This is a genomic window from Marinobacter sp. UBA2688 (assembly GCF_002352785.1).
In the GTDB taxonomy this organism is placed as follows: domain Bacteria; phylum Pseudomonadota; class Gammaproteobacteria; order Pseudomonadales; family Oleiphilaceae; genus Marinobacter; species Marinobacter salarius.
In genome coordinates this window covers 83,639-140,597 of sequence record NZ_DELU01000024.1, presented here as the reverse complement: position 1 = coordinate 140,597, position 56,959 = coordinate 83,639, and the positions used below count along the sequence as shown (strand labels likewise).

Below are 56,959 nucleotides of genomic sequence, written 5' to 3'. Positions count from 1 at the left end.
CGATATGAGTTTTCAGCCCTTGCTGCCGGACGATGATTACGCCATCGAACAGCGACTGGAAGCGCTCACCTCCTGGGTGCGTGGTTTCCTGGAGGGCATGGCGCTGTCCGCTGGTCAGGCACTGGGTGAGGCGCCGGATGAGATTCGCGAACTCATTGAAGATCTGGTGGCGATCAGTCAGGTGGCCGATGATGACGAGCCGGACGATGAAAGCGAACAACAATTGATGGAAATCGTCGAATATGTACGGCTGGGGGCGCTAGCGGTGTTTACTGAGTTCAATCCGCCGGAAAAGCCGTCACCCAATACCCCGACTTTGCACTGAACAACGCTGATACCCGTGGGAGACTTCATGGCTTCACTGATACCCGTCAAGGAATTCAACGATCGCCGGCACCGGCTGATGGAAAGAATGGCGCCGGATAGCATTGCCATACTGCCAGCCGCCCCTGAACGGGTGCGCAACCGGGATGTCCTGCATCCGTTTCGCCAGGACAGTGACTTCCATTACCTGACGGGGTTTGGTGAGCCGGAAGCGGTCCTGGTTCTGATTCCCGGCCGGGAGCATGGAGAGTCCGTACTTTTCTGTAAGGAACGAAACCCGGAAAAGGAGCTTTGGGATGGCTTCCTGGCAGGCCCCGAGGGTGCCATCGAGACCTTCGGCCTGGACGATGCCTTTCCCATTGCCGATATTGACGACATCCTGCCCGGCATGATCGAAGGTCGCAGCCGGGTGTATTACCCACTGGGCAAAGATCATAATTTTGATGCCAAGGTGATGGACTGGGTCAAACTGATCCGCAGCAAGGTGCGTTCGGGGGCCCATCCGCCCGGCGAGTTCGTAGCCTTGGAACACTTGCTCCACGACCTGCGCCTGTACAAGAGCGCGGCGGAAATCAAGGTGATGGCAAGGGCCGGCGAGATCAGTTGTGAGGCCCACAAGCGGGCGATGAAGAGGGCCGGCAAAGGGGTCTTTGAATATGCCCTGGAAGCCGAACTGATCCACACGTTTATGGAAAACGGTGCCCGCTCCACGGCCTATCCGTCGATTGTGGGGGGCGGCCAGAACGCCTGTATCCTCCACTACATTGAAAACAGCGCCCCGTTGAACGATGGCGACCTGGTGCTTATCGATGCAGGCTGTGAACTGGAATGCTATGCCTCCGATATTACCCGTACCTTCCCGGTCAGCGGAAGGTTCAGCGATGAGCAGCGGGCCCTGTATGAAGTGGTGCTGGCGGCCCAGTACGCGGCCATTGAGGAAGTTCGTCCCGGGAATCACTGGGACCATCCCCACCAGGCCGCACTGAAAGTACTTACCCAGGGCTTGATCGATCTTGGCCTGCTCAAGGATACGACGGTAGAGCAGGCCATCGAGGAACAGGCATTCAAGCCGTTCTTCATGCACCGTACCGGCCATTGGCTTGGCCTGGATGTGCATGATGTCGGGGACTACAAGGTGGGCGATGCGTGGCGCGAACTGGAGCCGGGCATGGCACTGACCGTGGAGCCTGGGCTATATGTGGCGCCGGACAACACCAGCGTGGATGCGAAATGGCGTGGTATCGGCATTCGCATCGAGGATGACGTGGTGGTGACGAAGGAGGGCTGTCGGGTACTCACCGAGGCGGTCCCCAAGACCATTCCCGAGATTGAAGCGCTGATGGCCGACTGACCGTGAACCAGCACGATACCGATATCATCATCGCCGGTGGTGGGCTGGCAGGAGCCACCCTGGCATTGGCGCTGGCGAAAACCTTGCCGCAATTGCGGGTGACCGTGGTAGAGGCGTTTCCGTTGTCTCCGGACGCCCTGCCTGACAGTTACCAGCCCAGCTACGATGCCCGCTCCACAGCGCTGGCCTGGGGCTCAAGGTTGATCTTTGAAGAACTGGGCCTGTGGCAACGGCTTTCCGAGCATGCCACGCCCATTCGCCATATTCATGTATCGGATCGTGGGCATTTCGGGGCCACGCGCCTGAACGCCGCCGAGCACCAACAGGAGGCTCTGGGCTATGTCGCGGACAACCGCTGGATGGGGCTGTGCCTGATGCGGGAACTGCTGCAGGCGCATGTGGTCTGGGAAGCACCGGCGGAAGTGACAGCCATGCAGCCGCTATCGGAGGGTGTTCGCGTTACCCTGGGCACCGACACGGGAAATCGGGAACTGACTGCGCAGTGCCTGGTAGTGGCTGACGGCGGCCGTTCCGGCCTGCGTGAAACACTGGGCTTCCGGGTCAATGAACAGGCGTACGATCAGCATGCCCTGATCGCCAATGTCTCCACCTCCCATAGTCATGAGTTTACCGCGTTTGAACGTTTCACCGATGCTGGCCCCATGGCGTTGTTGCCTCACGGCTCGCCAGCGCGCGCCGGCACAAACGCTGCCCTGGTATGGACGTTGAGTAGTGAGGCTCTTGATGAACTGCTGTCATTGGGCGATGACGACAAGTGCCAGCGACTGCAGCATCGTTTTGGCTGGCGCCTGGGGCGTTTCACCCGAATCGGGGAATGCAGCCACTACCCGCTGACCCTGAAAACCGTGGATGAGGCAGTTCGCCCCGGTGTGGTATTGGTAGGCAATGCGGCGCACACGCTTCATCCGGTTGCCGGTCAGGGCTTCAACCTTGCTTTGAGGGGGCTGATGGCGCTGGTGGAGCAGTTCTGTGTGGCTGTCGAGCAGCAGCAACCCCTGGGCAGCCTGGGCGTGCTTAACGCCTATCAGGCACGTCATCGTCGGGACTGGCAACAAACCGTACGGTTTTCCGACTCACTGATCCAGCTTTTCGGTAATCATCTACCCTTGGTGGCCACCGCCCGCGACGCCGGCCTGATGGGGCTGGATCTGCTACCCGGCGCCAAGCGCTGGTTTGCTCGTCAGGCCATGGGGCTGGGTGGGCGCCGGGCCGAGCTTCGTGCTACTGACAACGCTTTCTCGGAACGCAATGACCATGAGTGAGCAACCGCAATTCGATATCCTGGTGGTTGGCGGCGGCATGGTGGGCTCGGCCCTTGCGCTGGGTTTGTCTCGGCAGGGCTGGAACGTAGGGCTGGTGGAAGGTGCCGACCGAAAGGCCTTGATGCAGGACCCCGAAGAAGCGCTATCTGCGGAAGATTTCGATCCCCGCGTGAGCGCCATTTCGGTCGCCAGCCAGCGGCTGCTGGAACAATTGGGGGTATGGCCGGACATAACCGCTGGTCGCCACTGTCCCTACCAGACGATGACGGTGTGGGACGGCGATGGCACCGGCCGCATCCAGTTCGAAGCGGCAGAGCTCCGCGCCCCGGCGCTGGGTACGATCATTGAGAACCGCCGAATTGTACGGGCACTGTTTGATGCCCTGGCTGACAGCGCTGTGACCCTGATTGACGGGGTCAGGGTGAGTGGCTGGTGGCAGGACGGGCACACGCGAGGCATCCGCCTGGAAGACGGCCAGACCTTCGGCGCCAGGCTTGTAGTGGCGGCGGACGGTGCCCACTCCCGATTGCGCCAGTGGGTGGGGCTACCGACCCGCGAGTGGGATTACGGCCAGCAGGCCATCGTATGCACCGTTCGAACGGCCCAGAGCCACCGCTATACGGCCTGGCAACGGTTCTCGCCCACAGGACCTCTGGCTTTCCTGCCATTGTTGTCAGAGTCCGGCGATGAGCATTTTTGTTCTATTGTATGGTCACAGGATACCGAAGAGGCTCGGCGTTTGATGGGGCTGGATGACCACGCCTTCAAAGCGGAGCTGGAACGGGCGATAGAGCGTGAACTGGGCGCAGTGGATCGGGTCTCGCGTCGCTACGCGTTTCCTTTGCGTCAACGCCATGCCAAGGAATACATCGCCCCTGGCTTTGCGCTGGTGGGCGATGCCGCCCATACCATTCATCCCCTGGCCGGTCAGGGGGCGAACCTGGGTTATGGGGATGTTCGTGCGTTGCTGGATGAACTTGCCAGTGCCCGGAGCAAAGGCATTGATCCAGACAACGAGCTTGTTCTGGCTCGCTACCAGCGCCGTCGCAAGGGTGAGAACCTCGCGATGATGGCGGCCATGGAAGGTTTCAAGCAACTGTTTGGCCGTGATGAGTTGACCCTGCGTTGGCTCCGCAACACCGGCATGCGCTGGCTGAACCAGCTTGGGCCGATCAAGAATCGTATTGCCGCCGAGGCCATGGGGCTGGATGCCTGAGTATGGTTTGCAGGGCGCACCATAAACATCGTTGAACCAAAAGGAATTCGTTATGGCTGCCAGCAGTCTCCTCGTATTGATTGATGACATCGCCACGGTTCTGGACGATGTGGCGTTGATGACCAAGGCGGCCACCAAGAAAACCGCCGGCGTGCTGGGGGATGACCTCGCGCTCAATGCCCAGCAGGTAACCGGTGTGAAACCCGCGAGGGAGCTGCCGGTGGTCTGGGCGGTGGCGAAGGGCTCGATGCTCAACAAGGCCATCCTGGTTCCGGGGGCTCTCGCCATCAGCTTCTTCGTGCCCTGGTTGGTGATTCCCCTGCTGATGCTGGGTGGCGCCTTTCTCTGCTTTGAGGGGTTTGAAAAAATCGCTCACCGGTTCCTTCACAAGCAGGAAGATGAACAGCACAAGGAAGAACTTCGCAACGCCCTGAAAAATCCCGACGCCGATCTGAAAGCGGTTGAGCAAGACAAGATCAAAGGGGCGATCCGCACAGACTTTATCCTGTCGGCCGAAATCATAGCGATCACCCTGGGAACGGTCAGTAGTCAGGGCATCGGAATGCAGTTCATGGTGCTGACGGTCGTCGCCATAATGATCACCATCGGTGTCTATGGCCTGGTGGCCGGCATTGTGAAACTGGACGATGGCGGTTTGTACCTCAGCCAGAAAGAAAGCCCATTCGCCAAGCGGGTTGGGGAAGGCATCCTCTGGTTTGCTCCCTGGATGATGAAAGCCTTGTCAGTGCTGGGCACCATCGCCATGTTCCTGGTGGGTGGTGGCATTCTCACCCATGGACTACCACCGGTGTATGAGGCCATTCATCACTTTGTCGAAGGTTTTGGTGGTTTCGCTCAGGCCGTTATTCCGGTGCTTGCGGACGGTGTTTTCGGCGTTGTAGCGGGCGCGCTACTGGTAGCGGTGATCACACCACTGACAAAACTCTGGAAGGCGCGTTCGGCCTGAGCTAACCGCAGGCGTCGAACAGGCGGCTGACCAGCACAGGTACGGCGGTCTCCACCCGGAGTATACGGCTGCCAAGGTGCACCGCCTCGCAGCCCGCCTCGATCAGCTTGTCGACTTCATACGGTATGAACCCGCCTTCCGGGCCAACGCACAGGGTGGCGGGTTCGTTGATGTGTGCTGGGCAGGGCGTGCTGGTACCGGGATGGGCCACCAGAGCCCGGGTATTGTTTAGCAGGGCCGGCAGCTCGTCTTCCACAAACGGCTTGAACAGCTTGCGGACGTGCAGCCGCGGCAGGTGGGTGTCCCGCGCCTGCTCCAGGCCGAGTACCATGTTTTCCCGCAGATTGTCGTCCGACAGCCACGGCGTTTGCCAGAAGCTTTTCTCCACCTTGTAGGCATTGATCAGCCAGATATCCTTGACGCCAAGGGTTGCGCAGGTCTGCAGTACACGGCGGAACATCTTTGGCCGTGGCATGGCCAGGACCAAGGTCAAGGGCAGGGGGGCTGGCGGCGGTGCGGTTAATTCCACCTGAAGTACGGCCTCGGTATCGGTAAGCCTGAGCACGCGGCCTGTGCCAATATCGCCGTCGACAAGGCCCACGGGTACCAGATCGCCTTCCGCGACCTTCAACACTGCATGCAGGTGTGCCAGCCGGCGGCCCTTGAGGACGGCTGTGTCCGTTGCCACGAAATCATCCTGGAACAGCAGTGCCAGGTTCATTCGTTGGAGGCGTCCGTTGCATCAGGGGCTTCCACCTCGCGCCTGGCGAGCCGACCAAACAGAATGCCGAGTTCAAACAACAACCACATGGGCACCGCCAGCAGGGTCTGGGAGATGATGTCCGGTGGCGTCAACAACATGCCGATCACGAAGCAGCCCACCACAATGTACGGGCGCTTCGCAGCGAGGTCCTCGGGCGTGGTGGCGCCAGTGAGAATCAGCAGTATGGTGGCGATGGGAATTTCGAAGGCAACCCCGAAGGCGAAGAACATCTTCAGTACGAAATTGAGGTAGCTGCTGATATCCGGCAACTCCACAATGCCTTCCGGGCCGATGGCGGTGAAGAATCCGAACACCAGCGGGAACACCACGTAATAGGCAAATGCCGCCCCCAGATAGAACAGGACGACCGACGTAAACAGTAAGGGGAACGCCAGCTTCTTCTCATGGGCATACAGGCCTGGCGCGATAAAACTCCAGAGCTGGTAGAGGATCACCGGTATGGCCACGAACACAGCTAGCACCAGGGCCAGTTTCAATGGCGCGAAGAACGGTGAGGTGATGTCCGTTGCGATCATGGTCTGGCCGACTGGCAGCAGGTCTCGCAAGGGTTGCGATATCAGCAGGTAGAGTTCATTGGCAAACGGGTAGATGGCGGCAAAACAGATGATTACCGCCAACACCATTTTCAGCAGGCGGTTGCGCAGCTCCAGCAAATGCTCGATCAGTGGCATTTCCGGCTGTGCATCTTCGGGACGTTGGGCGTTTTTGCCGTCGGGCTGGGTGGTCATGAACGGTTATCCGGCGTGCTTTCCTGTTGTTTCAGGGTGCTATCGGCCGACTGGTCGTGCCTGCTGTCATCCTCTCGTGGAGGATCATCGGGGGCCAGAGAGGCATGTCCGGAACCGTTGGCCGAGGTTGGGTCCTCCTCCGGCTCCAGCATGGGTTCCGTTTCAGGCTCTGACTGTTCGGCAGTCCGCCGGGTTGCGGGCGCGGGCCGGTGTTTGGACTTCCCGTCGTCGGACAGAACCATGTGCTCGTACTTCTTGGCCTCGTCCAGGGCGCCGCGCACCGATTTCTGGACATCGTCCAGGCCGACGTCGCCGGCCTGGCGCAGTTCTTCGCGAAGCTCTTCCGCCTTCAGCTGACGGTCGAGTTCCGAGGAAAACTGGCTCACCATGCGGCGGGCACCCCCTATCCAGCGCCCGGCTGCCCGGGCCGCTGTAGGCAGCCGTTCGGGGCCAAGAACCAGTAGCGCAATGACGCCGCAGATCAGCAGCTCGACAAAGCCGATATCAAACATTCAGCCCGTCTCAGCTGTGGGACTTGTCCCGTGGCTTTTCTTCGGCGCGGGCTTCATGAGCCTTCACGTCGGACTCTTCTTCGATGGCGTCCGGGTCATCGTCCTTCTTGTCGTCGTCGTTCATGGATTTTTTGAACCCACGAATGGCACCGCCCAGATCCCCGCCGATATTACGGAGCTTTTTGGTTCCGAATAACAGAATAACAATGCCAAGTACGATTAGGAGTTGCCAGATACTGATGCCCATGCCGGGACCCTCGTCTTAAGGTTTCTGTTACGATTGATTGTACGCCACTTCGGGGGGCTTCCGGAAACCCTCTTCAGGGTTGCCCGGATCACTGATCCCGGGAGGCTTTTTCTTCAAGGCCAGACAGGTCAAATCGGCTGGCGAGTTCGTCAATGACGTCCTTGGGGCCAAGGCCAAGCCGGGACAGCATTACCATGCTGTGAAACCAGAGGTCGGCGGTTTCATAAACCACGTCCCGGGTTTCACCGGAGTGCTCCGCGTCCTTGGCGGCCAACAACGTCTCGGTGCACTCTTCCCCTACCTTTTCCAGAATCTTGTTGAGCCCCTTCTGGTGCAGGCTGGCGACATAGGAGGTTTCCGGATCGGCCTCCTTGCGGGCTTCCAACACCTGGGCCAGCTGCTCAAGAATGTCACTCATGGTTGCTACCTCCCTGTTTGTCACCGTAAATAGCGCCGGGATCCCGCAGAACCGGATCCACGCTCGCCCATTGCCCGCCTTCCAGTTTGCGATAGAAGCAGCTTCGTCGCCCGGTGTGGCAGGCGATACCGCCTTTCTGCTCAACCTTCAGAAGAATCACGTCTTCATCGCAGTCCAGCCGGATTTCCGAGATCACCTGTTGGTGCCCGGAGGTTTCCCCTTTGCGCCACAACTTGCCGCGGGAACGGGACCAATATACGGCCTGGCCTTCTTCAGCGGTCAACTGGAGCGACTCTGCGTTCATCCAGGCCATCATCAGGATGTCGCCGGTAGCGGCGTCCTGGGCAATGGCAGGTACCAGCCCATCCGCATTCCAGCGGATTTCCTCTAACCAGTCAGGCGCCCCGACTCTAGCGTTTGATTCTTGCATTTAGATGACTTCCGTCAGTTTTTCCGTTCACGGCCAACAACCAGCCAGGCCGCTACAGCCAGTAAGGCCCAGCCATGAACGGGCATGGTCTGTGCCAGGGTGGCAAGGTCATGGTCGAGGCTCAGCCAGGCCACCCCGGCCAGGGCCGCTGCGGCCAGTCCTCGTCGCCAGCGCCGGTCAGCACGGGCGCGGTTTTCACGAATTAGCTCCAGTGTAGCGCGGCTGGACTGGTCGTTGGAGCCCGAGTTGCGCAGTTGTACCAGTGCATCGTGGACCAGTTGTGGCATTTCCGGCGACTGTTCAAGCCAGGCGGGCAGATGCGATTGCAGGGACTTGATCAGGCCGGAGGGACCAATGCGCTTGCGCATCCAGGTCTCCAGGAAGGGCTGCGCAGTGCTCCACAGGTCCAGATCCGGATACAACTGCCGCCCGAGGCCTTCCACATTCAGCAGGGTTTTCTGCAGCAGCACCAGCTGTGGCTGCACCTCCATGTTGAACCGCCGTGCGGTCTGGAACAGTCGTAACAGGAAGTGGCCAAAGGAAATATCCTTCAGCGGTTTCTCAAAAATAGGCTCGCAGACGGTGCGTATGGCCGCCTCGAATTCATTGACCCGGGTATCCGGGGGTACCCAGCCGGACTGGATATGCAGTTCCGCCACCTGGCGGTAGTCACGGCGGAAAAATGCCAGCAGGTTGCGGGCCAGGTAGCTCTGGTCATCCGGAGCCAGGGTACCGACAATGCCGAAATCAATGGCAATGTATTTCGGGTCCGCGGGGTTGCTGACGTCCACGAAGATATTGCCGGGGTGCATGTCGGCGTGGAAGAAGCTGTCACGGAAAACCTGGGTGAAGAAGATTTCGACGCCTTTTTCCGCCAGCACCTTCAGGTCCACACCGGCTTCTTTCAGCGCTGGTATATCCGCTATGGGGATGCCGTGGATGCGCTCCATCACCAGCACCGATTTGCGGGTGTAATCCCAGTCGATGGAGGGAATGTAAATCAGCGACGAATTCTCGAAATTGCGGCGGAGCTGGCTGGCATTGGCGGCTTCGCGTTGCTGATCCAGTTCATCGTGAATGGTGGAGTCGTAATCCGCCACCACTTCCACCGGGTGCAGGCGGCGACCTTCAGACCAGTAGCGTTCCAGCAGGCCAGCCATCATGTACAACAGTGCCAGGTCCTGGCGGATGACCCGTTCGATGCCGGGGCGGATGACTTTTACCACTACCTCCCGGCCATCCCGCAGTGTGGCGGCATGAACCTGAGCCACCGAGGCGGAGGCCATCGGCTCTTTGGAAAACTGCGCAAACAGTTCCTCCACCGGAGCACCAAGAGATTTCTCGATAATGCCCTGGGCCACCTCACCGGGGAAAGGCGGTACCCGGTCCTGCAGGTTCTTGAGGGACAGCGCCATGTCGTCGGGCAGAAGGTCCCGGCGGGTGGAGAGAATCTGGCCGAACTTGACGAACACCGGCCCCAGTTCCTCGAAGGCCAGGCGCAACCGGTCGCCACGGTCGAGTTTCGGTTGCGGGAACAGATGCCAGGGCGCCAGCAGGAAAAACAGTTTCAGCGGGAGAGGCAGTTCCGCCAGCGGTAGAAAGATATCCAGCCGGTAACGGCAGAATACCCAGGCAATGCGGAAAAGGCGTTGCAGGCGCGTCACGGCGACTCCGGTTGGTCTTGTCTGTTGGGGGTTTCCAGCCGCTCCACTCTGGCTTCCAGGCGTTCGGTCTGCAAGGCCAACCGATCAATATCCGTGAAGGTGGCTTCCAGCTCCCGGCGACCCGGCAGGCTCCGGCTTTCCTCGTGGATATACTCTTCGATATTGGCATTCAGGGATCTGGCAGCCTGCCGGCTCCAATCGACAGCACCGCGGATACGCTGGCCGATGAAGTGGGCCGGTACATCGCCAACATGGGCCGCCATGGCCGCTTCCCAGTCCGGGTTGAGCTGATCCATGGCGCGCTGGAACTGATGCGCGAGGGCGGTATCGCCGGTAACCCGGATGCGCCCTTCGCTGAACACTCTGTCATCACCGATAGCCAGGGCGGCAAAGGCCATGGGTTGGCCGGAAAGCACCAGTGCAGGTGTTTCCGGGGGGTGGCTGGCAACCCGCAGGCGGTCTCCGGCCGGGTGTAACACCAGCGTGAGCCCCACCGTGTCCAGTGAAAACTGCACCGGCCCTGTCAATGCCGACATCAGTGCCTGCTTTCCCGCCGGATCCAGCTCCAGTGCACGGTTGAGGGCGCTCTCGACAATGGCAGTCACCGCAGACAGCAGGGTGGGGCCGGGAAACATCAGGGCTTGATTCCCACGTGCAGGGCGACCACGCCGCCGGTCATGTTGTAGTACTTGCAGTTCACCAGCCCGGCGCTTTCCATCATGGATTTCAGAGTGTCCTGGTCCGGGTGCATGCGGATGGATTCGGCCAGATATTGATAGCTGCTGGAGTCGCCGGCGATCAACTGGCCCATCAACGGCAGGGCATTGAACGAGTAGGCGTCGTAGGCTTTGCTGAGCAAAGGATTCGTCGGTTTGGAAAACTCCAGAACCATCACCTTGCCGCCGGGTTTGAGGACACGGGCCATGTCCCGCAGTGCCTGGTCCTTGTCGGTGACATTGCGCAGGCCGAAGGCAATGCTGACGGCATTGAAGCTGTTGTCCGGAAATGGCAGGTGTTCGGCATCCGCCTGTACGTATTCGATGTTGCCGGCGTAGCCGCGGTCCATCAGCCGGCCCCGGCCAACCTGCAGCATCGAGGCGTTGATATCGGCGAGCACGACCTTGCCGGCGGGGCCGACCAGATCGGAAAACTTCATGGTCAGGTCGCCGGTGCCACCGGCAATGTCCAGCACCTGGTGGCCTTTGCGCACGCCGGAAAGCTCGATGGTAAAGCGCTTCCAGAGGCGGTGGATTCCCATGGACATGAGGTCGTTCATCAGGTCATATTTGCCGGCCACTGAATGGAACACTTCCGCCACCTGGCCCGCTTTCTGGCTTTTTTGCACATTGCGAAAGCCAAAGTGCGTGACGTCGTCTTTCTGCGCCTCCGGCCGGGGCTGGTTGGCAGACGGTTGTTGCTCGCTCATGACTTTTTCATGATCTTCGCTCATGGCTGGGTCCTGTCAGAATCTGAACCCCGTATTCTAACGCCTGCGGGGGTGGCTACAAGTTTAATGGCGCCTTACACTATAAAACGTTCCCTATTTTCCGGAGAAACCCGATCCATGTCCGTTATTGATGTCCACCGCGCCCATTCCCTTGATAAAAATCATGCTCGCAAAGCGGCGGAAACCCTGGCCGAGGATCTGTCGAAGCAGTTCGATGTGAATTATCAGTGGCAAGGGGATCATCTGAGCTTCAAGCGAAGCGGGGTGAAAGGGCACCTGAACATTACCGGGAGCGATCTCCATATCCATCTGGAACTGGGGATGCTGCTACGGCCGTTCAAATCCCGGATCGAGCAGGAGATCCATTCCCAGCTGGATCAGATTCTGAAAACCTGAGCCGGGTTGTCCGGTTCAAAGATCACCGGGCAGGTCAAACGGCTGCGGGCGGCGGTTCAGAATGTTGTCCATTACCTTTCTCTCCCGTGTCACCAGGCGGTCAATCAGCAGGTCCACATCATCCATTTTACGGAATGCGGAATAGCCCCGGTGCAGGAAGCTGTGCAGGTCGGTCAGGTCCGCCATTTCCGCCGGCGCCCGGCTCATGGACAGCAGCCAGCCGAGGGTGCGGTTGCGTACGTAGCGATCCAGCTGCTGCCCAACCTCCGCTACCAGGTAGATCTGCCTCTCGCGGTGCTCCATGCGCTGGCTACTGCGGAAGACCTCGCAATAGTCGTCCCGGCCAAGGGATGCAGGGGAGAGCCCCTGGTGGTGGCACAGTTCGGCCAGTTCCAGGTCCAGTTGCTGGGTAATCAGGTTGAGTTCCACCAGCCCGGCAAATGTGTCCAGCAGGTTGTCCGGCAGCCATTTCACCATTTTCGGGAAGACCCGGTCGATATTGTCGTCGCGACGGGTCATGCCGGCAGGGGCGTAAAGGTCAGTCAGCAGGAATTCCAGGCCGGTGTGGTACCCGGGGTGCCGGTAGAGATCCGCATGGGTGGCTTTCAGCCGTTCGGCCTGCCAGTCGGCGATCAGGAAGGTCTGTTCCAGTAGCGGGTGAGCGGCCTTGTGCTGGCGGAAATCATGATAGTCCAGCAACAGTTGCTGCAGGCGGCGAGCACTGTCGGAATGGGTGCTGGTGGCGACAAGGCGCTCACGATACATGGGAATCTGGCTCCACTATACCTGCAACAGAAGCGCGCCAGTTTAGCGGAGCTTGAGTGTTTGTGCAGCCCTGTTAACCCTGGGCTGCTGCCGGCAGGCTTTCAAAGCCGGGTACCCATTCCTTGCTGTCGAGGGTGATAAAGTGGCTGGGAGCCTCGGTTTCGATAATGCGCATGGTGGTCGGGCTCTGGCGCGCACTGGCCAACATGGCCTGGCGGTCGAGTATGCGATCCACCGCGGGGATCAGGAAGGTACCATAGCGAACCCTGCTGTAGACGCTGGCGTCAGTTCGCTCCATCCAGGCCATCAGGTTCTCGATATTGCGGACGATGGTCAGGTGGTCCTTGGTGGCGGAAAACAGCTTACCCAGCAACTGTTTCTTGCGCGGATTCATCTTGCCGAAGAAAGTCTGGCCGTAGGCGGAGGAGGGGGCGCTGTTGATCAGGCGGATCAGCCAGGGCCACATGCCGTGGCTCACCGGTTCCAGTACCGCCGTTACCAGGGCAGAGAGCCGGCCATTGGGCAGCACGGGGGCCTCCAGTACCACCTCGATGTTTTCGTACAGTTCCGGCCATTGCTGGATGGCTTCCAGAATCACCGCGCCGCCACGGGAATGGCCGTGTACACGGATATTTTCGGTGCTCGGCAGGTTTGCCAGTGCCTGGTTCAGAATACAGGCATCGTACTCGATGGTGCCTTCCAGGTGTTTGATGGGCACCTCCCAGTCCGGAGACTCGGGCGTGACGCCATTCACCGGGATGTGATAATTGCTGCAGGTGAGCAGGATCAATTCAGTGGTGGGTGCTTCGTAGGCCTGGGTAAAATAGCAGTGATTTTCCAGAAAGCCGTGAACACCGACGACAGTCTGCTCCGCCTTGCCACTGTGATTGCGGACGGAAACGGCACCGGTACCAACCCGGTAGACCCGCCCCGAAAACATTTCGGAGTAGGCGCTTTCGATCGGTTTGATCAGTTTGCGTACATGGCTCGCTTTCATAACTGCTCTCCTCCAGCACCCGGTGTTTGCCTTTTATTGGTCTTTATCGGTGCTGGTAATCCAGTTGTACCGCCTTATGTCGCTGCATATATTGGCACTGGTTACCATTTTTACGCCCGGTTACGGCCAATAGACTTTTGGCGAACAGGACGCAAAGGCACGTCTGGTGCCTCATAACCATTTCATTAATCCTTATTCCCAGTATAGAGGGGATAGGTTACCTCCGTGTAACTTTTTGTAAGCGCGTGAGGTGGGCCCTTATATGGAGCCATCCGGGCTTGTCTGGCACAATGCAGGGTCATCTTTCCATTTATTGCAGCATTTATCCGGGGACAGACAGGTTTGAGTCAAAAGGAATCGCATCTCCTGTTGCCTGTGGATTCAGCCTGGCTGGCCCTGGAGCGCCCGGAAAACCCCATGACCATCACGGTCATGCTCCGGGTGGAAGGGTTGACGGAAGCCCGGCTCCGGGAATTTCTGCGTATCTACTGGCTGGCCTGGGAGCGGTTCCGCTTTATGCCTGTACGCCGTGCCCCTGGCTGGTGGTGGGAAGAAGACCCGGTATTTTCGCTTAACCATCATCTTGAGGTGGTTCCCGGTGAATTGAGCCGGCAGGCATTACAGGACTGGGTTTCCGCCCGGCTGAACCAGACCTTGCCCACTTACCGCCCGCTCTGGAAATTCTGGCTGGTTCCCGATGCCGAGGGCGGCGCCGCACTGCTGTTGCGCATGCATCACTGTTATGCCGACGGGCTATCGCTGCTGGGCATATTCGAGCGCCTGTGCCCGTCTTCTCCCCAACAGGCCCCGGTGCTCTATGGTGAGAGGGAGGAGGCAGACTCCGGCCGCTGGTCACGGGCCGCCACCGCCTGGTTGCGTGAGCTGACGGCCAGCGGGCTACCGCAGACTGATGCCGCAGAGGGCGGGGATATTCCACGCAACGGCGGGTCATCTGGCCGCAATGCCCTGGAGCAGGCGGCCTGGAAAAGCCTGAGGCTGGTGAACGAACTCAGCCAGTTCCTGGTGGTGCCGGAAGACACTGACTCATCTCTGAAACGGTCGCTGCTGGGGCGGCGCCAGTGTCGCTGGTCACAGCCGCTGGCACTGGAGCGTTTTCGCCACATTGCAACGATAACCGGCGTAACCATCAACGATGTGCTGCTCAGTTGCGTGGCCTCGGCGGTTCGCAAGCGGCTTATGGCAGACGACACCGACGTCGACGAGGCAGTGCTCCATGCAGCGGTGCCCGTGGACATACGCAGTCATCTGCCGGAAGGTATAAAGCCCGACCCCGGGACCCTGGGTAATTACTTCGGGACTGTTTTTGTTCCCTTGCCGGTGGATGGCGAAAGCTCGCTGGAACGGCTTTTCCGCATCAAGCATGAAACCCGCAAACTCAAGAAAAGCTGGCAACCGGGCCTGTCCTGGGCATTGACCGGCAGTGCTTCGCTTATTCCGGAAGCCTGGCGTCAGCCAGTGGCGGACCTGTTCTACCGCAAGGGCAGTGCAGTGGTATCGAATGTGCCCGGTACGCGGGATGAGCGCTATCTGGCCGGTTGTCGAATACTGGAGCAGATGTTCTGGGTACCCCAGGCGGGTGATATCGGGCTCGGGGTAAGTATTGTCAGCTATGCTGGTCAGGTCCAGTTCGGTATTGTCGCCGATGAGGCCGTCATGGCTGACCCTGAAAGCTTCCTGGACGACTGTCTGCAAGAGCTCGAGCTCTTTCCCTCCTGACGGGTAGTAATCCCAAAGTCCTGTTTCCAGAGCCTCCTAAAAGATCAGAAAACCTGCCCCCTTGGCGCATTTTCCACTTCCCCCGCTTCGTCGACCATGGAATTCAGGCGAGAGAGTGCGCCTGAGACACGGGTAATCACCCGTTGCTCAACACCCAGATTCAATAAAAACCGGGGGAGTTATGAACAACAACAATTTGAGAAAGTCAGGGTTGGCAATTGCAATGGCTGCGGCCATGGGAGCAAGCGCCGGCGCCAATGCAGCGATTGAAGTGTACAACGAAGACGGTACCAGCTTTTCTACAGACGGTTATGTTAACGCTTTTTATGTGAATACGGATGTGGATAGGCCAGGAAATGATCTCGATCGTAGGCAATCTCGTGTGAAAATGGGCTTCTTTCCCAACTATCTCGGGTTTAATGTTGGCAGAGACATGGGTGATCTTCAGCTGGGCGCCCGTTCCTCTTTTTGGGTTAATATTAACGACACTGATACGTCAGGTACCTCAACCGGTCTCAATGTTCGGCAGCTATACGGAACCATTGGGAGCAGTTGGGGCGAAATTCTAATTGGTAGGGATTTTGGTCTATTCGCAAGATCGAATCTTTTCTTAGATGAAGTTCTGATGGGGCACGGCCACAGTAGCGACGTGCTGGGATTGGTTGATACTGCGGGTGTTTCCTTCGGGAACATAGGGAGTGGTTATCCCTATGCTTTTCCAACCTCACAAATTACCTATCGTTCACCGGACTTGGGGGGGCTGAAAGTCGCGGTAGGTATTATGGACCCGAATAAGATTGCTGAGAGTTCAAGTACCGAAGCACGATATGAGGAAATGCCGCGTATTGAGTCCGAAGTGACATACACCATGGATGTTAGTTCTGTAAATCTTACCGCTTGGATAAATGGACAGTACCAAAAATCTGAAACTAAGGTCGCTGGCGGTGAAGACGTGACCTCAAAGGGGGTTGGCTATGGTGTAAAGGTTTCCCTAGATGGTTTGTCGCTCACAGCATCTGGATTTACCGCTGAAGGTTTGAATCCTCTATTTACTAATAATTTCACCATCGGTGGTGCTCTGCCAGCTTTTGAAGAGCAAGATACTAAAGGGTTTTTGGTCCAAGGATCGTATTCCGTAGGAGTTAATCGCTTCGCTGTATCGTATGGGGAGGGAACGGACGATATCCTCGATATGAATCGCGAGACAATAACTTTGGCAGCATTTCATGATGTTAACGATTATCTCAAGTTAGTAACAGAATATACCCGCCACGAGAGTGCTGTCGAGTCTTCGGGTGCAGACTTGGAAGAGTCGGACACCTTTGCAGTCGGAGCAATTGTTACTTGGTAATAAACACGGAGACGTGACGGAAGGATGCCAATACCTAATTTGGTCTAAGACTAAAGTGTCGGTTTGCCTCCTCGGGGACCGACAGTAGACCAAATATTAATTCGGGGAGAAAGTCAATCAATGACTTATGATCATTTTGGCGAGCCCACTAACATGTACTGAAGTTGCATTGGCCGCGTTTCTGGATGCCGTAGAATTAGTGGAAAGTCGTTCGTTTTTGAGGTCCGCGTACATGAACCCAGTTACAACCCTGCCTGCCGTTCGGGTATCGAGCTCCAGTGTTCGCGATCCCATGCTGGCGGCAACTAATCTGGCCAGTCAGTTGAACCATGAGCACCTGGGTTGGGTGTTGTTCTTCTGTTCCGCGGAATACGATCTAGGCCGTCTCGGTATAGCCCTTGAACATGCTTTTCAGGGGGTGCGTGTGTACGGCTGTACCTCAGCTGGAGAGATTACGCCGGAGGGCTATGGCCGTGGATGCATTACTGCCATCGGCTTCGATCATCGTTACTTTTCCATTGATTGCGCTCTGATTCGCGAGCTCGATCGGTTTACCCTGCAGGATGCCCAGAGCGTCATTCATGGCCTGCTGTCCACATGCCGTGATGCCAAGCTTGCTCCGGTGAAGGGTAATACTTTTGCGATTACCTTGCTGGACGGTCTCTCCAGTCGTGAGGAGCTGGTGCTGGCGACGCTCAATGCAGCTCTGGGTTCCATCCCGCAGTTTGGCGGGTCAGCGGGTGATGATGAACGCCTGGCTAATACCCATGTATTCTACGATGGGCAGTTTCATACCGGTGCGGCGACGGTTCTGCTGGTCAATACACCTCTGGATTTCCGGGTGTTTTCCACGCACCACATGGTTGAAACCAGCGAGAAACTGGTCGTTACCGATGCCTGTGCTGAAAGCCGCACCGTTTACGAAATCAACGCCGAACCCGCGGCTGATGCCTACGCCCGCGCTGTTGGCGTGAATGTGGAGGCCCTGGACCGCAAGGTGTTCGCGCTGAGGCCCATGGGCGTGAAAATTGGCGGGGATTACTTCGTGCGTTCGGTTCAGCGAGTTAACCAAGATAAAAGCCTCACTTTCTACTGTGCCGTGGAAACCGGCATTGTGATTACCACCATGGAACCCGGAGGTCTGCTGGACAGTGTGCGAACTCAAATCGAAGCGTCTGAGCAGATGGTGGGGCCACCGTTGGTGACTATCGGATGTGACTGTTTCCTGCGTCGCTTGGAAGCTGAGCTGACAGGGGAAATTGAGGCGGTATCTGAATTCCTTCGCCATCACAAAGTGATCGGCTTTAACACGTACGGCGAGCAGTTTAATGGTATGCATATCAACCAGACCTTTACGGGGGTGGTCATTGGTCAGCCTGAAGCCCGTGCCCTGCAAGAGTGACACTCCCACTAAAGACAGGGATCGGCGCATTGCCGAACTTGAGGCGGAAAACGAGCGCCTGCGCCGTATCCGTGATGCCCTCATCGTTCGGGTGGAGTCTGGCTCCTCCCACAAGCCTGAACCCTATGCGGCGTTTGAGCATTCCGTGGTGCTGGCGGAACAGGTGCGGGAGCGTACGGAGACCCTCAATCAGACTATGGAGGAGCTTAAAGTCAGCAATAAGGCGTTGAGCCGTGCCCGTGTCGAAGCTGAAACCACCCGCCATCGTCTTAGCGATGCCATTGAAAGCATTGCTGATGGCTTTGCCCTTTTTGATCACCAGCACCGTCTGATTCAGAGCAACAGTCGATTTCGCAGTTATTGGGGAGATGCGGGTGTAGAAGTGCCGGAACCAGGTACCACCATTGCAGATGTGAAACGCCAGGCTGTCAGTTCGGGGCTGATCGTGGAAGAGCAGAGTCACCCGAATTCTGAGGGTGTTGTGTTTCTGCTGGCTAACGACCGTTGGGTACAGATGACAGAGAGATCCACCCGTGAGGGCGGATTGGTGGTGCTGTATTCTGATATCACCGACGTCAAGAACAGCGAGATGGCTCGCCGCATCAAGGCGCTGGAGGAAAGTGAGCGCTGGATACGGGTGGTGACAGACCATATACCTGCATTGATTGCCTATGTCGGAGCAGACCTAACAGTGCAATTCTGTAACAAGGTGTACGAATCCTGGTATGGGCGCAACGGCGAATCACCTCTTGGCAAACCCCTGGAGACAGTGCACTCTTCTGGCCTGTACCGGCGTCTGTTGCCACAGATACGACAAGCGCTCGCGGGGAGCAGTGTAACCTTCGAATTTGAGGAATGTGGCGAGCAGGGAGACGTCCGTTATATGCTACGTTCCTATGTGCCCAACATTAACGAGGCAGGAAGTGTCGCCGGCTTCTTTGTCTTGATCCGCGACATTACCGATCGTCGCAAAACCGCGCTGGCTTTGGAGCAGGCCTATAGTACCCTGGAACGGCGGGTGAAAGAACGTACCGCCGCTCTCACCGGCCTTAATAACCAGCTGCGTCAGGAGATCGCCGAGCGGTCGAGGGTAGAAGAGCGACTTCGAGATGCCAAGCTGGAGGCAGAGGGCGCCAACCTCTCCAAAACTAAGTTTCTGGCGGCGGTCAGCCACGATCTGTTACAACCCCTGAATGCGGCCCGCCTGTTTACGAGTGCCTTGTTGGAGCAATCGTTCGGGCCGAAGGCCGAGGGGCTGGTTCGTTCGGTGAGCACATCTCTGGATGATGTTGAAAACCTCTTGAGTACTCTGGTTGATATCTCCAAGCTTGATGCTGGCGTGATTAAGCCGGACGTTACCGCCTTTGATCTACGGGACCTTATCAACAACATTGCTCAGGAATTCCGACAGATGGCCATGGCCGAAGATCTGACCCTGGACTTTGTACCCTCCTCGGCCATTGTGGTATCCGATTCCCAGCTACTGGCTCGGATACTCCGCAACTTCCTGACCAATGCCATTCGCTACACCAGCACAGGGCGCATCATGCTGGGATGCCGCAGACAGGCCGGTCATGTTCTGCTGCAGGTGTGGGATACCGGGCCGGGTATTCCCGAAGATAAACTTACCGAGATTTTTCAGGAGTTTAAACGAATTCGCCCAGCCGGCTCCCAACTGGAAAAGGGGCTTGGCCTCGGGTTGGCTATCGTGGATAAGATATCTCGCATGCTTGGTCATGAAGTGTCGGTCGAGTCTACGGAAGGCAAGGGTTCGGTATTCAGCGTCAGGGTGCCCCTGGGCCGATTGAAGGCCAGACAATCGGCAGCAGATCAGAACCGGACAGTATCTTTCGATAGTGGTCTCGGCTGTGCACGGATCTGGGTGATCGATAATGACTGGTCCATTTGTCAGGGCATGAAAACTCTGCTTGAAGGCTGGGGGTGCAGAGTCGTCATCGCGGTATCCCTTAAGGATCTAGAACGCCAACTGGACCCGGCGGAGAGTCCGGTGGACCTGATCCTGGCAGACTACCACCTGGACAACGACGAGAACGGCGTGGATGTGGTGGCCAACATTAACGGTCGTCGGCATTGCCCCGCGCCGGTGGTGATGATTACCGCCAATTACAGCAATGAGCTGAAACAGCATATCCGGGAGTTGGGGCATGTGTTGATGAACAAGCCGGTTAAGCCGCTGAAGTTGCGGAGTGCTTTGAATCACCTGCTGAGGGCGTGACCTACCGCTTCAGATACTGACTGAAATCCACATCACTCGCCGAAAGAATCGCCTGCACCCGGTTATGAACCCCAAGCTTACGCAGTATCGCCGACACATGGGCCTTCACCGTGGTTTCGGCGATATTCAGGTTATAGGCAATCTGCTTGTTGGACTCACCCTTGGACATGCGCTCCAGCACCAGCAGCTGGCGCCGGGTGAGGGAGTTCAGCAGTTCCGGTGAAATCGGGTTCTCTTCGTGACGGCTGCGGCGGCTGGTGTTCTCCTTGCCGGTACGGATGATGTCCGATGGCAGGTAGACGTTACCATTGAGTATCTGCTGTATGGCTTCGGTCATCTGGGCCCGGGGCGAGGATTTGGTAATGAACCCGCAGGCGCCGTAGGTGATGGCCTGGAGCACAACCTGCTTGTCTTCCTCTGCTGACACAATCACCACCGGGATGGTGGGTGCTTCGTTCCGCAGGGAAATAAGCCCGTTCAGGCCGTGCATGCCGGGCATGTTCAGGTCCAGCAGAATAAGGTCCAGGTCATCGTTTGCGCGGGTGATCTCCAGCGCACTATCAAGGTCTGCGGTTTCAATAATCTCGCTACCGCTGAATCCTGATGAAATCACGCTGCTGATGGCTTCACGGAACAGAGGGTGGTCGTCGGCGATCAGAATCTTGTATGCCGGCTCCATGGATGGTTCCACCTGTTTGTTTTCATTATGTGTGGTTGTTTCCGATGCATGATAACGCTTTTCGGAAGAGAGTGCGGCATGGTGCTCATAAAGCATGGCGGCCTCCTGTGCAGTAGAGTCTCCGGAATCGGATAGACCCTTTGGTTATTATTATGATGATCTCATTACACGCTATCTGCGCCTCTGGTTGAATGCGACCATCGCACCAAAAAACAGGCACCAAAGTACTATTCTTGCGTGGCGGCGGGCTTCGTATCGTGGAGGGATGAGCCAACAACCAATAACAACGCCCGATCCTGAATCATTTGCAGCCCCCACTCGACCATTCTTGTGGGCCGTGCTAACCCTGTTGTTTGTTTTTTTACTGGCAGGCTTCGCCCATGCCAGTGATAGAGACTCTACACCTCTGCCAGTAGTGTCTGTCAGCGTGCTGCAATTCGGCACAGCCCACTGGGAACTCGACCACATCCAGCACCGGGAGCTGGATCAGAAGAACGGCTATCGCCTCGAACTGAAACTGGTGGCCAACCTCCCGGCCTCCCGGCTGGCGGTTACCAGCGGGTCGGTAAACGGTGCTGTGGCCGACCTGCTCTGGGCCCAGTCCCGGTTCCAGTCGGGAACTCCTTACCTGTATGTGCCTTTCTCATCCCGGATTGGCGATATCGTGGTGCCAGAAAATTCCGATATTCGATCTGTGGCCGACCTTGCCGGCAAGCGCATCGGCGTTGCGGGCGGCCCCGACAGCAAGGGCTGGATACTACTCCAGAAGGTTGCAGAACAGCAGGGGGTCAGTCTGACTGAATCCGCCGATGTCCAGTTCGCTGCGCCGCCGCTGCTGAGCCAGGCCCTGAAGCGGGACCAGGTGGACGTGATTGTCACCTACTGGCATTTCGCCGCACGGCAGATGGGGGAGGGCGGCTGGCGCTCCGCGTTCGGAATGGCTGACCTGCTCACCGCCATGAACCTGGACCCGAACCTTCCAGTCTTGGGGTATGTATTTCCGGCGGAGTGGGCTGAGGATCATCGTTCGCTGGTCGACCGTTTTGCGGCGTCCCTGCGCGAGGCCAAAGCGGAACTGGCGCAAGACGAATCACACTGGCAGCGGCTGCGGCCATTGATGGGCAAACCGCAGGATGGAGTAATCCAGGCCTTGAAGGAAGGCTTCATAGCGGGCACGCCTGCCCCCCTGACCGACCAGCGGATTGCGGATCTGCATCGGTTGCTGACCCTCACCGGCGCCGACTCTGACAACCTGATGTCGGCAGAGCTGTTCTACCGGAGCCGGCCGTGAGCAGTCACTCGGGTCGCCCGCCGGCCTGGAGCTACTGGGTGGTCCTGCCTGCTTTCGTGCTGCTCTGGGCCCTGGTTGCCTGGATGCTTGAATCCCCCCTGCTTCCGACGCCGCTCAATGTGCTCGACACTCTGTTACGGGAGTCCGCTTCCGGTGAACTCTGGCATCACCTGAGTGCCACCCTTGCCCGTGTCATCGTGGCTTTTGTTCTGGCGATGTTGCTGGGCACCGCCATTGGCATCATCATGGGCCGGTCAAGAACCACCAATGCATTGTTTGACCCCATGCTGGTGCTACTGCTCAACCTGCCGGCGCTGGTCACGATCATTCTGATGTACGTCTGGTTCGGCCTGGTGGAAGTGGCTGCGGTTATGGCCGTGGTCATCAACAAAGTACCCAATGTCGCTGTCACCGTCCGCGAAGGCGCACGCAGCCTGGATTACCGGCTTGAGGAAATGGCCACGGTTTATGAATTCACCCGCTGGCAGCGGTTCCGCGAAGTCTGGGTGCCGCAACTCTTCCCCTACCTTATGGCCGCCACCCGGGGCGGGCTGGCCCTGATCTGGAAAATTGTCCTGGTGGTGGAACTGCTGGGCCGCTCGGATGGCATCGGTTTCCAGTTGCACATGGCCTTCCAGGTATTCGACGTGGCTGCCATCCTCGCCTATAGCCTGGCGTTTATTGCCGTGGTCCAGCTCATCGAACTGGCCATCCTGCAGCCCCTCGAACGCCGCTCCAGCCGCTGGCGCCAGCCGGAGGTGGCCCATGCTTGAACTGCGGATTGCAGGCCGCAGCTTCGGCCAGCCGGTGCTGGGGGAAGTGTTTGCCACCATAGAACGGGGGGATCGGATCTGTCTGCTCGGGCCGTCGGGAATCGGGAAAACAACTCTGCTTAATGCGATTGCGGGGCTGGATAAAACCATCCCGGCGGAAGCGATCATCGGACGCGAGAAACTCCGGGTTGGCTATCTGTTTCAGGAACATCGGCTGCTGCCCTGGCGCACTCTGAATGCCAATCTACGGTTGGCGGGCGCAAATCATGAGGAGGCGGAAGCGCACCTGGCCTGTGTGGGTCTCAAAGGCTATGGCCACTATCTGCCGGACCAGCTGTCTCTCGGTATGGCCCGGAGAGCAGCACTGGCCCGTTGTCTGGCAGTGAAACCTGACCTGTTATTGCTGGATGAGCCTTTTGCGTCGCTGGACCCGGTTATGGCGGGCGAGCTGAAAATACTGATTGCTGGGATTCTGGATGCCAATGCGGGGATGGCGATGATTTGTGTCACCCATGATGGGGGTGATGCGGAGATCCTGGCCAATCGGTTGTGGTATCTGGGCGGTAGGCCGGCGCGGTTGCAGTGGGATGATGCTATCAATAAACCGACCTTGACTCATGAAATTCTGGGGCAACTTCGGAAGGTTGGTTTGACGAGATAAGTTATCCGTTGTGGACTGATTAAGTCGCGGATTCGATACTTGCATAAAGAATGTTCGATCGACTGGGTTTGCGCTGCATCACCGCAAACTGTTCTGAGGCTTGGTGCTATTAGAAAAGAGCAGTGTTGATTGTAGGCATATTTGCAACTATTAGGAGAAGCTATGGAGGGCTTATCTGGGGTTAGCTGAATGAACAACACTTTCGTAGAAAAGAACTTAGACCAGCGTCCTAGATCATTATGTTCTTTAGACGGATTTATCCACTGCAAGCTTGACACCTTTCTCTGGTAAAGGTAACTCTAAAAAATTAAGGAGCTTCAGCCATAGAAAATAGAAGAGTTAAGAGTACCTCAATGATGTTAGGGGGCTATGGGTGCAAGCAAAGCTCAATAAGCAGCATGGCATATATTTCAGTGGCTTTAGCCAGATTGTTCGTGCCAATTGTGATAGAAAATAGGCTGATCTATGAGAGGCACCCAACAAGATAGATCATCCCCCAAAATGCCCTATCGCCGCCTATGTCTCCAAAGTTGCGCTACCGGCCCTACAGATAAATAGTGAGCTGTGGAGTAGAAGGCTGAACGGAGACGGACGGGGTGGGAGAATGGGCCTTTTACGCATTGGCGAAGAAACGAGTTTTAAGGGGTAGATACGTTAAGAGGCTGTCGAGTTTTGTTTGATTACGCTCTGGTTAGCTTAATCAGAGTGGTGCGCCAAACGTCTTTTATTCTCTAATAATAACAGTCGACTAGATGTCGAGGGAAGACTGCAATGGTAGATCTCATCGAACCAGAAGAGTTACCTATTTGGGTGCCGGGAGAGGTACTGACAGCTAGTGACGGCCTTGGGTGGCGTGATGTAGGGCAACGTTCCTATAAGTATTCAGGCTTGGATGTTCCGATACCTCCGATGAATCACTATATGATCGTCCGATATTTTGAGGGGCAGACCCCCATGGATAGGCGTGTTGAGAGCCACTGGAAGCGAACGACCTGTGTGCCAGGCCACATTTCTCTACTAAATCGGGCGCGACCATCACACTGGCATTGGACTCAAAGAATCAACGTATCACACGTATATCTCTCCGAGAGTTTAATGTCACGTGTAGCTCAAGATGTGTTAGGACGTTCAATATCTGAGATTTGCCTGCACGATGTACTTAACGCAGAGGACCCAACCATTACTTCAATCTCTGATGCCATCTTAGGAGAAACACGAAGTTCAGCGATTGGAGGGCCAACATATGCCGAAGCGCTGGGACTACAACTCAGCGTCCATTTATTACGTAACTATGCGGATGTCAAATTCCAAGAGAAGGTCAGCCAGTCTCGCCTTTCAAGACGTCAGCGCTGCACACTGACTGAGTACATCCACGGAAACCTGCAATATCAGATCAGCATAGAACAGCTGTCGGCAGTAGTTGGCTTGGGCGTTTGGACTTTTTGCCGGCGATTCAAGGAAAGTTACGGAATGACACCTTGCGCGTACCTCTTAGAAAAACGGATTGAGCAGGCAAAGATGATGCTGTTAAATGGGTCTCAGCCAATTAAAGCTATTGCAAGCGAATGTGGCTTTTCGGATCAAGCTCATATGACACGAGTTTTCCGACGTAAGCTGAACCTAACACCTGGTCAGATAAGAGGATCGCAGGATCACTAATCGGCTTTTTTGGTTTATTCCTCTAATTGACCAGAGCGGTAGAACTTGGGCTACCGCTCTGGTCATCAGCGAGTCAGTCTAGATTTTGATAGGTCGTAGCTTCGAACTCATAAAAGCCGGGATACGATGAGCAGTCGTAAAATGGTAGAATTTGCGTTGCCCAATAACCGCCGATTCCTTTGGTTTTATCGATCCACAGATAGGAATTGGCGAGGCCGGCCCAGGCCATTGACCCCGATGAGCGTCCTGTAGGTGCTCTCTCACGGTTGACCAGGAAGGCATGGGACCAACCTTTATCTACCCCCGGCATAAACTCACCAGTGTTAGCGAGGCTAGGATCGGATGTCTCCCAGAACCCGATTGGAATACTTGTGCCCGCGTAGCCGTCTTTAGCTAGCAAGCTTGCCGTTTCAGGCTTGAGCACTCTCCCATTCTTGCCCGCTCCGTCGTTCAGGATCATACGCAGGAACTTCATGTAGTCCTTCACAGTTCCATAGAGGCCGTGTCCGCCCATATCCATCGCAGGCTCTGTTGGTAATGCCAGCTCTGGAACTGGTATTAACTGGCCGTCTTCGGCCCTCGTATGTATTGTCGCTCGTCGGTCCATCATGTCATTGTTTACTGAAAATGCGGTGTCAGTCATATCGAGCGGTTGAAACACGCGCTCATGCATAACCTCACCAAGACGTTTTCCTCGCAACTTCTCCACGATCAGACCAAGCCAGTCAGTATTTACCCCGTAGGTCCATGCATCGCCTGGATCGTGCTGTAGCACGGTCTGGATCGACTCTTTGGTGCAAGTGATGATCGATGGAATATCCTTCAGTTCTCGGTAGCGTTTATCTTCCGAGCTGAAAAAATCATAGCTAAGCCCTGAGGTATGCAACAGAAGGTCACTAACCGTAACCCTGCGCCTTGGAGGCCTCAGTCTTGGTTGCCCATCTGCACTGAACCCTTCTAGCACTTGCAATTCGTCCATCTCCGGGAGGTACTCCGCCGCTGGATCATCAAGCCTTAGAAGTCCTTCTTCAATCAACTGCAGCGCACATACACTGGTAATAGCTTTAGTGGTAGAGAAGATCGCAAAGACAGTGTCTAGGTCCATAGGGGCTTGTTTGCCTAGCTCCCTTACGCCCGAAGCGCCTTCATAGATATTGCTGTTCGAATCGGTAACCATGGCTACTACACCTGGAGCGCCACCATGGCGCCCTGTGGTTTGCTGTAGCACACTGTCCAACGCAGCTTTCATTTTTGTATTGCTCATTTCAAACTACCTCTTGTTAATGTCGGAATGGCTCTTTCGACGTGTGCCCTACGCGAAGACGAACCCTGGGTAGTTGTTCTCGGCCAACTCAACACAATGCTGATTATAGGTATTCACCCCCCCACAGTAGGAGAGTAACCTTCTGGGTTTTCCTGGCACATTGCTTCCCATATACCAGCTATCCACAAGGGGGAGAAGTGTCTGATTTGTCACCTCGTCGTGGTGCTGGACCCACTCATCCTGGAGCTGTTTGGTTGGTTCTATTACTGTCTTTCCCTCTTCATTAGCATGCTGAATTATATCGGTGATCCAGCCCACCTGCTGTTGCAGGCAAGTTGTCATGTTGCACAGAGCCGCGGAAGGTGCAAGAGGTGCGCCGGTAGTGAACAAATTAGGGTAGCCATATACTTGCAGGCCCATTGTGGTGCGGATTTCATTGGCCCACTCTTCCTTCAAGCTCCGACCTTCCTTACCGCGTATGTCAATTCGCGATAGGGCTCCTGAGCCTGCATCGAAACCTGTAGCCAGAATAATTATGTCCACCTCATGTACCGTGCCGTCCTTCATCAAAACACCATTTGGCACGATCCCCTCGATCGGAGTTTCTCGGCAATTCAGTGCCTCGACATTCGGTCGCAGATAAGTTTCGAGATAACCTGTATCCAGTGGAACACGCCGGATTCCGAATCCGTAGTCTGTCGGAATAAGAAGGTCGCAAAGGTCTGGATCGAAGTTCAATCGTTCCCGCATTTTTGAGCGCACAAACTCGGAGATTTCTTCGTTTATAGCTTCGTCGGTGAACATTTCGGGATATGAGGAGAGCCAGAGGGCGAGTGAACCGTCATTGTAAAGGTTCTCCAGTCTTTCTTTGCGTTCCTCTGGGCTGTCAGAGTGCCAAGACCGGCCATCAAAGTCGTAGTCAAACCCAGCGAAGGTGTTGAGCACGCGATCTTTCAGATAAGTAAACTGTCCGGACCAGGATTTCCAATCCTCCTCTGTGTATTTCGGATTTCGCATCGGAATTGTGTACTGAGGAGTGCGGACAAAAACTTTCAGCGTATCCACCTCTGGCGCAATGGTCTGGATGGCTTGAATTCCAGTAGCGCCTGTGCCGATCACAGCCACACGCTTGTTTTTGAGATCTACCCCCTCTTTGGGCCAGCGAGAAGTATGGCAGATCTGCCCTTTAAAGGTGGACTGTCCATTAAAGACATCCTCAAGGGGCGCAGAAAGCATTCCAGTACAAGCGATCAGATACCGGGCTTCTAAATGATCACCGTTGTCTGTTGTGATCGACCAGGTACCACCTGACTCGTTCCAGTGTGCAGAGTCAACGCGGGTTTCAAACTGAATGTCTCGATGAAGGTCCAGTTTATCGGCTACATAATTCAGCCAGCGCTCGCTTTCAGGCTGAGCTGGGAACCGCTCTGATGGTTTCCAGTTCTCATAAAGCTCTTTTGAGAACCAGTATTGGTATATCTCAGCCTGAGAGTCGAATCGGGCACCTGGATATCGATTCCAGTACCATGTGCCTCCTACCCCCGAGGCGGCTTCTATAACCCTTACGCTCATTCCAAGGGCTCGGAGTTTGTGCAACTGATATAAGCCAGCTACACCTGCACCGATCACTACTGCATCATAAGAATCAACATTCTTTGACATATTCATCTCAAACTCCTTCGTTTCCTCTATCAGGAAACTTTCTTGTATTTGTTTGGCAGTCATACGCACCACCGATAGTGGCGCGTTAACATCAATAATGAGGTGACGAGTGAAGTTTGGTATTGGACAAAGCTGGCAAGTTATTGCACATTTCTGGCACATCCTGATTTCTTGTTCTGTCAGGCTGACCGGGCTGGCCACTTAGAGATCTTGGACTGGCGTTCCAGTCGCAGTAGTTGGCGTATTTACCTTCGGGTAGTCGGCCCACTGCTAGGCCGTCAAAGCAGGCTCGGTTGTAGTGGGATGACAGGATTGGTGAGCCGGGACTTATCGATGATTTGTTAGGGAAATTGCTGCGGCTGGATCCCCTACAGCCCACTGCCACCCAATCAAGCAGCCTTAGAGGTGCCAAGAATCTTCGTACGCTGAGGTTTGAACCCCGCAGTCGCGAGTAGGGACAGAACGAGAGTTACGCCAGCGGTGATGCCAAAGGCCATCGGGTTCCACTCCAGGTACAGGGAAAAGCGGATGGCTTCTACTGCATGAGTAAAAGGATTGAACTGGCAGATCCAGTAGAGCCAGGGGCTGGCTTCGTTCATGCGCCACAGTGGATAGAGCGCTGAAGACATGAAGAACATCGGGAAAATGACGAAGTTCATTACCCCGGCAAAGTTCTCCAGTTGCTTGATCCAGGTGGCAATCAGCAGGCCGAGAGCACCAAGCATCAGGCTGGTTAGAATCAGCGCCGGCAGCACCGCCAGATAGCCCCAAAGCGGCGGTTCCACATCCACCAGCAACGCCAGCAGCAGGAACACATACACCTGCCCCACCGACACCACGCCCATGGCCAGCAGCTTGGTCACCAGCAGGAACGGCCGCGGCAGCGGACTCATCAATAGCACCCGCATACTGCCCAGTTCCCGGTCATACACCATGGACAGCGCCCCCTGCATGCTGTTGAACAGGATGATCATCCCGCACAGGCCGGGGGCGATGTAGGTTTCGTAAGTGATGTAGGTCTGGTAGGGCGGAATGATGGAAATGCCCAGCACCGCCCGGAAGCCGGCGGCAAACACCACTAGCCACAACAGTGGCCGTACCAGCGCGCTGGCGAAGCGGGTACGCTGCTGCCAGAAGCGCAGCCATTCCCGTGTCTGGATGCCGACGAAACAGTGCCAATAATGGGCAGCTTTCATATCAACCGGCTCCTGTCAGGGTATGGAAGGTTTCTGCCAGGTCACGTGTGCCTTCGGCTTCGCAGATGTCATGCCCTGCGCCGTCTGCCAGCAGCTTGCCTTCATGGAGGATCAGCACCCGGTCTTCCGGGAGAACCTCCTCGATCAGATGCGTGGCCCAGAGTACGGTCAGGCCATCGGAGTCACATAGCATACGTACGTGATCATTCAGCCCCCGGCGGCTGGCCACATCCAGCCCCACCGTGGGTTCATCCAGCATTAAAAGCGAGGGTTCGTGGAGCAGGGCGCGGGCGATTTCCACCCGCCGCCGGTGGCCGCCGTTGAGCTTTCGCACCGGTTCGTTGGCCCGTTCCAGCAATTGGAAACGTGTCAGCTCCCGGTCGCCCCGCACCCGGGCCTCTTTGCGTGAAAGGCCATGAAGCGCAGCGTGATAGAGCAGGTTCTGACGCACGGTCAGGTCCAGGTCCAGGGCATTCTGCTGGAACACCACGCCGATTTTACGCATGGCCCCGGCGGGTTGTTTCTTCAGGGACTGCCCGGCCATGAGGATGTCACCCTGTTGCAGCGCGAGCAGACGGGTCAGCAGACCGAACAGCGTGGATTTGCCGGCGCCATTGGGCCCCAGCAGGGCATGAAAACCGCCGGAGGTCAGCGCGAAGCTGACCTCCCTGAGCACCGGCTTGTCGCCGTAGCGAAAGCTGAGGTTGCGGGCTTCAATGGTCATGAAGTGGGATCGATGACGACACCCCAGGGGAAGCGGCCCACCTTGATGGATTTGATCACCTTCAGCTCTTCCACATCAATGACCGATACATCACTGGATACGCCGTTGGTGGTGTAGAGAAACTTCTCGTCCTTGTCCAGGTCCAGCTGCCAGACACGGGCGCCTACCAGCAGGTAATCCAGCACTTCATAGGTCTGGGCATCCACCACAGCTACGTGGTTTGAGGGGCCTAGGGCCACGAAGGCGTACTTGCCATCCGAGGTGAGCTCAATGCCCACCGGCTGCACCCGGTCCTGCGGCACGCCCTTGATCTGGAAATCGATCTGCTTGATTTCCTCTATGTTGTCCACGTCAAAGATGTGCACGGTGCCGCCGATTTCAGCTGAGGCCCAGGCGATCTTGCTGTCTTTGGTGAACTCCACGTGACGCGGGCGCTGGCCCACCACGGTATTCTTCTCGATTTCGAAGGTTTCGGTGTTGATCCAGTGCAGCATGCTGGAGGTTTCACTGGTGTTCACCGCCCACTTGCCGTCCGGGCTGACGGCCATGCCCTCAGGTTCCACGCCGACATCGATCTGGGCCAGAACGTCCTTGGTTTCCACATCCACCACCGTGACGATGGCATCGTCTTCATTGGCGATGTAGAGATGGCGGTTATTGGGGTGCAGGGCAAACTGCTCGGGGTCCTCGCCGGAGGGCAGGGTGTCAATGATCTTGCGGGTTGCCAGGTCCAGTACCTGGACGGTGTCGTCGTCACTGGCGCAGATATAGAGTTTGGTGTAGTCCTTGGACAGCAGGATACCCCTCGGCCGGGCACCTACCTCAATAGTGTCCACGACTTCGTTGGTGTCTGTGTCGATGATCGAAAGGGTGTTGTCCTTCTCATTGGACACGTAAGCCAGACTTGCCAGCGCCGGGCCGGAAAGGCCGATGGCGGCAGCCAGCGTTGCGATCTTGAAAGCATTTTTCATGGTGAGTGTTCCTTCTTGTTCTTCAGTGGGGTCAATTGATCCGGCAGTCACTCTCGGGCCTGTCGTAGCCGAGGGTGTCCAGTTCGGAATCGGGATGCAGGAAGCCTTCCAGAGGAGGTGTCGCAACCAGTCCTTGTGGGTGAACCAGGGGGATTGGCTGGCGAAGCTGCCCGTTCCAGGGGCGGTAAGTCAGCTTGCGGCCCTTGAAGGCGGCGAGCTGGAAATCGTCGGAAAACAGGTATTCGCGGATGGTCGAATGGCCGGCTTCACCGAGCCCGGTCACAGTGGTGCCAATGGTGCGGACGGCCGCCCAGGCGGCATAATCCTCGCTGTTCATTTCCCGGCCCGCCAGTTCCCGGAAGCGGTTCTGCAACTGCGCCGCACCCCAGGCTTCCACCACCCGGTGCCAGGCTTCCGGGCCCATGCCCTGGGTGCCTAAAACCGGGCGCGGCAGCCAGGTGTTGAACGGCACGTACTCCCCGAAATCACCACGCACATCGGCGACGACCACGGCATCGTAATCACTCGCCTGGGTGAAGGCGGGTAATTCTTTGGAAGCCGTGCGGCGCAGGTCCGAATCGAAGGTCCAGGGCTTGTCGGCGATGATGTCCAGGCCAAACCGCTTGCTGGCACGGCGGAAAGCATCTGCCCAGGCCTTGTCCTGATCGGTGGGGCCGGTAATCAGGAACACTTCCTTCCAGCGGCGCATGCTCAGCCACTGGGCAAGGGCGTCGGTCAGCATGGCGTAGGAAGGGATAGTGTGCAGGACGTTGGGCCGGCACTCGGTGATCCGCAGGTCATCGTCCGATGCACCGGCATTGAACAGTAACGCTTTACCGTCAGCCTTTTTGGCCATCGCCTGCAGTGTGTCTGCGGGAACGCGGGCCACAAGCAGATCAATGCCGTTCTCCAGCATGCTGTCGAGGGCGGCCAGTGAGCCCTCTTCATCGCTGGCCATGACGGACTCGAGAGCATAGTTCTGGTCGAGGAACTTGCCGGTGGCGTTGTTGTCGGCCATTCCCAGCTCAGCGCCACGGAGGCCGGCGTCTTCCGGTTCCGGAGTGACATTGGATAGCACCGGGCCCTGGTCGGGTACCCAGTGGATGTAGCCGATGGTTACATCGAGGGCTACCGCAGAAGTCGGCGCCAGCAGCCAGCCACAGAAGACTGAAGCAATCAGTAGTCTGCCTTTAAGATCCATGTTGCCGCCCCCTCTCTGAATATTTTTTGTTGAGTCCAGCTTAGAGAACGTGGAAAGGCGCTGAAATATTCAGAAAGTAGGAAACTGCCGGTACTAAAGAACTATTCCCGGGAATTTTTACACCGTTAGCATGAAGTTGAGGCAGCTTTCTTCAGGCAGAACGGGACTCCAATCATGAGGGCATACAGCCGAGTGGCGTTATTGATGCTGGCAGTATTTGCCCTGGTTTATGGCGTTGGGGCTTTTTTCTACCTGAAACAGGCGAGACTGGATGTGGCCCGTGAACTGGATGGGATATCGACGTTGGCGGGCATGATTGGAGCGCCGGAAGATGTTGAGCCGGAACTGATTGCAGGCCTCCGACATTTGCGCCCGTTGTCGGATGAGGGCGTTGCCGATGGCGGTGGCGACGTCCCTCTCTGGTTTATTCGCGCCCTGGGGGCCGATCAGACAAGTGGACTTCCTGTCATCGGAGGCTGGCAGGTTGACCCATACGACGAAGTAGAGGAAATCTGGGAAAACTTTGTGCTGGTGTCGCTGGCTTTCGGCATCGGTATGCTGCTGTGTTTTTCGGCGTTATTTCTGGCTATACGCCGGTTGACAGAGCCGCTGCGGCGAATCGGCAAGGCCATGGGCGACATCGGTGAAGGGGAGCCCTCTCCACGCCTGCCACGGCAGCCAATAACAGAACTGGATCAACTGGTGCACCGGTTCAATGCCATGGCAGAAGCGCTGGAGACCGAGCAGAAAACCGTTGCCAGATTACTGAACGAACTTCTTGAGCTTCAGGATCGTGAGCGTGCACACATTGCACGGGTGCTTCATGATGATCTTGGCCAGTATATTACCGGCATTCGCGCCCAGGCTCGCGGCTGGCTCTATGACCCGGAACTGAATGAGCGCCAGAGGGATCAGGCGAAGGAACTGGCCGAACACTGTGAGACCGTGCAGCAGCATTTCCGTCACCTGTTGCAGGACCTGCATCCTCTGGTCATGGAGCAGCTCGGACTGGGATCTGCCATTCATCATCTGGTGGATCAGTGGCAGCAGCTCAGTGGCCTGACCTGTGAACTCACGGTGGACGAAAGCCTGCCGGAGCTCACCGGTGATAAACAGACCCACCTGTACCGGTTTGTGCAGGAAGCCCTGAATAATGTCTCAAGACATGCGGCTGCAACCAAAGCCATATTGGGTGTGACTGCGAAGCCCCGTGTGCTGCAGGTCGAGATTCGTGACAACGGCATTGGAGCCAACGACCTGTCTGCCAGAGCTGGCCTCGGGCTCCGTTCCATGTGTGAAAGGGCCCGTAGCCTGGGCGGTAAAGCCGAGTTCTTCAGCCGTTCAGGTCAGGGAACCAGGGTATGCCTCACCATTCCCCTGAGCTGACAATCCGATGCCCGGAGAAGCGCCGATGAAGCTGATCATTGTTGACGACCACCGAGTGGTAAGGCAGGGAATCTCCACTCTGCTGCGGAGCATGATGCCTGGCCTGGAGATAGTCGAGATTGAAACCGGCCAGACTGCCATCGCCGCCTGGGCCGAACACCGCCCGGACCTGATGCTGCTGGATATGGGGCTGCCGGATATCTCCGGGCTGGAAGTGGCGCGACGGATTCGTCAGCGCTGGCGCGGTGCCGCCATTCTGTTTTTTACCATGCACGATGAACTGCCGATGGTGAAGCAGGCGCTGGAGGTTGGCGGCATGGGCTTTGTGTCCAAGAACTGCGCACCGGAGGAGCTTGCCGAAGCGGTAAAGCGGGTGGCTGCTGGTGAGCCCTACATTGAACATCCGATTGCTACTCGTCTGGCAATGAACCAGGAACGTCCCGTGGACCATCGGCTCAGGGATATGACCCAGCGAGAAATGGAGGTGCTGCTGATGTATGCCCGGGGCGAGGATATCCAGAGCATTGCCAGCCGTCTCTGCGTCAGTAGCAAAACCGTATCGAATCACCTGGCGATGCTGAAGGGAAAGCTGCAGGTGAGCTCTTCCGTTGAGCTTATCCACCTGGCGGTTGATGCCGGGCTTGTACGCTACGGCCAGTTACCGGAGCGTCCTCGGGCCTGAGCTTACCAGTCAAAGGGGCAGGCGGTGCAGCCTTCCATAAAGGTGTTCACAAAGGTTGCATAGTGAATGCGGGTGTCTCGCATATCGGCATCCGCCAGGCTGGCATTACCGAATTTGGCCTCCTGAAGGTTGGCGCCTATGAGACTTGCGCCCTCGAGATTGGCCTTGGGCAGCCAGGCTATCTCGAAGGTTGAATAGTCCAGAGTCGCCCCTTTCATGACAGCCCCGGAAAAGCGCGAGAAGCCGAAGTTGCCGCCACTGAGATCCGCCCCCGAAAAGTCCGAACCCTGAGCGAACAGGTATTCTGCCTGTGCTCCACGCAGGTCTGTCCCGGTGACATTGGCGCCGCGTATGGAGGCACGGTAGAGGTTCACTCTCAGGCCGGTTACCCTCTCGAGGTTGGCTCCATCGAGTCGTGCGCCTCGCAGGTTGCTGTGATTGAGTGTGGCCCCTTCAAGATTGGCGTCTTTGAAGTTAGCGGAGTGTAAATCCATGTTTGACAGGTCTGCACCGCGCAGGTCAGCGCCCGGACAGGTCGTTTCGGGCTGCAGCCTGCAGCCGTTGATAACTGGCACATCTTCGATATCTGCAAGATAGTCGGCGGCTGCCAGTGGCAGGCTTGCAGCCATCAGGCTGATAAGCACGTGTGGTTTCATCATCGAGTCCCTCCAAATACCCATTTGCGGGATGTTGAAAAATGCCCGGCGCAAGGCGCCGGGTCAATGCCGGGTAGGCTTTAGCGGGAGGCTTGTGACCAGGAGGGCAGTTTGAAGGCCCAGAAGGACCCACCCTGGGAAATTGGCTTGGTCAGCTCCGCCATGTCGCCGCCCCAGAGCGGGACTGCGCCACCGTAGCCGGAGACCACGCCAATGTACTGTTCACCATCCATTTCCCAGGTGATCGGTGATGAAATAATCCCCGACCCTGTCTGGAAGGACCAGAGTTCCTCGCCGGTCTTTGCGTCAAACGCCTTGAAATAACCATCTCCGGTGCCGGTGAAGACCAGGCCGCCCTTGGTGGTCAGCACGCCTGCCCAGAGTGGCAGCTTTTCCTTGTGTTCCCATTCCACTTCTCCGGTAAGCGGGTCCATGGCCCTGAGGATGCCAACGTGATCGTCGTACATGCGTTTGATCCGGAATCCCTGTCCGAGATAGGCCGCACCTTTTTTATAGGTAACCTCTTCCGTCCAGTAGTCCTCTTTCCAGTGGTTGCCCGGAATGTAGAACAGACCAGTGTCCTGGCTATAGGCCATGGGGTTCCAGTTTTTGCCGCCCAGGAAGGGGGGTGAAACCTCAATGGCTTCGCCCTGGGTCTCGCCCGGTTCAAGGGGCGGTGGGCGCTGGCCTTCTGCTTCTACCGGGCGTCCGTCTTCGCCAATGCGTTCCGCCCAGGTGATGTTGTCTACGAACGGAAAGGCGTTGATATATTCCCCGTTTTCCCGGTTCACCAGGTAGAAGAAGCCGTTGCGGTCGGCATGGGCCGTGGCCTTCACGGTTTCTCCGTCATCCTCGTATTCGAAAAGCACCAACTCGTTATTGCCGGAGAAATCCCAGGCGTCGTTGGGTGTGTGTTGATAGAACCACTTCACCTCCCCTGTGGAAGGGTCAACGCCCACCTGGCCGGAGGTATAAAGGTTGTCGTAATCCTGGGGGTCGCCGCCCGGCGAGGTGCGTTTCCAGGTGTTCCAGGGAGCGGGATTGCCTGCCCCGATAATGATGGTGTTGGTTTCAATGTCAAAGCTGGCACTCTGCCAGGGCGCGCCGCCACCGTGACTCCAGGCTTCCACCTTGCCGGTTTCGGTGTCGGGATCGTCAGGCCAGCTTGGGGCGTCGGGATTGCCGGTCGGAGTACTTTTCTCGCCGTTGAGGCGGCCATAGTGTCCTTCTACGAAGGGGCGCATCCAGACTTCCTCGCCGGTGTCCGGGTCCCGGGCAAAGAGCTTGCCTACAACACCGAACTCATCGCCCGAAGACCCGTGAATCAGCAGTACCTTGCCAGTCTTCTGGTCCTTGATCAGCGTCGGTGCGCCGGTCATGGTATAGCCTGCCTCGTGGTCCGCGAACTTTTCCCGCCAGGCGACTTCACCGGTGTCCTTGTTCAGGGCAACGATGCCGGCATCCAGGGTGCCGAAGAAAACCTTGTCACCGAAAATGGCAGCGCCGCGGTTTACCACATCGCAACAGGGCCGTATACCTTCGGGAAGTCGGTGGCTGTAATCCCACACTTTCTTGCCAGTTCGGGCATCCAGGGCAAAAAGGCGGGAGTAGGACCCGGTAACGTAAATCATGCCGTCGTGAACCAGTGCCTGGGACTCCTGGCCCCGTTGTTTCTCATCGCCGAATGAGAAGGAGTAGGCGGGCACCAGGCGTTCAACGTTATCGGTATTGACCGTTGTCATCGGGCTGTACCGCTGGGCCTTGGGCCCGATGCCATAGCCGAGAACATCTCCGGTGGTTTCGGCGTCGTTCTTGATGTCCTCCCAGGTGACGTCTTTTGCGTTGGCCTGCAAGGAAAGGCCTCCGGCAGTGCCTACTATCACTGCCAGGCTGACCGCTCTGGCAATGGCCGACTTGTGATGTCTTGGTTTCATGTTCATTTCCCCTTGGTTTTTGTTGTCATTCACGCGTCTGACTCGCGTTGACGGTCAGAGTATTAGCCCGCAGCGAACACGAAGGCGACGGAAAAAATCATGAAAATATCGGGAAAAAGTCGATAAAAACCGGGAAAAGTTCCCGTCAGGCTTGCGTGTGGTTGAAACGTGGCCAATTTCTCACGATCGCTTCATAGCCTCGTGCTTTGGCGCCGCTTCTGCACGCCTACTACCAAGGAACTAGAACGAAGGCGCCAAAGTGGCATTCTGATCGGAATGGCGTGTTCCTAGACTTGAATCAGGTAGCTGGCAATGCGCTCACAACTAATGGCCAGCGCACGGAGATTCAAAACAGAGGTATAACAACATGTCAGTTTCTTTTTCATTAAAGGCCCTGGTTGCCGCCGGCCTGCTGGCGACGGCTGGTTTTGCCATGTCGCATGGGGATGTTACCCCCCAGGAAGTGGACACCGGTGACTTACCCAATCTTGGCAAGGAAGCGCTGACAGAAAATCCCTTCAGAGAGGGAAATGAGCACGGCGACAAGCATGCCGAGGCCGTCAAGGTGGGCAAGAGCGGTTACGCAGGAAACTGCGCGGTTTGTCACGGTATTGAAGCCATGTCCGGTGGACTGACTCCTGACCTGAGGGAATTGACGGAATGGGATGACGAGTATTTTATCGGTCGTGTCATGAACGGCACCGGGCGAGGCATGCCGTCGTTCAAGGACAACCTGGATCAGACCGCCATCTGGGCCATCAAGACCTACATTGAGTCGGTCCCCCAGCCTGAATAACCCAGTCTGAATCAAGGGTAAAGCGCATTCTTCAAGGCTGGAATTTCCGGGAGGTGAGTTTATGAAGTCAGCTTTGCACGCACTGATGCTGGTAGTGCTGCTGGTGGGCGCCAGTCAGGTGCAGGCTCAACAGTCCCGCAGTCTGATTCCGGACCGAACCCTGGATATCGTGCAGGACTCAGGCTATCTGAATGTCGGCATGTACAAAGACTTTCCACCCTATTCCTATGAGGTCGATGGTGAGGCCAGAGGAGTAGATGCAGAGCTGGGTCGCCGGATCGCAGAAGGGCTGGGTGTAGAGTTTCGGCCCTACTGGATTATCCCGGATGAAAACCTGGGTGACGATCTGCGCAACCATATCTGGAAGGGGCATTACCTGGCGAAAACCCGCATAGCGGACATCATGATGCGGGTGCCCTACGACAGTACCTTCAAGTACATGCGGGATTCCACCGGCGAGATGATCAACGAGCAGGTGGTGTTTTTCGGGCCCTACCAGCAGGAGCGCTGGCAGATTGCCTTTGACAATAACCGCCTGGACGGGGTCGAAACGGTTGCCGTTTTCCAGTACCACCCCATTGGCGTGGAAATCGATACGCTTCCAGCCACCTATCTTACCTCCGCTTTCGGCGGGCGACTCAGAAATCAGGTCCACCACTATACGAACGTTGGCGAAGCGTTCGAGGCGATGGAGCAAGGCGAGGTTGCTGGTGTCATGGGCATGCGGGCGGAGATCGAGCATCAACTTGAAGACCATGCGGGAAACGGCTTCACCAAGGCCGGCAACGGCTTCCCGGGCATAACGAAACAGGTGTGGGACGTAGGCCTGGCCGTGCGCCATACCCATCGGGCCCTGGGTTATGCCATCGGAGCGATTGTCGATCGCATGGTCAGGTCTGGAGAGATGGCGGAGCTTTATGCCAGCCATGGGCTTTCCTACAACCGCCCCGGATACTACGACGAGATTCTTGGCCCGGAGGAAGAGGCTGAATAAACCGGTGACTGTCTGCCTTGCCCGCCACGCGCGGGCTTTTTTGTTTGCCCGGCGAAGCCGGCAAACCCGGCCATCTGAAAGAAGGTGGCGTCACCCCGACTGAGGGGAAGACAATCCGACTGGCAAGGGCGTCACTGGCCAACGGTGGGGTCTGAAGGAAGCCATAGGAAGTTAACGGTACACAACGCAAGTGAACCTGTTTCGGCAGTCCAGGTGGGTCAGCGTGCAAAATAACGCGAAGCCCGATACTCAGTCAGACCTGGGCTGTGCTTGAGGGTGGCATCGTTAACAGGGAGCCGGTGCAGTAACCGGGGAAGCCTGACACCGAATCCGGCGACGCCGGAGGCTGTGGCGCAAGGCGAAAGCCGAGGCCGCAGTCGGTGCGAGGTGGCAGATGATGCCGTAGTAGTGAGGAAGTTCCGGCCTGAGAAGCCTGGTAACAGCGTGGAGGACAAAACCGGAACGACCGCTGGCGGAGGTTCAGCGGACCGGCCAGGGTCAAAAGCTCTGGTCGGATGCGAAGGGCGGAAGTCATTAACGAGAGTGACGGACGACGAGCGAACAGGTGGACGCTGCGCTCACAAGCTGCCCGACGGGGCAGGGACGTGCATTGAGGTGCTGCGGGAACGTAGTGGCTTCGGTGTTCTCCGGGCAAGGGAGTAAAGCGATACCGTGGCGGCAGATTGCCAGAGTGCTAGTACCCGGACGGATTGCTTGAAACAGACCGGCAGCCAGACCGATCCTCGAAGCCGTCACCACAGAGATGAGCAGGCATGAGGAAATACTACAGTCTGTACGGGCAATTGCTGTCAAAACAGCGCCTGTATGAAGCCTTCAGACACATCAAACGCAACAAGGGCGCGGCCGGAATCGATGGGCAGAGCCTGAGTGCGTTTGAGGCGGATCTGGAGGTGGAGCTGTCGTGCCTGTTGCTCGAGCTGAAGGAAAAGCGCTATCGGGCGCAGCCAGTCAGACGCGTAGCCATCGCCAAGGATGACGGCGGTGAGCGTCTGCTGGGCATTCCGACGGTTCGGGACCGGGTGGTGCAACAGGCGTTGCGCAGCATCATCGAACCGATCTTCGAGCCGGACTTCCACCCGTCGAGCTACGGGTACCGTCCGGGACGCAGTGGTCACCATGCCATTGGCAAGGCGGAGCGGTTCATCCGCCGCTACCGTCGTGACTGGGTTGTGGATATGGACCTGTCGAAATGCTTCGACACGTTAAACCACGATCTGATCATCCGCCAGTTCCGCCAACGGATCACGGACGGCAGTGTTCTGTCACTGTTGCGCCAGTGTCTGGAAAGCGGGGTGATGGTGGGGTACCACCTTGAAGACACGGAGCTGGGAAGCCCGCAGGGCGGCGTGATCAGTCCGCTGATTGCGAACGTCTATCTGGACGCCTTCGACCAGTTCATGAAGGCGCGGGGTCACCGGATCGTCCGCTATGCGGACGACATCCTGATCCTGTGCGGTTCACGAGCGGGCGCGGAGAATGCGTTACGGGTGGCCCAAAGCTACCTGGAAGGGAAGCTGAAGCTGACGGTTAACGCCACCAAAACCCACATCGCCCACAGCGATGAGGGGGTGAAGTTCCTGGGCGTGGTGATCCACATGAACTACACCCGCATCCAGGACAAGAAGGTGGTGAAGCTCAAGCAGACGCTGAAAGCGCTGACGAAGCGAAACCGGGGCATCGGGCTTGCGGCGATCATCCGCGAGCTGAACCCGGTGCTACGGGGCTTTGCCAGCTACTTCCGGGTAGCCAACTGCGCGCGGGTGCTGAAGCAGGTGATGAGCTGGTTAAGGCGGCGACTGCGCTGCATCCAGTTCAAGCAGTGGAAGAAGCCGAGCCGGCTGCATCGAAGGCTGAAACAGCTGGGCTACAAGCCCCCGTTCCGGCACATCAAGATGCAAAGCTGGCGCAATGCGGCGTCCCCACTGGCCAGTCTGGCCCTGCCCAACACCTACTTGCACAATGACCTGAAGTTGATGGATCTTACGAAGGTCAAAACCGGCATCACTGTTCCCGAGTTCGGGGTAAGTTAATGGCATGAGCCGTATACGTGGCCCGTATGTACGGTTCTGTGAGAGGGATGAGGCGGTGTCGCCTCACCCTACTCGATGTGGGGGTCTTACTACCAAGTGATGAGAAAACCTGTGCTGGCGATTAATTGTTGCGATTGCGGGTGAGGCCAAGAATGTGGATCAGAGGCGGGAAAAATTCCCGGTTCGCTGCATACACTGACAACAAGAGACTTTGGAGAGCGCAACCATGAGATCGAATCCGTTCGGTAAACAGTTCGCCGCCAGTGCGCTGGCGCTGGCTGTATCCCTGGGGGCCCACGCGGTCACCGATGAAGATATCCTTAATGACCAGGACACCGTTGATGACATCGTAAGCTACGGCATGGGCGTCCAGGGCCAGCGTTTCAGCCCGATGGATGCCCTCAATACCGACAACGTCAAGTTTCTTCAGCCGGCATGGGCGTTCTCCTTTGGTGGCGAGAAACAGCGGGGTCAGGAATCCCAGCCACTGGTCAAGGATGGCGTTATGTACGTGACGGCATCCTATTCCCGCGCCTATGCGGTTGATGCGCGCACCGGCGAAGAAATCTGGCAGTACGATGCCCGCCTGCCGGATGGCATCATGCCCTGTTGTGATGTGGTCAACCGGGGTGGTGCTCTGTACGACGACCTGTTTATTTTCGGCACCCTGGACGCAAAACTCGTCGCCCTGGACAAAGATTCCGGAAAACCTGTCTGGATCAAGAAAGTGGCGGATTACCAGGCCGGCTATTCCATGACGGCTGCCCCGCTGATCGTCAAGGGCAAGCTGATCACTGGTGTGTCCGGTGGTGAATTTGGCATTGTGGGCAGGGTCGAAGCCCGGGATCCAAGGACCGGTGACCTGCTGTGGACCCGCCCGACGGTGGAAGGCCACATGGGTTACGTCTACAAGGACGGCAAGAAAATCGAGAACGGTATTTCCGGCGGCGAAGCCGGCAAGACCTGGCCCGGCGACATGTGGAAAACCGGCGGCGCAGCGCCCTGGCTGGGGGGCACCTACGACCCGGATACCGACTCGCTGTTCTTCGGCACCGGCAACCCGGCCCCGTGGAATTCACACCTGCGCCCGGGCGACAACCTGTTTTCATCCTCCCGCGTCGCCATCGACCCTGACGATGGCAGCATCAAGTGGCATTTCCAGACCACACCCAATGACGGCTGGGATTACGATGGTGTTAACGAGCTGATCTCCTTCGACTATGAAGAAGACGGAAAGACCATCAAGGCTGCCGCCACCGCCGACCGTAACGGTTTCTTCTACGTGCTGAACCGCGAAAACGGCGACTTTATCCGTGGCTTCCCGTTCGTGGACAAGATCACCTGGGCCGAAGGCCTGAATGAGGATGGCAGCCCGATCTACAACACCGAGAATGGTCGCCCGGGTAACCCGGCCGATGAAGATGGTGAAAAGGGTGAAACCGTCGTTGCCTTCCCCGCGTTCCTGGGTGGCAAGAACTGGATGCCCATGGCCTACAGCCAGGACACCGGCCTTTTCTACGTGCCTTCCAATGAATGGTCCATGGACATCTGGAACGAGCCGGTTTCCTACAAGAAGGGTGCGGCCTACCTGGGGGCGGGCTTTACCATCAAGCCTGCAAACGATGACTTTATCGGGGTACTGCGGGCAATTGATCCGAAAACCGGTGAAGAAGTCTGGCGCTACAACAACACGGCTCCGCTGTGGGGTGGTGTACTGGCCACAGCCGGTAACCTGGTCTTTACCGGTACGCCTGAGGGCTACCTGAAAGCGTTCGATGCCAGGACCGGTGAAGAGCTCTACAAGTTCAATACCGGCACCGGTATTGTCGGTACGCCCGTGACCTGGGAAATGGACGGTGAGCAGTACGTGTCCATCTCCACTGGCTGGGGCGGTGCGGTACCGCTCTGGGGTGGCGAAGTGGCCAAGGTGGTCAAGGACTTCAATCAGGGTGGCACCGTATGGACCTTCAAGCTGCCGAAGGATCGTGTTGCGAGCAACTGATTCGACGATAGAACGGCCATTGTTCGTTCGATGGGGGCTGCCGGAAGGCAGCCCTTTTTGTCTGCGCAAGCGCTAGATTGTCGTAGTCCCCGCTTATCTACTACCAAGGGATGAGTTTTTCCCCTCTATCGAATCATTCACCTAACCGCTTTGGGGGTCTACATTGAATAGGTAAACGCGCAAGGCCGCGTTGTCCTGCGACAAACACAACAAGAGGTCGAGACCATGATCTACGCACAACCTGGTAAGGAAGGCTCCGTCGTCTCCTTCAAACCCCGTTATGAGAACTACATTGGCGGCGAGTGGGTCGCCCCGGTCAAGGGTCAGTATTTTGAGAACATCACGCCGGTGACCGGCGATGTCATCTGTGAAATTCCCCGCTCCTCGGCCGAAGATATTGATGTGGCTCTGGATGCCGCCCATAAGGCCGCGCCATCCTGGGGAAAGACGTCGACCACCGAGCGCTCCAATATCCTGCTGAAAATTGCCGACCGTATCGAGCAGAACGTTGAAATGCTGTCGGTCGCCGAAACCTGGGATAACGGCAAAGCCGTTCGCGAGACGTTGAACGCCGACATTCCTTTGGCGGTTGACCACTTCCGTTACTTTGCCGGTTGTATCCGTGCCCAGGAAGATACGTCCAGCGCCATCGACAACAATACCGTGGCCTATCATTACCATGAGCCGCTGGGTGTTGTGGGCCAGATCATTCCCTGGAACTTCCCTTTGCTGATGGCTGTGTGGAAGCTGGCGCCCTGCCTGGCGGCTGGTAACTGCACGGTGATGAAGCCGGCAGAGCAGACGCCCGCCAGTATCCTGATCCTGATGGATCTGATTGGCGACCTACTGCCACCGGGCGTGGTTAACATCGTCAACGGCTACGGCATTGAAGCAGGTCAGGCACTGGCCAGCAGCAAGCGTATTGCCAAGATCGCCTTCACCGGCTCTACACCGGTGGGTTCCCACATTCTCAAGTGCGCGGCCGAGAATATTATTCCGTCCACGGTGGAGCTGGGTGGTAAGTCCCCCAATATCTATTTCTCCGATGTGATGAAAGCCGAGCCCGAGTTTATCGACAAGTGTGTGGAAGGCCTGGTGCTGGCGTTCTTCAACCAGGGTGAGGTCTGTACCTGTCCGTCCCGTGCGCTGGTACAGGAAGACATGTACGACGAGTTCATGGCCAAGGTTGTTGAACGCACGAAGTCCATCAAGCGTGGCAACCCGCTCGATACCGATGTGCAGGTCGGCGCTCAGGCCAGCAAGGAGCAGTTCGACAAGATCATGTCCTACCTCGAAATCGGCAAGCAGGAAGGCGCGGAAGTGCTGACCGGCGGTGGCCGTGAGGAAATGGACGATGCCTATAACAATGGCTTCTACGTTCAGCCCACGCTGTTCAAAGGCAAGAACAACATGCGTGTGTTCCAGGAGGAAATCTTTGGTCCGGTGGTGGGTGTAACCACCTTCAAGGACGAGGAAGAAGCCCTGGCCATCGCCAACGACACTGAGTTCGGTCTGGGTGCCGGCCTCTGGACCCGCGACATCAACCGTGCCTATCGCATGGGCCGCGCCATCCAGGCAGGCCGCGTATGGACCAACTGTTATCACCAGTACCCAGCGCACGCTGCCTTCGGTGGTTACAAGAAGTCCGGTGTTGGCCGCGAGAACCACAAGATGGCGCTGGATCATTACCAGCAGACCAAGAACCTGCTGGTCAGCTACGACATCAACCCGCTGGGCTTCTTCTAAGCCCGCCAATGACTGTAGTGCCCGGGCCCTCCCACACAGGCCCGGTGGCGAGTCAGCACATGGATGTGCACATTCCTTCCCGGTGTCTGACCGGGGCGCATCTCTACCGGGTTGTAGTTCACTGGTGGGGATGGATGGGTCTTCCTGCCAGTTTTAGGTCCTTCCCAGGGCCTTTTTTTGTGTCTGAGCCGGTGCTCACCGGAATGGGCCGAAAGGATGAGTTTCGCGGCCTGGATCGAGCGGAAATCAGTGCCAAAGTACCATATTGGCCTTTTCGGGGACTGGGTAGGATTGAGAGTGAGTTACCGGGCAACCGGTTAACGGATCCTCAATGCCACAACAATCATCACAAGAGGTAAGCGTTATGTGGACCAAACCAGCCTATGAAGACCTGCGGATCGGCTTCGAAGTCACCATGTACTTCGCCAACCGCTGAGAAGTAATGGCCAGCCTCGTGCGCTGGCCATTTTGCTTCTGGAGTTTCTGTCATGCAGATTCGTATCCTCGGTTCCGCCGCCGGCGGAGGGTTTCCCCAATGGAACTGCAATTGCGCCAACTGTGATGGCTTCCGCAAAGGTACCCTGAACGCCAGCGCACGTACCCAGTCGTCCATAGCAATCAGCGAAGACGGCGTGCACTGGATTCTCTGTAACGCCTCTCCTGACATTCGTGCTCAACTTGCAAGCTTTGATGCCATGCAGCCGGCGCGTGCGCTTCGGGATACCGGAATTAACGCGGTGTTGCTGTGCGACAGCCAGGTGGATCACACCACCGGTTTGCTGATGTTGCGCGAGGGGTTGCCCCTGGACGTGTGGTGTACCGCCCAGGTTCATGAAGATCTGAGCAGCGGCTTTCCACTGTTTCGCATGCTCACCCATTGGAACGGTGGCCCCCAGTGGCATGAAGTACCCTGTACCGACCAACAGTCTTTTTCCATTCCCTGCGCCCCGGCGTTGCGGTTGACGGCCATTCCGTTACTCAGTAATGCGCCGCCGTATTCACCGCGCAGGAATAATCCCCACCCGGGTGACAACATTGGGCTTTTCATAGAAGACACCCGCAGTGGTGAAACCGTCATGTACGCCCCGGGGCTCGGGCAGCCCGATGAGCAGATTCTGCAGTGGATGCGCAAAGCCGACACGCTGCTGGTGGATGGTACCGTTTGGCGCGACGATGAAATGTTGCGCTGCGAGGTGGGTACCCGCACCGGCCAGGAAATGGGGCATCTTGCCCAGAGTGGCCCCGGCGGCATGATCGACGTGCTGGATGCCATGCCAGCGCGCAGGAAAATTCTTATCCATATCAACAATACCAACCCGATCCTGGACGAGGATTCGCCTGAACGGGCCCTGCTGACCAGGCATGGCATTGAGGTGTCGTTTGACGGCATGCATCTGCATATGGAGGTGCCCCTGTGAACGCAATCGCTACAACCGTCATGAATCGCGGGGATTTTGAGCAGGCCCTGCGGGCAAAAGGCCAGTACTATCACATCCACCATCCGTACCATAAAGCCATGTACGGCGGTGACTGCACCCCGGAGCAGATTCGTGGCTGGGTCGCCAACCGTTACTACTATCAGATCAACATCCCCCGCAAGGACGCGGCGATCATGGCCAACTGCCCGGATGCCTCGGTGCGCCGGTTGTGGCTCCAAAGAGTACTGGATCACGATGGCCACAGTGACGACGAAGGCGGTATCGAGGCCTGGCTGAGTCTGGCGGAAGCCGTAGGGTTAACTCGGGACGAGGTCATCGACCAGCGCCACGTGTTGCCGGGTGTGCGGTTTGCGGTTGATGCGTACCTGAACTTTGCCCGACGGGCGACCTGGCAGGAAGCGGCCTGTTCCTCCCTGACGGAACTGTTTGCGCCGGAGATTCACCAGTCCCGGCTCGATAGCTGGCCTCAGCACTATCCCTGGATCCAGACCGATGGTTATGGCTATTTCCGCAAGCGGTTGTCGGAGGCGCGCCGTGACGTGGAGCATGGTTTGACGATTACCCTGGATCACTTCACCACCGCGGCACAGCAGGCCCGTGCCCTGGAAATCCTTCAATTCAAACTGGATATCTTATGGTCTATGTTGGATGCCCTGACTATGGCTTATCAGCACCGCACGCCGCCGTACCACACCGTAACCAGCCAGCCAGTCTGGCACCGGGGGGTGTAGTGGTCACGCTCATGGAGCGCACCCCGCGCCTTCGCCCGGGGTTCCGTTTCCAGTGGGAGCCGGCCCAAAACGCCCATGTGCTGTTGTATCCCGAAGGTATGGTGCGGTTGAACGACAGTGCCGGGGCGGTGCTGAAGGAAGTGGATGGCCAGCGCACGGTGGCCGATATTGTCGCTATCCTGGAACAGCAGTTCCCCGATGCGGGATCCCTGGCAAACGATGTCAGTGATTTCCTCAAGGACGCCGAACAGCAGCACTGGATACTGTTTCCATGAGTCAGCACGACACCATGCCGGCGGGCGATCGCCCTGGTATTGGTCCGCCCCTATGGCTGCTGGCGGAACTGACCTACCGATGCCCGCTGCAATGCCCATATTGTTCCAACCCACTGGATTTTGCGCAGACCCAGCAGGAACTGACCACCGAAGAGTGGGTCAGGGTGCTGCGCCAGGGACGTGAGATGGGAGCCGCCCAACTGGGCTTTTCCGGCGGCGAACCGCTGGTGCGCCAGGACCTGCCGGAGCTGATCTCAGAGGCCAGGCATCTGGGCTATTACACCAATTTGATAACCTCCGGCCTGGGGCTCACCGAGGCCAAGGTAAACGCTTTCCGCGACGCCGGGCTGGACCATATCCAGGTCAGTTTCCAGGCCTCAGACCCGGAACTGAACAACGCCGTGGCCGGCTCACGCAAGGCTTTCGAGCAGAAGCTGGCCATGGCCCGTGCGGTAAAAGAGGCGGGTTACCCCATGGTGCTCAACTTCGTGATCCATCGCCACAACATCCATCAGATGAACGACATAATCAGCCTCTGTGACCGTTTGGGAGCGGACTACGTGGAGCTGGCCACCTGCCAGTACTACGGTTGGGCCTTCGAGAACCGGGAGGGGCTGATGCCCTCCAGGGCGCAGTTGGAAAAGGCGGAGGCTGAGGTCAACCGCTATCGTCAACGTCTGGCAGACGACGGATCGGCGATGAAGCTGATCTTTGTCACACCGGACTATTACGAAGAGCGGCCAAAAGCTTGCATGAATGGGTGGGGCAGCCTGTTCCTCACCGTAGCGCCAGACGGCACCGCGTTGCCCTGCCACAGTGCTCGCCTGTTGCCGATTGAGTTTCCCAATGTACGGGATTCCTCGCTACACTCCATCTGGTATGACAGCCCGGGTTTCAACCATTACCGGGGTGACAGCTGGATGCCAGAGCCGTGCCGGTCCTGCGACGAAAAAGGAAAGGATTTCGGCGGCTGCCGATGCCAGGCCTACCTGCTGACCGGTAATGCCGACAACGCCGACCCGGTTTGTAGTAAATCACCCCATCATGACCGCATCCTCGCCGCCCGCCAGGCGGCGGACCACGCCACCGCCGGGCTGGAGGAGCTGACCTATCGCAACACCAACAACTCCCGGTTGTTCTTCCGGAGCTGATGCCTGGAATCGGCCCCGATCTCCGTCGCTCTCAGCTGAACGGGCTTCTGCGGCGTTTACCCAGCGAGGATGGGTGGCTGCCAGTCAGGCCGGTGTATTCTGGCTGGAGTTCGACCCTGACAGCGGTCACAACCTGCTCCGAAAAATGGGTAACGAGAGCCCTCAATGGGCTTCTCCTCCGACTTTTGGTATTCGCAGTCAGGTCAATGGTTACGGCGGAGGTGCGCTGTGCGCCGGGCACGACACGGTGTACGCAGTTGAGGCATCCCAACAGCAGATCCATCGTATCGATCCTGTTACGGGCGCCACAAACGCCGTAACACAGGATACGGGCGCCAGCTTCGGTGGGCTGGTATGGGACTCGCTTCATCACCGCACCCTGGCCGTACGTGAACGTTCGGGTTGTCAGCAGTTGGTGGCGGTTCGAGACTACAACGAGATTGTGCCCCTGCACGACAGCGAGGATTTTTACAGCGCACCGGCGCTCTCCGCCAGCGGTGAACGCATGGCATGGGTTTGTTGGTCGTTACCGGATATGCCTTGGGTGAGATCTGTTCTGTGGACCGCGGATGTTGATGAAAACGGAGTGTTGGTCCGCGCCCGTTGTTGGCCTACATCACAAGAAGGCAGCGTGCAGCAGCCTGTGTTCGATGGTGAAACGTTGTACGTGCTGTCGGACCACGAAGGATGGTGGCAGACCTGGTACGTTTCATGGCCAGATGAACAGGCCAAATGGACTTGCATCGACTCGACAGCAGCGGATCACGCAAGTGCCCCCTGGCAATTGGGCGAACGCCATTTTTGTCCGTTGGGGCAGGGTGGTTGGGCCTGGGTACGTTACGTCAACGGGGTTGGCGAGCTATGGCTGAAGCGCTTTGCTGAGTCATCACCTGCAAGGGTCGCGTTGGACTTCAACGACTTCCGGCATATGACGGCCTTCGATGGCCAACTTTATTGCATTGCCCGATCAGCGACCCGGCTCGACTCGGTATTGGCGGTGGATCTGGCAACCAAGCGGGTCCGCCTGCTGGCCGGGGGCGAAGCGCCGTTCGCTGATACGCCTATCGTTGCGCCAGCGCCTTTCAAGGTGCCGCCATCGAATGGGGTGCAGGAGGAGATGGGTGGATTCTGGTATCCGCCCGTCGGTGGCTCGCCTGAAAACAACCCACCGCCACTGATCCTGATCGCTCACGGTGGGCCCACGTCGACGGCCTGGCCGGTCTTCAATCCGCAGGTCCAGTTCTGGTGCCACCATGGCTTTGCGGTCGCCGATGTCAATTATCGCGGCAGTGCGGGATTTGGCCGCCGCTTTCGCATGGCACTCGCTGGCAACTGGGGCGAGTCCGATGTGGAGGACATGGAACGGGCAGCGGACCATTTGGTCGCCACTGGCCGGGCGGACGCCAGCCGGTTGTTTATACAGGGCCGTAGCTCTGGCGGATATACCGCGTTGATGGCGATGACTCGCAGTACACGGTTCCGGGCCGGAGCCAGTCTTTTTGGTGTTAGCGATCCGGCCCGTTTGAGGGAGGTGACGCATCGATTCGAGTCAGGCTACCTGGACTGGCTGTTGGGTGCGCCGAGTGATTATCCTGAGCGCTGGCATGAGCGTACACCCGTTCAGCAGGCGCATCGCATCCGGAGGCCGATGATCTTTTTTCAAGGTGGCGAGGATCGTGTGGTCGTGCCCGAGCAGACCCGGAAAATGGTACGAGTTCTGGAGCAGAACGCGCAGCCAGTGGAGCTCTGGTGGTTTGAGGATGAAGGGCACGGTTTCCAGCAGCGGAAAAACCAGGTCGCCCTGTTGGAAAACCTGCTCACTTTCTACTGTCGAAATAGCCAAAAAGTGGAATGATGGCGGGTAACGCTTAAGGTAAACTCAGGGTCTATACAATAACAACAGCAACACTGAAGAGAGCGCCCATGAGCTACGACATTTCTGCCCTGCGCAAGTTTGTGTCCCCCGAGATTGTCTTTGGTGCCGGCTCACGCAAGGCGGTAGCCAACTTCGCCAGCAACGTTGGTGCCCGCCACGTGTTCCTGGTGTCGGACCCAGGTGTGGAGAAGGCTGGCTGGGTTGCAGAGATCATGGACATCCTGGTGACAGCCGGGCTTCGTGTCACTGTTTTTACCGGTGTTTCTGCCAATCCGAAAGTGGATGAAGTCATGGCCGGGGCAGAGCTGTACAAATCCAATGAGTGTGACGTCATTGTCGCCATTGGTGGCGGCAGCCCCATGGACTGCGCCAAGGGCATCGGCATCGTCAGCGCCCATGGCCGGAACATTCTCGAGTTTGAGGGTGTGGACACCATTACCTCGCCGTCGCCGCCAATGATCCTGATCCCTACCACGGCCGGCACGTCCGCCGATGTGTCCCAGTTCGCGATCATTTCCGACCCGGACCGACGCTTCAAGTTCTCCATAATCAGCAAGGCGGTAGTGCCGGATGTATCGCTGATCGACCCGGAAGTGACGGAAACCATGGACGCCTACCTGACGGCCTGTACCGGGGTGGATGCCATGGTGCATGCTATTGAGGCCTATGTGTCCACAGGTAGTGGGCCGCTCACTGATACCAACGCCCTGGAAGCGATTCGGCTGATCAATCGCCATCTGGAACCGCTGGTCTTGAACACCGCCAACGTGCACTTGCGGGAGCAGATCATGCTGGCCTCCATGCAGGCCGGCCTGGCGTTTTCCAATGCCATTCTGGGGGCGGTGCATGCCATGTCCCATAGTCTGGGCGGGTACCTTGATTTGCCCCACGGACTTTGCAACGCCTTGCTGCTGGAACACGTTGTGGCCTACAACTACACCTCGGCCGAGGATCGATTCCGGCGGGTGGCGGAGGCCATGGATATCGACACCCGCGGTATGTCGAAACCGGTGATCAAACAGCGCCTGATGGGGCGAATCATCACGTTGAAACAGGCCGTGGGGCTGGAGGCCAAACTGGGCAAACTGGGCGTGACCACATCTGACATCCCTTACCTGTCGGGCTTCGCGCTGCAGGACCCATGCATCCTAACCAATCCCCGCAAGTCCTCACGCCGTGACGTCGAAGTTGTTTATGAAGAAGCCCTCTGATTCCAACGACGCTGACTACGACATCGGCGATCTGCTCGGCCTTGGCAGCCAGTCGGTACGCAAGAATTACTACCCGGCACTGCAGCAACGGATCGATGAACTGGAAAACGAGCGCAACCGCTACAAATGGCTTTTTGAAAACGCCCTTCATGGCATCTTCCAGGCCAATCTCCGCGGTGGCTTTGTGGCCGTCAATCCGGCCATGGCGCGGATTTGCGGCTACGACAGCGCCGAGGCCTTGGTGGCCGGGGTTATCCGCTTGCGCGAACAGCTATTCTGCAGTTCTGGTGAGTTTGATGCCATCCGGCAGGAGTTGCTGGACAACGGCAGCCTCAGTGCAAGGGAAACCCGGCTCAGACGCGCGGACAATACGCCAGTGCAGGTGGCAATCACGTTGTTGCGGCGGCCAGACCTCGGTCCGGAAGTGGTGGAGGCCTTTGTCGCCGATATCACCGAGCGCCACCAGGCGCGAGAAGAGTTGCGCCAGCTCAACGCGGATCTGGAACGCCGTGTGGAGGAGCGCACCGAAGAGCTGCAGAACGCCAACGTGGTGCTGCGTTACCAGATCGAGCAGCGCGAACGGGTGGAGCGGGAGTTGGTGGTGGCTGTAGAGGCCGCCAAGGAGGCCAATGAGAGCAAAGACAAGTACCTCGCGGCGGCCAGTCATGATTTACTGCAACCCCTGAATGCGGCCAGGTTACTGGTGTCCGCCCTGATGGACAGCGATCTGCCTGCGGACGAGAATCGACTTGTTCAGCGTGTGCAGCGGTCTTTGGAAAGTGCCGAGGATCTGCTGGCGGATCTTCTGGATATATCCAAACTGGACCAGAAGGCCATGCGACCGGACTTTGTCCATGCCGACATTGGCGAACTGATGCGGGGACTGGCCCAGGAATTCGAACCGGTGGCTGAGAACGCGGAACTGCACTTCCGGGTACGCTCAGGCGCAGGTTACGTGCGTACTGACCCGCGAATGCTGACACGGATCCTCCGTAACCTGTTGAGCAACGCGTTTCGCTACACCCGTGAAGGTGGCGTGCTGTTTGCGGCCCGCAAGCGTGGTCCCAACCTGGAAATCGGGGTGTGGGATACGGGCGTGGGTATCGAGCAGGAAAAGCTGGAGGATATCTTCCGGGAGTTTCACCAGATACTGCCCAAGGGCGGTGGCCGCCAGGGGGTGGGCCTGGGATTGGCGATCGTTGAGCGAATGGCGAGGGTATTGGCCTGCGACATCCGTGTGGATTCGCATCATGGCAAAGGCTCTTGCTTCAGTGTTCTCATTCCCCTGGCACGCTTCACCGAAGCGCCTGCCAGTGGCCAGATAGGGGAACCTTTGGTAGCAGCACCTGCGTTCTTTGACGGGCTGCGTGTTCTGGTGATCGATAACGAAGAGCCGGTGCAGGAAAGTATGCGAGCCCTGTTGGAGCGTTGGGGTTGTATGGTCACTACGGCGGGCAGTGCGGAGGATGCCGTGGCGCATTGCAGTGGCACCGATATCATCCTCGCGGATTTCCACCTGGATGAGAACCTGACGGGTTGTCAGGCGGTGTACGCGGTTCGGCGTCACTTTGGTCATGATATACCGGCCGCCATCATTACCGCTGATCGCAGCGATGAAACGCGCCGGCTCATCAGTGCACAGTATCTGCCTGTGCTCAACAAGCCGGTCAAGCCCAACCGTCTTCGGGCGCTGGTATCCAGTCTTGCCACATCCCTGAACTCAGAATCGCAATGACGGTCTACACTTTATTCTGTCAATGTTCGTTTTGTCAGGAGAGTGTGCTATGTCCGTTCCGGAAAACGCCCTTACCAATCACGAAGTGACTGTTTGTCTGTCTGGCGGCGCCGTTCTTGGTCCCTTCAACGCTACCTGGTCGAGGGACGAGGGAGGAGACGTGCGCGAGCTGGTGCGGGAGTATGACGGTTTCCTTCAGGGGGAGAAGCAACATCGCTTCAAGTTTCACCTTCACGACACCTATACCAATACGGTTCATACCCTGATCCTGAATTTTGATCAGGTTACCGGCATTTGCGACCATGTCAGACTGAAGTCACCGCCAAACGGGTGAGCCCCAATGCCTGTGAACAGAGGAGGATGTCATGACGAATTTCAGGACTGAAAAAGACAGCCTGGGCGAAGTGCGCGTTCCTGAAGAGGCTCTTTGGGGCGCACAGACCCAGAGGGCCGTAGAGAATTTTCCGGTAAGTGGCTTGCCGATGCCACCGGCATTCATTGCGGCGGTGGTAAGAGTGAAGCAGGCAGCCGCAGATGCCAACGCCAGCCTCGGTTTATTGGATAACGATCTGAGGGATGCCATTGTCGTGGCTGGCGATCGCCTGATAAACGGTGAATTCGCTGACCAGTTTCCCATAGATCGTTACCAGACGGGGTCGGGCACCAGCACTAACATGAATGTGAACGAGGTCATCGCAGCCCTGGCAGCAAGGGAGGATGTCGAGATTCACCCCAACGATCACGTCAACATGAGCCAGAGTTCCAACGACGTGATCCCGACGGCCATTCATGTCAGCGCCTTGGCAGGCATTTACGAGCGTTTGATTCCGGCGCTGACCCACCTGTGCGGGGTTATCTACGAGCGTGAGGCGTTGTTTGCGAATCAGGTTAAAACCGGCCGTACTCACCTGATGGATGCCATGCCGGTCACCCTGGGGCAGGAGTTGAGAACCTGGCGAGAGCAATTGCTTGCCGCGGAAAAACGGCTTGAGGCCGCGGCTGATGACTTACTCGCCGTACCCCAGGGCGGGACTGCCGTAGGAACTGGGGTGAATGCACTGGAAGAATTTCCAGGGCAGTTCATCAAGTTCCTCACCTCCAATACGGGTTACCATTTCCGCTCCCTGCAACATAAATTCGTGGGGCAGAGTGCCATCGACGCGCCCGTGGCCTTGTCGTCCCAACTGCGTGGGCTGGCCATCGTACTGACCAAGATCGCCAATGACCTGCGCTGGATGAACAGTGGGCCGATTCACGGCCTGGCGGAAATCAGCCTGCCGGCCCTACAGCCGGGCAGCAGCATCATGCCAGGCAAGGTCAACCCGGTGATTCCGGAGTCGGTAGCCATGGTCGGGGCCCAGGTGATGGGGCTGGACAGCACCGTTGCCATGGCAGGACAGTCGGGCAATTTCCAGTTGAATGTGATGTTACCGCTGGTAGGCGCGAACCTCTTGGACATGATCGAACTGCTGACCAATGCCTCGACCATGCTCGGTGACAAGGCAATTCGGGATTTCACGGTGAATACCGATCATCTGGATGCCGCAGTCGGCAAGAACCCGGTACTGGTTACCGCACTCAACCCCGAAATTGGTTATAGCCTGGCGTCTGATATTGCCAAGGAAGCCTACCAGACCGGACGACCGGTGATTGACGTGGCGGAAGAGCGCAGTGGCCTGGATCGCAACCGGCTGGAGGAACTGATGGACCCGCTGAAGCTGACCAAAGGCGGGCTTGCCTGATAGTAAGTAACCGCCGAAAGGGCGGCCCTGACGGAGACTGAGCCGATTGCTGATTTCTATCGAGCTCTTCGTGATGCTGGTGCTCGCAAATGGCGTACCGGTTCTGGCCGCCCGGCTGTTTGGCCGGCGCTGGTCGGCCCCTGTAGATGGTGACAGGCTATGGCGGGACGGGCGGCCGGTGTTGGGGCGCAGCAAAACCTGGCGCGGTATCGTATCCGGTGCGCTGGCGTGTTGCCTGTTTGCGTGGATCACCGGGATAGGCGTCATATTCGGCCTGGCGTTCGGGTTACTGGGGTTGGCTGGCGATATCATCAGCAGTTTCATCAAGCGTCGTGCCGGGCTCGCCTCCAGTGCCCGGGCCTCAGGGCTCGACCAGATCCCCGAAGCCTTGCTGCCGATGCTTCTGGCATGGCTTTGGCTGGACCTGGGCTGGTTTATTGTGGCGGTTGTCGTGGTGCTGTTTACGCTGTCGAATATCCTGCTGTCGCCCGTACTGTACCGCCTGGGTATACGCCATCAGCCGCACTGAGCTCAAGCTTTAGCCGGGGCCCCTTGTCAGGGTGTGTATTGTTACCTCTGGTGGGCAATTCAGCCGTACGTTGACCACCGATGTGCCCGCGCCTGGTGAGGTATACCCCTGCATGCCGTTGCGGCGCCAGTAGCCGCGGCCGAGTTCTCTGGGGCAATCGGAATCCAGGGTCACGGGGATGCCACCGGGCAGGCAGATCTGGCCACCGTGGGTATGGCCGCACAGGAAGATGTCGTAGCCCGCATGGGCAGCCTCGCGCCAGATCTCCGGCGTGTGGCTCAGTAATACGCTGATGCCACCCGGGGGGATCTCGTCTCCTGCTCGGTGTAGGTTGTGTACCTTGTAGAAATGGGCATCGTCCACACCTGCCAGATAGAGTTTGTCCTCGCCACGCTGCAGTACGGCATGTTCATTCATCAGCAGGTGATAGCCCATGTCCTCAAGTCCAGGAACCATGCGTACGCTGTCGTGATTGCCCAGTACAGCGTAGGCTTTGCCGCGAATAGCGTCCCGCAGCCTGGCCATGCCATCCATGGCACCATCAATCGAGCCCCAGGTGAGGCGCCGGTAGTCCCCGGTGAGCACACACACATCGTACTCGAGGGGCTCGATTTGACGGATGACGGCCTGCAGGTTGGCTTCATCCATATCCACGTGAAGGTCGGTAAGGTGCAGTATGCGGAAGCCTTCGAAGGCCTGAGGCAGGCCAGGGATGTGGAACTGGTTGTGGGCGGTGTCCAGCCGGCGGCTGTTGTGCTGTCCCCGCCGGAACAAACCGGCCAGTTTCAGGCAAACACTGATGAAGCGTGGAGCGGAGGTGATGTTTTCCAGGTGGAACGAATGGCGGTCCGGGCCGAATACACGAGCTTCCGCTTCCCGCTCAATGCCCAGGCGCTGGCGCGCGTGTACCGGGCCAAGGCGGAGGCTCAGGCGATACTCCAGGAGGTCATCCTGATTGTCTGGTGTATGGGCCCGGGCGGTCATTGCTGGTCCTGTTGGTTGTTGGAAACGTTACCTGTCACGATCCGGTCAACCCGTCCCTTCATTATGGTCTGGACTGGGAGTGATGCAACCGAAGCGTCATAATGTTCATCTTTCTTAACACACGTTGCCACGATCAGAGTGTTCCATGACCAAGGATAGCTTCACCAGGGAGACGTATGCCGGGGCCCTGCCAGCCTGGCACATTTTTCTATTATTTCTGCGTTTGGGCCTGACGTCTTTCGGTGGTCCGGCGGCCCATCTGGGATTCTTCCATGACGAATTCGTAAAGCGCAGGCGTTGGTTGTCGGACGCGGCCTATGGCGAGGTGGTGGCACTGTGCCAGCTGTTACCCGGCCCTGCTTCCAGCCAGGTGGGATTGACCCTGGGGTTCCTTCAGCGCGGCTATCGAGGCGCAGCAGCGGCCTGGCTTGGCTTTACCCTGCCGTCGGCATTGTTGATGACGCTGTTTGCACTCGGCCTTGGCCTCTGGCCGGATGCCGGGCAGGGTGGCTGGATAACCGGCCTTAAGTTATTTGTGGTCGCCGTGGTTGCCCAGGCGGTCTGGCAGATGGGCAAAACCCTGTGCCCGGATGCTCCGCGCCTGTCGATTGCCGTGGTGGTCGCGGTTGTTCTGCTGATGGCGGGCGAAGCCTGGATGCAGATACTTGTCCTGCTTGCAGCCGGCGCGGCCGGTGCTGCGATG

The 56,959-nt window shown here is 57.6% G+C and carries 54 protein-coding genes (1 of these 54 only partly in view); 33 read left to right on the top strand and 21 right to left on the bottom strand.

The genetic code is table 11. The annotated features are described in order from the left end of the window. The 5 genes in view from B3M52_RS13785 to B3M52_RS13765 are tightly spaced (at most 52 nt apart) and all read left to right on the top strand, a layout consistent with a single transcriptional unit that may run on beyond the window. Positions 1-325 carry the 3' portion of a UPF0149 family protein gene (locus B3M52_RS13785; protein ID WP_036210508.1) on the top strand. The gene continues 272 nt to the left of window position 1, outside the view, so 325 of the gene's 597 nt are visible here — the last part of the coding sequence; the start codon falls outside the window, past its left edge; the stop codon is at positions 323-325. Positions 326-352: 27 nt separating this feature from the next. Continuing rightward, positions 353-1,675 carry a Xaa-Pro aminopeptidase gene (gene pepP, locus B3M52_RS13780; protein WP_036210505.1) on the top strand — a complete coding sequence of 441 codons (1,323 nt, stop codon included), beginning with the start codon at positions 353-355 and terminating at the stop codon, positions 1,673-1,675. 2 nt (positions 1,676-1,677) lie between these two features. Continuing rightward, positions 1,678-2,958 (top strand): 2-octaprenyl-6-methoxyphenyl hydroxylase, encoded by a 1,281-nt coding sequence (gene ubiH / locus B3M52_RS13775; protein ID WP_286749715.1) that lies wholly within the window; start codon positions 1,678-1,680, stop codon positions 2,956-2,958. Then, positions 2,951-4,174, top strand: coding sequence for a UbiH/UbiF/VisC/COQ6 family ubiquinone biosynthesis hydroxylase (locus B3M52_RS13770; protein ID WP_286749714.1), 1,224 nt, complete (start codon positions 2,951-2,953; stop codon positions 4,172-4,174). The genes ubiH and B3M52_RS13770 overlap by 8 nt, the downstream gene beginning before the upstream one ends. Positions 4,175-4,226: 52 nt before the next feature. Continuing rightward, entirely contained in the window at positions 4,227-5,141 is a 915-nt protein-coding gene (locus B3M52_RS13765; RefSeq protein WP_286749713.1) for a DUF808 domain-containing protein, read from the top strand. Position 5,142: 1 nt separating this feature from the next. On the opposite strand, the gene B3M52_RS13760 is transcribed toward B3M52_RS13765, so the two are convergent. The 9 genes from B3M52_RS13760 to ubiE all read right to left on the bottom strand — a co-directional run bounded on the left by B3M52_RS13760 (position 5,143) and on the right by ubiE (position 11,350). Then, positions 5,143-5,862 carry a 16S rRNA (uracil(1498)-N(3))-methyltransferase gene (locus B3M52_RS13760; protein ID WP_286749712.1) on the bottom strand — a complete coding sequence of 240 codons (720 nt, stop codon included), beginning with the start codon at positions 5,860-5,862 and terminating at the stop codon, positions 5,143-5,145. Then, positions 5,859-6,653 carry a twin-arginine translocase subunit TatC gene (gene tatC / locus B3M52_RS13755; protein WP_036210493.1) on the bottom strand — a complete coding sequence of 265 codons (795 nt, stop codon included), beginning with the start codon at positions 6,651-6,653 and terminating at the stop codon, positions 5,859-5,861. Before tatC ends, B3M52_RS13760 begins: the two co-directional genes overlap by 4 nt. After that, positions 6,650-7,165, bottom strand: a complete 516-nt coding sequence (gene tatB / locus B3M52_RS13750) for a Sec-independent protein translocase protein TatB (RefSeq protein WP_286749711.1) — start codon at positions 7,163-7,165, stop codon at positions 6,650-6,652. Before tatB ends, tatC begins: the two co-directional genes overlap by 4 nt. 10 nt (positions 7,166-7,175) lie before the next feature. Continuing rightward, positions 7,176-7,412 (bottom strand): twin-arginine translocase TatA/TatE family subunit, encoded by a 237-nt coding sequence (tatA, locus tag B3M52_RS13745; protein ID WP_286749710.1) that lies wholly within the window; start codon positions 7,410-7,412, stop codon positions 7,176-7,178. Positions 7,413-7,500: 88 nt separating this feature from the next. After that, positions 7,501-7,830 carry a phosphoribosyl-ATP diphosphatase gene (locus B3M52_RS13740; protein WP_036210485.1) on the bottom strand — a complete coding sequence of 110 codons (330 nt, stop codon included), beginning with the start codon at positions 7,828-7,830 and terminating at the stop codon, positions 7,501-7,503. After that, positions 7,823-8,260 (bottom strand): phosphoribosyl-AMP cyclohydrolase, encoded by a 438-nt coding sequence (gene hisI, locus B3M52_RS13735; RefSeq protein ID WP_286749709.1) that lies wholly within the window; start codon positions 8,258-8,260, stop codon positions 7,823-7,825. Before hisI ends, B3M52_RS13740 begins: the two co-directional genes overlap by 8 nt. Positions 8,261-8,274: 14 nt before the next feature. After that, the gene (gene ubiB / locus B3M52_RS13730) at positions 8,275-9,924 is read right to left on the bottom strand and encodes a ubiquinone biosynthesis regulatory protein kinase UbiB (protein ID WP_286749708.1); all 1,650 of its coding nucleotides are present in this window, start codon (positions 9,922-9,924) and stop codon (positions 8,275-8,277) included. After that, positions 9,921-10,559, bottom strand: a complete 639-nt coding sequence (locus B3M52_RS13725) for a ubiquinone biosynthesis accessory factor UbiJ (protein ID WP_286749707.1) — start codon at positions 10,557-10,559, stop codon at positions 9,921-9,923. Before B3M52_RS13725 ends, ubiB begins: the two co-directional genes overlap by 4 nt. Next, positions 10,559-11,350 carry a bifunctional demethylmenaquinone methyltransferase/2-methoxy-6-polyprenyl-1,4-benzoquinol methylase UbiE gene (gene ubiE / locus B3M52_RS13720; protein WP_286749851.1) on the bottom strand — a complete coding sequence of 264 codons (792 nt, stop codon included), beginning with the start codon at positions 11,348-11,350 and terminating at the stop codon, positions 10,559-10,561. Before ubiE ends, B3M52_RS13725 begins: the two co-directional genes overlap by 1 nt. 138 nt (positions 11,351-11,488) lie before the next feature. On the opposite strand from ubiE, the gene B3M52_RS13715 reads away from it, so the two are divergent. Continuing rightward, positions 11,489-11,767 carry a polyhydroxyalkanoic acid system family protein gene (locus B3M52_RS13715; RefSeq protein ID WP_286749706.1) on the top strand — a complete coding sequence of 93 codons (279 nt, stop codon included), beginning with the start codon at positions 11,489-11,491 and terminating at the stop codon, positions 11,765-11,767. A gap of 15 nt (positions 11,768-11,782) precedes the next feature. Here B3M52_RS13715 and B3M52_RS13710 read toward each other — a convergent pair whose 3' ends face one another. Both B3M52_RS13710 and B3M52_RS13705 read right to left on the bottom strand, forming a co-directional pair. Further along, positions 11,783-12,532: an FFLEELY motif protein gene (locus B3M52_RS13710; RefSeq protein WP_286749705.1), complete on the bottom strand. Its 750-nt coding sequence runs from the start codon at positions 12,530-12,532 to the stop codon at positions 11,783-11,785. A gap of 73 nt (positions 12,533-12,605) precedes the next feature. Continuing rightward, complete coding sequence (locus B3M52_RS13705) at positions 12,606-13,529, bottom strand: alpha/beta hydrolase (RefSeq protein ID WP_286749704.1); 924 nt, start codon at positions 13,527-13,529, stop codon at positions 12,606-12,608. A 342-nt stretch (positions 13,530-13,871) separates the two neighbouring features. Here B3M52_RS13705 and B3M52_RS13700 point away from each other — a divergent pair, with 342 nt between their 5' ends. The 4 genes from B3M52_RS13700 to B3M52_RS13685 all read left to right on the top strand — a co-directional run bounded on the left by B3M52_RS13700 (position 13,872) and on the right by B3M52_RS13685 (position 20,255). Beyond that, positions 13,872-15,266: a WS/DGAT domain-containing protein gene (locus B3M52_RS13700; RefSeq protein ID WP_286749703.1), complete on the top strand. Its 1,395-nt coding sequence runs from the start codon at positions 13,872-13,874 to the stop codon at positions 15,264-15,266. A 181-nt stretch (positions 15,267-15,447) separates the two neighbouring features. Next, on the top strand, positions 15,448-16,617 hold the full coding sequence (locus B3M52_RS13695; protein WP_286749702.1) for a porin: 1,170 nt from the start codon (positions 15,448-15,450) through the stop codon (positions 16,615-16,617). A 232-nt stretch (positions 16,618-16,849) separates the two neighbouring features. Continuing rightward, positions 16,850-18,019: a nitric oxide-sensing protein NosP gene (gene nosP, locus B3M52_RS13690; RefSeq protein WP_414673598.1), complete on the top strand. Its 1,170-nt coding sequence runs from the start codon at positions 16,850-16,852 to the stop codon at positions 18,017-18,019. Further along, positions 17,985-20,255 carry a hybrid sensor histidine kinase/response regulator gene (locus B3M52_RS13685; RefSeq protein WP_286749701.1) on the top strand — a complete coding sequence of 757 codons (2,271 nt, stop codon included), beginning with the start codon at positions 17,985-17,987 and terminating at the stop codon, positions 20,253-20,255. The genes nosP and B3M52_RS13685 overlap by 35 nt, the downstream gene beginning before the upstream one ends. 1 nt (position 20,256) lies before the next feature. Here B3M52_RS13685 and B3M52_RS13680 read toward each other — a convergent pair whose 3' ends face one another. Further along, positions 20,257-20,934 carry a response regulator transcription factor gene (locus B3M52_RS13680; protein WP_286749847.1) on the bottom strand — a complete coding sequence of 226 codons (678 nt, stop codon included), beginning with the start codon at positions 20,932-20,934 and terminating at the stop codon, positions 20,257-20,259. Between the two features lie 265 nt (positions 20,935-21,199). On the opposite strand from B3M52_RS13680, the gene B3M52_RS13675 reads away from it, so the two are divergent. The 4 genes from B3M52_RS13675 (at position 21,200) to B3M52_RS13660 (ending at position 25,318) form a co-directional block, all read left to right on the top strand. After that, complete coding sequence (locus tag B3M52_RS13675) at positions 21,200-22,225, top strand: ABC transporter substrate-binding protein (protein ID WP_286749700.1); 1,026 nt, start codon at positions 21,200-21,202, stop codon at positions 22,223-22,225. 83 nt (positions 22,226-22,308) lie between these two features. Next, positions 22,309-22,998, top strand: a complete 690-nt coding sequence (locus tag B3M52_RS13670; RefSeq protein ID WP_286749845.1) for an ABC transporter permease — start codon at positions 22,309-22,311, stop codon at positions 22,996-22,998. Continuing rightward, on the top strand, positions 22,991-23,659 hold the full coding sequence (locus tag B3M52_RS13665; protein WP_286749699.1) for an ABC transporter ATP-binding protein: 669 nt from the start codon (positions 22,991-22,993) through the stop codon (positions 23,657-23,659). The genes B3M52_RS13670 and B3M52_RS13665 overlap by 8 nt, the downstream gene beginning before the upstream one ends. Before the next feature lie 771 nt (positions 23,660-24,430). After that, positions 24,431-25,318, top strand: a complete 888-nt coding sequence (locus tag B3M52_RS13660; RefSeq protein WP_286749698.1) for a helix-turn-helix transcriptional regulator — start codon at positions 24,431-24,433, stop codon at positions 25,316-25,318. Positions 25,319-25,391: 73 nt separating this feature from the next. Here the strand turns inward: B3M52_RS13660 and B3M52_RS13655 are convergent, their stop codons facing one another. From B3M52_RS13655 to B3M52_RS13630, 6 genes are all read right to left on the bottom strand, one after another. Further along, the gene (locus tag B3M52_RS13655; RefSeq protein ID WP_286749696.1) at positions 25,392-26,582 is read right to left on the bottom strand and encodes a serine hydrolase domain-containing protein; all 1,191 of its coding nucleotides are present in this window, start codon (positions 26,580-26,582) and stop codon (positions 25,392-25,394) included. 48 nt (positions 26,583-26,630) lie between these two features. Continuing rightward, positions 26,631-28,307: a flavin-containing monooxygenase gene (locus tag B3M52_RS13650; RefSeq protein ID WP_286749695.1), complete on the bottom strand. Its 1,677-nt coding sequence runs from the start codon at positions 28,305-28,307 to the stop codon at positions 26,631-26,633. Positions 28,308-28,633: 326 nt separating this feature from the next. Beyond that, on the bottom strand, positions 28,634-29,440 hold the full coding sequence (locus tag B3M52_RS13645) for an ABC transporter permease (RefSeq protein ID WP_286749694.1): 807 nt from the start codon (positions 29,438-29,440) through the stop codon (positions 28,634-28,636). A 1-nt stretch (position 29,441) separates the two neighbouring features. Then, positions 29,442-30,164, bottom strand: a complete 723-nt coding sequence (locus tag B3M52_RS13640; protein ID WP_286749693.1) for an ABC transporter ATP-binding protein — start codon at positions 30,162-30,164, stop codon at positions 29,442-29,444. Beyond that, complete coding sequence (locus B3M52_RS13635) at positions 30,161-31,135, bottom strand: YVTN family beta-propeller repeat protein (protein WP_286749692.1); 975 nt, start codon at positions 31,133-31,135, stop codon at positions 30,161-30,163. The genes B3M52_RS13640 and B3M52_RS13635 overlap by 4 nt, the downstream gene beginning before the upstream one ends. A gap of 31 nt (positions 31,136-31,166) precedes the next feature. Then, positions 31,167-32,336: an ABC transporter substrate-binding protein gene (locus tag B3M52_RS13630; protein WP_286749691.1), complete on the bottom strand. Its 1,170-nt coding sequence runs from the start codon at positions 32,334-32,336 to the stop codon at positions 31,167-31,169. Between the two features lie 174 nt (positions 32,337-32,510). Here B3M52_RS13630 and B3M52_RS13625 point away from each other — a divergent pair, with 174 nt between their 5' ends. Continuing rightward, entirely contained in the window at positions 32,511-33,722 is a 1,212-nt protein-coding gene (locus tag B3M52_RS13625; protein WP_286749690.1) for a HAMP domain-containing sensor histidine kinase, read from the top strand. Positions 33,723-33,747: 25 nt separating this feature from the next. After that, positions 33,748-34,404: a response regulator gene (locus B3M52_RS13620; protein ID WP_286749689.1), complete on the top strand. Its 657-nt coding sequence runs from the start codon at positions 33,748-33,750 to the stop codon at positions 34,402-34,404. Between the two features lie 2 nt (positions 34,405-34,406). Here the strand turns inward: B3M52_RS13620 and B3M52_RS13615 are convergent, their stop codons facing one another. Both B3M52_RS13615 and B3M52_RS13610 read right to left on the bottom strand, forming a co-directional pair. Next, positions 34,407-35,063, bottom strand: a complete 657-nt coding sequence (locus B3M52_RS13615; protein WP_339666329.1) for a pentapeptide repeat-containing protein — start codon at positions 35,061-35,063, stop codon at positions 34,407-34,409. 77 nt (positions 35,064-35,140) lie between these two features. Next, a complete protein-coding gene (locus tag B3M52_RS13610; protein ID WP_414673601.1) occupies positions 35,141-37,000 on the bottom strand; it encodes a methanol/ethanol family PQQ-dependent dehydrogenase in 1,860 nt (619 codons plus the stop codon). Between the two features lie 361 nt (positions 37,001-37,361). Between B3M52_RS13610 and pedF the strand changes: the two genes are divergently transcribed. The 16 genes from pedF (at position 37,362) to B3M52_RS13530 (ending at position 55,272) form a co-directional block, all read left to right on the top strand. Further along, the gene (pedF, locus tag B3M52_RS13605; RefSeq protein ID WP_248181419.1) at positions 37,362-37,790 is read left to right on the top strand and encodes a cytochrome c-550 PedF; all 429 of its coding nucleotides are present in this window, start codon (positions 37,362-37,364) and stop codon (positions 37,788-37,790) included. Positions 37,791-37,851: 61 nt separating this feature from the next. Next, a complete protein-coding gene (locus tag B3M52_RS13600) occupies positions 37,852-38,784 on the top strand; it encodes a substrate-binding periplasmic protein (protein ID WP_286749687.1) in 933 nt (310 codons plus the stop codon). Between the two features lie 773 nt (positions 38,785-39,557). After that, on the top strand, positions 39,558-40,835 hold the full coding sequence (gene ltrA, locus B3M52_RS13595) for a group II intron reverse transcriptase/maturase (protein WP_286749686.1): 1,278 nt from the start codon (positions 39,558-39,560) through the stop codon (positions 40,833-40,835). 226 nt (positions 40,836-41,061) lie between these two features. Continuing rightward, positions 41,062-42,837, top strand: coding sequence for a PQQ-dependent methanol/ethanol family dehydrogenase (locus B3M52_RS13590; protein WP_286749685.1), 1,776 nt, complete (start codon positions 41,062-41,064; stop codon positions 42,835-42,837). Between the two features lie 225 nt (positions 42,838-43,062). Then, positions 43,063-44,583, top strand: a complete 1,521-nt coding sequence (locus tag B3M52_RS13585; RefSeq protein ID WP_286749684.1) for an aldehyde dehydrogenase family protein — start codon at positions 43,063-43,065, stop codon at positions 44,581-44,583. 364 nt (positions 44,584-44,947) lie between these two features. After that, positions 44,948-45,019 (top strand): pyrroloquinoline quinone precursor peptide PqqA, encoded by a 72-nt coding sequence (gene pqqA / locus B3M52_RS13580; RefSeq protein ID WP_007153157.1) that lies wholly within the window; start codon positions 44,948-44,950, stop codon positions 45,017-45,019. 52 nt (positions 45,020-45,071) lie between these two features. Then, on the top strand, positions 45,072-46,001 hold the full coding sequence (gene pqqB / locus B3M52_RS13575) for a pyrroloquinoline quinone biosynthesis protein PqqB (protein WP_286749683.1): 930 nt from the start codon (positions 45,072-45,074) through the stop codon (positions 45,999-46,001). Between the two features lie 20 nt (positions 46,002-46,021). Beyond that, positions 46,022-46,753 (top strand): pyrroloquinoline-quinone synthase PqqC, encoded by a 732-nt coding sequence (pqqC, locus tag B3M52_RS13570; RefSeq protein WP_178380755.1) that lies wholly within the window; start codon positions 46,022-46,024, stop codon positions 46,751-46,753. A gap of 11 nt (positions 46,754-46,764) precedes the next feature. Further along, complete coding sequence (gene pqqD, locus B3M52_RS13565) at positions 46,765-47,028, top strand: pyrroloquinoline quinone biosynthesis peptide chaperone PqqD (protein ID WP_075194481.1); 264 nt, start codon at positions 46,765-46,767, stop codon at positions 47,026-47,028. Continuing rightward, positions 47,025-48,179, top strand: coding sequence for a pyrroloquinoline quinone biosynthesis protein PqqE (gene pqqE / locus B3M52_RS13560; protein WP_286749682.1), 1,155 nt, complete (start codon positions 47,025-47,027; stop codon positions 48,177-48,179). Before pqqD ends, pqqE begins: the two co-directional genes overlap by 4 nt. A 73-nt stretch (positions 48,180-48,252) precedes the next feature. Beyond that, on the top strand, positions 48,253-50,034 hold the full coding sequence (locus B3M52_RS13555; RefSeq protein WP_286749681.1) for a S9 family peptidase: 1,782 nt from the start codon (positions 48,253-48,255) through the stop codon (positions 50,032-50,034). A 68-nt stretch (positions 50,035-50,102) separates the two neighbouring features. Then, positions 50,103-51,266 (top strand): alcohol dehydrogenase-like regulatory protein ErcA, encoded by a 1,164-nt coding sequence (gene ercA, locus B3M52_RS13550; protein WP_036206008.1) that lies wholly within the window; start codon positions 50,103-50,105, stop codon positions 51,264-51,266. Then, positions 51,250-53,001, top strand: coding sequence for a PAS domain-containing hybrid sensor histidine kinase/response regulator (locus B3M52_RS13545; protein ID WP_286749680.1), 1,752 nt, complete (start codon positions 51,250-51,252; stop codon positions 52,999-53,001). Before ercA ends, B3M52_RS13545 begins: the two co-directional genes overlap by 17 nt. Before the next feature lie 49 nt (positions 53,002-53,050). Then, on the top strand, positions 53,051-53,335 hold the full coding sequence (locus tag B3M52_RS13540) for a hypothetical protein (RefSeq protein WP_036206012.1): 285 nt from the start codon (positions 53,051-53,053) through the stop codon (positions 53,333-53,335). A 31-nt stretch (positions 53,336-53,366) separates the two neighbouring features. After that, a complete protein-coding gene (locus tag B3M52_RS13535; protein WP_286749678.1) occupies positions 53,367-54,743 on the top strand; it encodes a class II fumarate hydratase in 1,377 nt (458 codons plus the stop codon). Between the two features lie 46 nt (positions 54,744-54,789). Continuing rightward, positions 54,790-55,272: a CDP-archaeol synthase gene (locus B3M52_RS13530; RefSeq protein WP_075194301.1), complete on the top strand. Its 483-nt coding sequence runs from the start codon at positions 54,790-54,792 to the stop codon at positions 55,270-55,272. A 9-nt stretch (positions 55,273-55,281) separates the two neighbouring features. Here the strand turns inward: B3M52_RS13530 and B3M52_RS13525 are convergent, their stop codons facing one another. Next, positions 55,282-56,256, bottom strand: coding sequence for a metallophosphoesterase (locus tag B3M52_RS13525; RefSeq protein WP_075194302.1), 975 nt, complete (start codon positions 56,254-56,256; stop codon positions 55,282-55,284). Positions 56,257-56,401: 145 nt separating this feature from the next. Here B3M52_RS13525 and B3M52_RS13520 point away from each other — a divergent pair. Next, positions 56,402-56,959 (top strand): chromate transporter (locus B3M52_RS13520; RefSeq protein ID WP_286749677.1); only part of this gene is annotated, 558 nt, incomplete at its 3' end.

What these genes read in the sequence shown, in the direction of transcription:
- B3M52_RS13655 (WP_286749696.1), bottom strand. Translation starts at nt 26,582, where the DNA reads ATGAGCAATACAAAAATGAAAGCTGCGTTGGACAGTGTGCTACAGCAA.
- tatC (WP_036210493.1), bottom strand. Translation starts at nt 6,653, where the DNA reads ATGACCACCCAGCCCGACGGCAAAAACGCCCAACGTCCCGAAGATGCA.
- B3M52_RS13665 (WP_286749699.1), top strand. Translation starts at nt 22,991, where the DNA reads ATGCTTGAACTGCGGATTGCAGGCCGCAGCTTCGGCCAGCCGGTGCTG.
- B3M52_RS13760 (WP_286749712.1), bottom strand. Translation starts at nt 5,862, where the DNA reads ATGAACCTGGCACTGCTGTTCCAGGATGATTTCGTGGCAACGGACACA.
- B3M52_RS13740 (WP_036210485.1), bottom strand. Translation starts at nt 7,830, where the DNA reads ATGAGTGACATTCTTGAGCAGCTGGCCCAGGTGTTGGAAGCCCGCAAG.
- B3M52_RS13535 (WP_286749678.1), top strand. Translation starts at nt 53,367, where the DNA reads ATGACGAATTTCAGGACTGAAAAAGACAGCCTGGGCGAAGTGCGCGTT.
- B3M52_RS13695 (WP_286749702.1), top strand. Translation starts at nt 15,448, where the DNA reads ATGAACAACAACAATTTGAGAAAGTCAGGGTTGGCAATTGCAATGGCT.
- B3M52_RS13670 (WP_286749845.1), top strand. Translation starts at nt 22,309, where the DNA reads ATGCTTGAATCCCCCCTGCTTCCGACGCCGCTCAATGTGCTCGACACT.
- B3M52_RS13725 (WP_286749707.1), bottom strand. Translation starts at nt 10,559, where the DNA reads ATGTTTCCCGGCCCCACCCTGCTGTCTGCGGTGACTGCCATTGTCGAG.
- B3M52_RS13645 (WP_286749694.1), bottom strand. Translation starts at nt 29,440, where the DNA reads ATGAAAGCTGCCCATTATTGGCACTGTTTCGTCGGCATCCAGACACGG.
- pepP (WP_036210505.1), top strand. Translation starts at nt 353, where the DNA reads ATGGCTTCACTGATACCCGTCAAGGAATTCAACGATCGCCGGCACCGG.
- B3M52_RS13765 (WP_286749713.1), top strand. Translation starts at nt 4,227, where the DNA reads ATGGCTGCCAGCAGTCTCCTCGTATTGATTGATGACATCGCCACGGTT.
- B3M52_RS13620 (WP_286749689.1), top strand. Translation starts at nt 33,748, where the DNA reads ATGAAGCTGATCATTGTTGACGACCACCGAGTGGTAAGGCAGGGAATC.
- B3M52_RS13675 (WP_286749700.1), top strand. Translation starts at nt 21,200, where the DNA reads ATGAGCCAACAACCAATAACAACGCCCGATCCTGAATCATTTGCAGCC.
- B3M52_RS13610 (WP_414673601.1), bottom strand. Translation starts at nt 37,000, where the DNA reads ATGAACATGAAACCAAGACATCACAAGTCGGCCATTGCCAGAGCGGTC.
- B3M52_RS13635 (WP_286749692.1), bottom strand. Translation starts at nt 31,135, where the DNA reads ATGAAAAATGCTTTCAAGATCGCAACGCTGGCTGCCGCCATCGGCCTT.
- B3M52_RS13770 (WP_286749714.1), top strand. Translation starts at nt 2,951, where the DNA reads ATGAGTGAGCAACCGCAATTCGATATCCTGGTGGTTGGCGGCGGCATG.
- B3M52_RS13625 (WP_286749690.1), top strand. Translation starts at nt 32,511, where the DNA reads ATGAGGGCATACAGCCGAGTGGCGTTATTGATGCTGGCAGTATTTGCC.
- B3M52_RS13680 (WP_286749847.1), bottom strand. Translation starts at nt 20,934, where the DNA reads ATGGAGCCGGCATACAAGATTCTGATCGCCGACGACCACCCTCTGTTC.
- B3M52_RS13710 (WP_286749705.1), bottom strand. Translation starts at nt 12,532, where the DNA reads ATGTATCGTGAGCGCCTTGTCGCCACCAGCACCCATTCCGACAGTGCT.
- B3M52_RS13715 (WP_286749706.1), top strand. Translation starts at nt 11,489, where the DNA reads ATGTCCGTTATTGATGTCCACCGCGCCCATTCCCTTGATAAAAATCAT.
- pqqE (WP_286749682.1), top strand. Translation starts at nt 47,025, where the DNA reads ATGAGTCAGCACGACACCATGCCGGCGGGCGATCGCCCTGGTATTGGT.
- B3M52_RS13650 (WP_286749695.1), bottom strand. Translation starts at nt 28,307, where the DNA reads ATGACTGCCAAACAAATACAAGAAAGTTTCCTGATAGAGGAAACGAAG.
- B3M52_RS13540 (WP_036206012.1), top strand. Translation starts at nt 53,051, where the DNA reads ATGTCCGTTCCGGAAAACGCCCTTACCAATCACGAAGTGACTGTTTGT.
- pqqD (WP_075194481.1), top strand. Translation starts at nt 46,765, where the DNA reads ATGGAGCGCACCCCGCGCCTTCGCCCGGGGTTCCGTTTCCAGTGGGAG.
- B3M52_RS13600 (WP_286749687.1), top strand. Translation starts at nt 37,852, where the DNA reads ATGAAGTCAGCTTTGCACGCACTGATGCTGGTAGTGCTGCTGGTGGGC.
- ubiE (WP_286749851.1), bottom strand. Translation starts at nt 11,350, where the DNA reads ATGAGCGAGCAACAACCGTCTGCCAACCAGCCCCGGCCGGAGGCGCAG.
- B3M52_RS13585 (WP_286749684.1), top strand. Translation starts at nt 43,063, where the DNA reads ATGATCTACGCACAACCTGGTAAGGAAGGCTCCGTCGTCTCCTTCAAA.
- ercA (WP_036206008.1), top strand. Translation starts at nt 50,103, where the DNA reads ATGAGCTACGACATTTCTGCCCTGCGCAAGTTTGTGTCCCCCGAGATT.
- nosP (WP_414673598.1), top strand. Translation starts at nt 16,850, where the DNA reads ATGAACCCAGTTACAACCCTGCCTGCCGTTCGGGTATCGAGCTCCAGT.
- B3M52_RS13545 (WP_286749680.1), top strand. Translation starts at nt 51,250, where the DNA reads ATGAAGAAGCCCTCTGATTCCAACGACGCTGACTACGACATCGGCGAT.
- B3M52_RS13615 (WP_339666329.1), bottom strand. Translation starts at nt 35,063, where the DNA reads ATGATGAAACCACACGTGCTTATCAGCCTGATGGCTGCAAGCCTGCCA.
- B3M52_RS13590 (WP_286749685.1), top strand. Translation starts at nt 41,062, where the DNA reads ATGAGATCGAATCCGTTCGGTAAACAGTTCGCCGCCAGTGCGCTGGCG.
- pedF (WP_248181419.1), top strand. Translation starts at nt 37,362, where the DNA reads ATGTCAGTTTCTTTTTCATTAAAGGCCCTGGTTGCCGCCGGCCTGCTG.
- B3M52_RS13660 (WP_286749698.1), top strand. Translation starts at nt 24,431, where the DNA reads ATGGTAGATCTCATCGAACCAGAAGAGTTACCTATTTGGGTGCCGGGA.
- ltrA (WP_286749686.1), top strand. Translation starts at nt 39,558, where the DNA reads ATGAGGAAATACTACAGTCTGTACGGGCAATTGCTGTCAAAACAGCGC.
- tatB (WP_286749711.1), bottom strand. Translation starts at nt 7,165, where the DNA reads ATGTTTGATATCGGCTTTGTCGAGCTGCTGATCTGCGGCGTCATTGCG.
- hisI (WP_286749709.1), bottom strand. Translation starts at nt 8,260, where the DNA reads ATGCAAGAATCAAACGCTAGAGTCGGGGCGCCTGACTGGTTAGAGGAA.
- B3M52_RS13705 (WP_286749704.1), bottom strand. Translation starts at nt 13,529, where the DNA reads ATGAAAGCGAGCCATGTACGCAAACTGATCAAACCGATCGAAAGCGCC.
- B3M52_RS13630 (WP_286749691.1), bottom strand. Translation starts at nt 32,336, where the DNA reads ATGGATCTTAAAGGCAGACTACTGATTGCTTCAGTCTTCTGTGGCTGG.
- B3M52_RS13525 (WP_075194302.1), bottom strand. Translation starts at nt 56,256, where the DNA reads ATGACCGCCCGGGCCCATACACCAGACAATCAGGATGACCTCCTGGAG.
- tatA (WP_286749710.1), bottom strand. Translation starts at nt 7,412, where the DNA reads ATGGGCATCAGTATCTGGCAACTCCTAATCGTACTTGGCATTGTTATT.
- pqqC (WP_178380755.1), top strand. Translation starts at nt 46,022, where the DNA reads ATGAATCGCGGGGATTTTGAGCAGGCCCTGCGGGCAAAAGGCCAGTAC.
- pqqB (WP_286749683.1), top strand. Translation starts at nt 45,072, where the DNA reads ATGCAGATTCGTATCCTCGGTTCCGCCGCCGGCGGAGGGTTTCCCCAA.
- B3M52_RS13640 (WP_286749693.1), bottom strand. Translation starts at nt 30,164, where the DNA reads ATGACCATTGAAGCCCGCAACCTCAGCTTTCGCTACGGCGACAAGCCG.